Genomic DNA, 57,671 nt, shown 5'->3' on the forward strand with positions numbered 1-57,671 from the left:
CCGGAGGCGCTCGCCGAGGACCTCGCCGCGATGCTCGCCCTGCCCTCGGCCCCCTTCGACGCCGTGCGTTGGACGAGGTGCCGCTCGGACAAGCGCGGCATGGTGACGGTCGACGGGCGCGGCTACATGGCGGGCCCGGCATGGCACTCCCGCGAGCTGCTCGTCGGCGTCCGGGCGGACACGGTCGAGATCCTGGCGGACCGCGGCCGCAGGGTCGCCGTGCTCCCCAGGGCGTTCGGCGACGGCCCCGCCGTGCGCAACCCGCTCTCGCTCGTGCCGGCGCTGATAGCGCGGCCGCGCGCGTTCGGCGAATCCGTGATAAGGCGCGACATGCCCGAGGCGCTCGTCCGGGCCATAGACTCCCTCGACGCCGCGGGCCGCCGCCGCGTCCTCAGGTCGATCAGCCGGGCCGCCGCCCCGTCCGGCTTCGAGGCCGCCTGCGCCGCCGCGCAAAGGGTGATCGAGGGCGGGCGCGTTCCGGACGACGCGACGGTGGACGTGCTGGCGCGCAGGATCGCGGCCGGCCGCCCGGCCGCGAAGGGCGGCGCCGACCTCGCGGTCTACGACGGCTTCCTGAGGGAAGGCGGGGCCCGTGCCTGCTAGCAGCGAGATCGCGCGCAGGGTCATGGAGGCGGGCAGGAGATGCTCGCTCACGACCTCTGTGCTCGGCGAATGGGCGACGGCGGGCAGCCCGAAGCAGGTCGAGTACCTCGCCTCGTACCTCGAGGCCGAGGCGGCGAGCAGGGACGCCTCCAAGCGCGCGTCGCTGCTCAGGCGCTGCGGGCTGCCGGCGCCGAAGACCTTCGACGGCTACGACTGGTCGTCGGTGTCGTGGCCGGAGGGGCTCGGCAAGGAGGACCTGCTGTCGCTGGCCTTCCTCGACCGCCGCGAGGACCTGGTGCTGATGGGCGACGTGGGCACGGGCAAGACGCACATGGCGAGCGCGCTCTGCCAGCTCGCGTGCGACAGCCGGCTCGAGGCCAGGTTCTTCACGGCGTCCTCGCTCGTGATGCGGCTGCGCCGCGCCCGCGAGGAGGGCAGGCTCGACCGCGAGATGTCGCAGATCGCGCGCGCCCGCCTGCTCGTGATCGACGAGCTGGGGTTCCTGCCGCTCGACGCCGACGGCGCGCGCCTCGTCTTCCAGGTGTTCGCCGACGCCTACGAGAGGCAGAGCGTCGTCATCACGACCAACCTCGAGTTCTCCCGCTGGGGAGGGGTCTTCGGGGACGACCAGATGGCCGCCGCCGTCATCGACCGCGTCGTGCACCACGGCCGGCTCGTCCAATTCCGCGGCGAGTCGTACCGCGTGAGGCACGCGCTCATGCAGGACGGGTAGGTGCTCAAAAGCTTCTGCTCGAATCACTTGCGTACGCTGCTCAATTTCCGATGCACATTCTGCTCAAAACCACTTGACTAAACACAGCGGAGCTTCGTCTGCGAGAAGACCTCGCTCGCCAACGGGGCCAACGGGGAGCGGTTCCCCCTCATGGACAACCCCGAGGAGCTCGACAAGTTCGACAGGACGCACCGCTTCGAGGCGGGCGTAGACGCCGAGGCGCTGGTCGGGAACCTGGAGTCGGCGATCTCCCTCATCGGCAGGGAGGCGGATCGGTTCGACGAATACGCCGACGTCTACTCGGCCAATCCCGTCACGGCCCATCGAGTCGCCAGAGAGAGCAGGCGGCGCGAAGGCGACAAGGCGGACAGATGGTTCGCAAGGGCCATGGTCGCCGCGATGTGCTGCCTGACGGCCGTCTGCGCCCTCCACTCGGCCCGGGAGATCGCCATGATCGCCCGCCTCCTCGGATAGGGAGACGCCCATCCGAACACCCCGCCAAAAAGGAACCGCCATGAAGAGAAGAACGAAACTTACTCCGTCCGTCGCCGCAGTCTGCGTCCTGTGCGCGACGCTCGCGTGCGCGACGGGCTGCGCCGGACAGCAGGAGGGGCAGGCTCCCGCTGCCGAGCAAAGCGCCCCACAACAGATCGCTATCAACCAGTCTCCCGACAAGTACACCTGGTACGTGAAGAGCTATACCGGCTCCAACCTCGCCAACGTCGGCTACGTATCCCTCGGCGGGGACCTTCGGGACGCGTACGGCGCCTCGAACGTCAAGCTGGTCCCCGTGTGCGTCGACGGCTCCTACGTGGATGTCTCCAGCGAGGAGGCGCTCGAGGACTACGTCGTCATCGGTCAGAACTTGGAGCCCAACACGGAGATCAGGCTCGCGTTCGAGCTCGACGAGAACGGGGAGGAGTACGACAACCTCGTGAGCTCCTCGAGCATCGACTCCATAGTGCTGCTCGTCAAGAGAATCGGAGGATCCGACACGGCATCCTTCGACATCCCGCTGACCGAGATAAGCCCATGCCCCGGACCCGAGGTCCGCTACGTGCAGGACTACGTGGGGCGCAACCTCGCCGCCGCCGGCTACGTCTCCCTTGGCGGAGACCTGCGCGACGCGTACGGCAAGGGCGACGTCGAGCTCGTCCCCGTCGCCGACGACGGCTCGTTCATCGACACGGGCGACATCGAGGTCATGAAGCAGTACCGCGTCGTCTCCCAGAACGTCGAGCCCAACACGGAGATCTCGTTCTCCTTCGACCCGGAGTACGGCAACCTCGTCGAATCCCAGAGCCTCCAGGAGATCGAGCTCAGGGTGACGCGGATAGACCAGTAGGACCCGACCCCGTCGGCCTTCCGCCCGTTCCATCCGCCCTTCGACCGATCCGGCCCGCCGCGGTCCTCGAGGCCCAAAGATCGCCCCGAACCCCGCGCGCGTCAACGGCGCGAAAAACCTTCCGCGCGAAAGACCCGTCGACCAAACGCTCGGAAGCTCAGGGCCCTCGCGGGTTTTCGCTTCCCTCCGCTGACGCCCCCGGGAACCGGGGCGCTCCCCAGGCCACGAGGCCAGCCAAAGGGGCGGGCCGAAAGCCGAAAGGGGTCGTCATGGGAAACCGAGCCGTCATCACCACCGCCGAGAGGAAGATCGGGCTGTACCTGCACTGGAACGGAGGGCGCGACACCGTCGAGCCGCTGCTTCGGTACTGCGAGCTCAAGGGCTACCGCGCGCCGAGCAACGACGACTACGGGTGGGCGAGGCTCTGCCAGGTCGTCGGCAACTTCTTCGGAGGCACGCTGAGCGTGGGCATCATGCCCTACTCCGACGACGGGCGCATGGATCCCGGGGACAACGGGATCTACGTCATCGAAGGATGGAGGATCGCCGACCGGATCCTCCCTTACGAAGGATTCGTCGAGCAGAGCTCCCACGACTTCGACGGCATGCTCCGGGCCTTCGACGAGGCGATGCCCGAAGGCGAGCGGCTCGGAGACCTCCTCGACGCCGAAGAGGTTCCCGCCTCGGAGCTCGAAATCGGAGACGAGGTCTGGGTGAGCGACTTCGACGGACGCTGGGAGCACTACCCCGTGGTTGCCCGCTCCGAAAAAGGCACGCCGCTCGTCGCCCGATACGATCACGACGGCGACTGGAATTGGAACCCGAACAACAGGATCGAATCCGAAACCGCCCTCATCGTCCCGAGGGGGTAGGCGTAAACGCGAAGGGAGCCGCCCCCTCCGGCGGCTCCCTTCCCATCGTTATCCCTATCGCGATCGCGCCGGGGCTGCGCGCCCCGGTCCCGCGGCAGGAGGCAAGCCCCCCTGCACCCATCCGCCGTTTCGGGATTAGACGGGTCCCGAAACGGTTGCAACGAATGCGATACCTCACAACAGCAATCGGATCGGTTGTGGATTTCAGTTGCCACAAGACGCGTTGCTTAGATAAATGAGCTTCGCTCATCATTGAAGCACCTTGCGAACCAGACAATAGGCACTCTTTCCTGCCATGTCTTTTTCAAATCGCAAATATCCGAAGACATCAAATGGCAAGCGCTCTACAACTCTTCATCTGGGCATTTCAAAAACCGAGCAATTGGCCAAGACTCGAATAAAGATCGTGACTTAGGGTCCATTCGTTTTAACGCAAGCCTTGCGTTTCTCCTTTCGCCTATGAGGGCACTGCAGGCAGCCGATACGGCCGCATCATCACGAAAGCGTTCCCCCAGTTCGGCCAACTCATCCTTCTCGCTTCCGGTCAATTTGCGTTCGTGCGCAACAGCTTGCCAGTAATTAATTCGGTTATCCGCACTGTCGTTGAATTCAAGAGCTGCTTTTGCCGCAAGGATAGCGACTGATAGAAGCTTCTGCCCAGCCCGAGCTCCAGCGTCGTATGCTTGGAGCATGCTAACAATTCCGCCAGCCATTGCTTCGTCGAACTGTTCAGTTGGATGGATGCCAGCAAGCTTCTTTTCAAAAGACCTCGCATCGAAATTGACAATGCTCATATAGTCTTCTACAGAAAAGAGAAGAAGTGGCGGCATCTCGATCGCGCCTTCACCCGTTTCTTTTTTACTGAAGCAGAACATGAAGGGAACAGAATCGGAGAAGAGATCGTACAAGCGATACCGGCCCCTCGACTCTTTAATTGCCAGAAGTCGGATGGTTGCCCCTTGTATATTTACATCGACGAGTCCCGCTTCTAGCATAGAATCTCCCACGGTCGAAAGCGAAACAGGCTCTCCATCGAGTAACGCAAGCGCTAGCGAGCTGAGGTCGGACAATTCCTTATCAGACAGAGTTGAAGGATCCCAATCCTGCTCGACATGGAGAACGTCGAGGATCCTCGAGATGCGCTCCGCATGGTCCGTAATCTTCGCAATCCTATCCACGTCTGAAGGTTCGAACTCAAAGCTGCCGAACGAAAACGCTCTATTGCCAACCTTCATCGTCCCGGTTCTGATTAAGGCAAGCACAAATCGACCGGAAAGGACTCGCTCGCGAAAACCGCCCGTATAGTCGAAGCGGATGAGTCGCTGCCCATTAGACTCTTTGACGGCAAAGCTGATCGAAACCTTTCCAATATTCAGAGTGTTGAACTCTGCCGTCATGGTAGTAGAAACGGGCATTTCGGAGGCAAAATCTCCAGAGGTCACATGTTCGGTTCGGGAGATTGACAACGAAGCGAGCGACTCGAAAATCGCAACGGCCTTGCGCCCGTCCTGCATTGTTGCGTAAAGATAGCCCCCATTCGAAAAATCGTCAAAAGTTAAGCCGGCGTTTCCTCGTCTGGGCACTTTTGGCATCTTTAGACTTTTGATTTTTTTGACAGTCAACCAGTATAGGGATTATCTCGCTTCCTCGAGCTGCGGAAACTCGCGTCGGCCATGAACAAATGGCGGAGCACCCTTTCCACTTTGGGCCACTTCTCGTCGTCGCGCTTGACCCTGAAGAGGTAGGCGTACCAGTTGAGGTACGACTGGAGGTACTTGAGGTCCATGCCCACGTAGCCGCGCAGGTAGCGCCTCACCCACGAGCAGAGGTTGTTGACCATGGCCATGTGCTCAAGGTACTCCGGGTCCCTGGTGTCGGCCTTGCAGGGCCGGTCGATGCCCCGCACCGCCTCGACCAGCGACCTGTGGGACTTCTCCATGTCGTGGAAGATCTCCGAGCCCTCGGCGATGTGCGGGAGCAGGGCCTCCTTTATGCGCTTCGCGGACGGCTTGCCGTGCCCGCACCTGACGGCGACAACGTTCTTGCGCGCGTCGATCGCCACGGCGATGCAGATCTTGTTCTTGCTGAGGCCCTTCTTCGGCCTCCACCCGGGGTCACCCTTGAGGTCGGAGTCAGTGACGTACATCTCGTCGATCCACACCTTGCCCCCCAGCACGATCCGGTCCTGGTAGCCGTCCACGGTGGCCATGACCCGGTGGCGCCACTCCCAGGCCGTCTGGTGGGAGATGCCGCAGAGCTCGGCGCAGGCGTCGAGCTGCACGTTGAAGCACATGAGGCGTATGAAGACCACCCACCTCCAGAGCGCCCTCTTCGCGTTCTCGAAGACGGTCCCAGTGAGCGAGTTGAACTTCCGGCCGCACCGGCCGCACGACCAGGCGCGGTGGCCCGCGGGCGTGGAGCCGTCGGAGGCGCAGCCCTCGTACGAGCACGACGGGCACCTCGGCCTCGGCCTCCACTTCCGCGCCGCCTCGTCGTAGGTCCCGGCGCCGACGAGCTCGCGGCACCTCCTGGTCTCGACGGCATCCACCAGAAGGGCGAAGTCCGCGTCGGAAAGCGCGTCGACCCCGCCCGAGAAGGGGTTCGGGCTCTTCATTTGGCGTTGTCCCATCCGCGCAGGCGCCCATCCGGCCGGGACGTCGCCAAACATAGGGCCAGATGGGCACCCGCGCAAATCTACGTTTGGCAGCGTGATTGTACCACCCTGCCGCGGCGGCTAGATGAGCACGCCCTCATCCCTACACTGGTTGACTGTCGGACTTTCTTTTTTGCGCCAGCAGGATAAACCTCGATATACCCATCTATTGCTGTCGTCTTGTCGTTTTCGTAGACCTCATATTTAATGTCTTCGACTTGGGTCAATTTGTCCCTTACGGCATTATTGCCTACCTGTTCAATGCGTGTACTATCGAAGTTCAAACCGTCTCCTAACAAACCAATGAAAACCGGCTATGCTTCAGAGTCCTTGCTGAAAGCGTCGTGTGGTCTTGCACCTCAAACGATTTTCCTAAATCCTGTCCCCGAATCGATTAACCCCTGCATCCATCCGTCGTTTTGGGGTCGACGAGTTCCCGGAACTGCTTCGTCAAAAGCACCGCCAAATCCGCGTCTGTCGGATCAGCGACAATTGTTATACGAAAGACGGAGTCCGGCGCCAGAACGCGGCTCTGAAGCACAGCCCCTCCCGCCCGAAAAGCATCATGCGGATGCCTTTGCCTTCGGCGGTTTTCCAATTATTTGCCCAAAATTCGCCCAAATGCAAAGGGGCGAATTTTCTCAATATGGTCGCGCCAAGCATGCGAACTGGGGAAACATCGCATCATTCGTCCCGGCAGAACCGTACGGTCGCTGGGTTGCTGGACCGAAGACAGCTCGAATCAGCGCCTCTCATCCCTTGCGAGGGAGCCTGCCGCATTCCGGGACTTCCGCCATCGCGGCGCGCAGCTTGGCGAGCGAAACATGGCACTGGCCCGTCTTCTGGCGCTTGCCCACCAGACTCCATGCGATGTCGCCGGGGCCGTTGTAGACCTCCTCGAAGCTGCCGTCGCGGTTGATCTTGAGCACGATCAGGTATTCCGGGCGTTCGCCTATCGCGATCCTGTCGCCCTGCGTCGCCTTTATCTGGACAAGCTTCCCGTCCTGCGCTCTCGCATCGTGGACGGGGTGGGACGCCTCGAAGAGCTCGAGGCCGTACTCCTCTGCGGCGATGACCTCGCCGATGCTGCCCACCATGTGGCCGTCGGGCGTGAAGTGCCGCCCGGGGTACATCTCCTCCAGCTCTCGCGTGATCTCGTATATCTTGCGAATCTTCTCGGCTATTTCCGACATCTAATTCTCCAGATCGATCATTTCTTGACCAGGCTTCGATGCTTCATCCTTCTGTCCTTCGCCCCTCCATTGGCTCAGTCTTGCGAACACTTCCATTCGAAGGGCCAGTCAGTAGGCTGGGGCTTCTCATGCAAAGGAGGAAGCATCTTCACTATCTCCAGTGTTTCCATCGAGACAGTCACGACGCGTTTGACGAGATCGACGATGTATCTCGAATCGTCGGAATAATCGTTCGGGTCGTTCACGATGCCAGACGCCTTGTCGGTTCTCACCTGATACCTGTCAATCAGCCATTCGATGGCGGAACGACCATTCACGACATAGTCGTAAGCGCGCTCGGGAATGTTCTTCAGAGTCAATTTTTCGGATACATGGATAATCGTTCTGTCGACGCCCTTGGGATTCTCCTCGGTTTTCTTGCATTTGCCGAAACGCATCTTGATGGTGCGTCCAGGGTTTTCAGAATCCCCCTCCTCGATGATATCTGCCCAGGGTTCAGCCGACTCGTAGTTCAAGTGGAGGTTCGCAAGGGCCCGCCCCGATCTGGAAAAAACATCGAAATCTCTGGCAAGCGGAATACGCGGCAACTCCTTTTTCAGGTTGAACTCAAACCTCTTCCGGTATTCGGGGGAGTGCAGAATGCCGTAAACGTAGTAGAAGATGTCTTCTTTTGAGAGCTCTTCCCCTCCATCCTTTTTATAACGGCCAAGAAAAACATGAGGATAAGCTTTCCTGAAGACATCAAGCGCCGTATCAGTGATGGACTCATGCTTTACATATCTTCCCGTAGAATTTGTACCGAATATTCCACCGACTGCCTTTTCTTCTTCGTACCAGTAAAGAGGAAAAACATCCCCTTTTACTACCGTATCGTAATTGGTACAAATATCAGTAACGAACGAGGAGAAGTTAGCGCTTATCCCCGTAACGCAAATGACCACATTGGGTGCTCCGTTTTTAGGGAACAGCTTTGGCTGCTGGTACATGCTCCAAGACATATCGGGATCCGCATAGAACCATTGCTTGCAGAACGGCCTGTACATGGAGAGCATTAGATTCGAAGCGTCATAAGCAATGGTTTTGCCCTGGGATGCGAACTTGTAATGCTTCTGATTCCATTTTATCTTTGTCGGATCTTTATCTACGAAATCCTCCACCTTCTCGCCGTTCCCTTCTCTCTGATAGCGAAGAGACTCCGAATTGAAGTTATCGATCATCTTTCGGCAATTTTCGAGGCACTTATTCCGAGAGAAGCTGTATACCCAGGCATCCCGAGTGGTCATCGATCCAGAAGAAAACATCTCAAATATTCCAAGCGGTGGCTTGGCCTTGTTAATTGCAATCGGCGCGAATCCATACCACGAATCATCCCTCTGATCCAGCCAGTCACCATGCTTATCGGGCCGGATATCCTCCCACTCGAGGTTTCCCGATACGGCGGCGTCGGCAACGATTCTCAGCTTTTCATCGCGAGAAAGGTAATCTCCTATATCATGATAGTGAATTCTTCCCTCATGGCTCGTGCCAGCATGGCGAACCAACAAAGTTATTGCTACAGGAGTACGCGACCCTGATCCAAAAACCTTGCCGCCCTCTCGACGAGATTCCTCTCCTTGGGTTCGCTGGTTCCCGCGAAGATCGAACACGTAAATATCGTCGAATTCTTCGGCGATGCATTCTCTCATCCCGGTCATTGCGGCTCCGCGAAGCCATCCCGCATTGGAGACAAAGCACACAACACCCTGGTCTCCTATGCGATCGCTCGCCCAGCGGAAGGCACGCACGTACGAATCATAAAGACCACGCTTGAGGGATTTTCCTCCTGTTCTTGCGACATAAGTCGACCTGATTTTTTGATCGAGAGATGGATACCTTTCGTTCTCGTTCGTGTCATTCGCGTCTGTCTGACCAGCTGAGTAAGGGGGATTTGCAACGATGACCCGAATCGGCAGGTCGTTCTGCCTCACAACGCGCTCGGAGTTCTGAGTGAACACCCTGGTGTCGAGGGTGTCGCCTTCCTCTGTCATTTGGAACGTGTCGGTGAGCACGCCGCCCTCGAAGGGGACGTACTCGCCTCCCATGCGCTCGTGGTAGGCGTACTCGATGTTGATCGTCATGATGTAGTACGCCAGGAGGAGGATCTCGTTGCTGTGCATCTCGCAGCGGTACTTGTGCCCGAGCTTGTCGTCGGGGATCAGGTCGCTCTCGATGAGGTGCGCCATGAACGAGCCCGTGCCCGCGAAGGGGTCGAGCACGTGCACCCCGTCGTCCGCCAGGGACTTGCCGAACTCCCGCCTCAGGACGCGGTCGGTCTCGCGGAGGATGTAGTCGATGATCTCCGTGGGCGTGTAGACGACGCCCATCTTCTCCGATGTCCCCCTGAACGCCACTCGGAAGAACTGCTCGTAAAGGTCGCGGATGAGCTGCTGGCGCGCGGCGTCCGTGCGCACCATCGCGGCGCGCCTCCGCACGCTCGCATAGACGTCGTCGAGGACGGCGGCGTCCGACGCCTCCTCTATACGGTAACTTGAAAGAACTTCCAGGAACCTGTCGATCGCGATCGAGACGGGGTTTGAGCTCGCGAACTCGAAATCGCCGAACAGTGCGTCGAACACGGGCATGGTGATCATGTGCTGGGCGATCATCTCGATGGCGTCCTGCTCCTCGATGCCCGGGTTGAGCGAATCCCTGAGGCCTTCGAGGAAGATGACGAACTTGGACCGGACCTCCTCGTTGGAGGCGACCAGCTCGCCGATGCGCTCTATGTGGCGCTTCGCTATCCTCGCAACGTCCTCAGCCCATTCGTCCCAGTAGATGCGCGTGCCGCACTTCTTGACGAGGGTCGTCGTGATGGCCTTCTCCCACCTTTCGACTGGGAAGAAGGAGAGCTTGAGCTGCACGCTCTCGGCGATTTCGGCGGCGCGCCTCTCTTCGCGCTCCTTGTTCGACGGGAGCCCGTCGTCCCAGCCCTTGTGGCGGTCGGCGCCGAGGTCGATTTTGTTCTTGCGGGCGCTCTGCTCGAGGGCGAGTGCGTTGACCTTGGCCTCGATTCGCTCGTCGTGGCTTCGCAGGGCCTGCAGCACGCTCCAGACGTTCGCAAACACCTTGCTGTCATCGAGCGCCTCCTCGGGCGTCATGCCGGCGGGGACGAAAATGGGGAGGATGATGTAGCCGAAGTCCTTCCCCTCGGCGCGGCGCATGACGCGGCCGACCGCCTGCACGATGTCGACCGTGGAGTTCTTGGCGTTGAAGAAGATCACCGCGTCGAGGCTGGGCACGTCGATGCCCTCCGCGAGGCAGCGCGCGTTGGTGAGTATCCTGCACTCGCCTTCGGGGACATCGCCGCCGAGCCAGGCGAGCTTTCGGTTCCTGTCGGTGGAGTTCATGCTGCCGTCGACGTGGTCGAGCACGCATCTGAGCCCGAAGTCCTCTCCGCCGGCCTGGGCGTACCTGTCGACGATGCGCGAGAACGCCTCGCAGATGGTCTTGGAGGAGTCGATCGTCGAGCAGAACCCCACCGCTCGGTGCAGGGGCTCAATACCCTTCCCGGGCTCCGAGTTCATGTCGTCGACGACCAGCATGTCGCCTATCCCCGTGGCGTCCTCGGGGGCGTTCTCGCCGTGCTCGGCGAGGCCCTTCCAGCAGCCGATGATCTTGCCGACATCGTCGGCGTCCAGCGAGTACGCGTCGACGCCGTTGTCGTCGGTCTCCGGCATGCGCCCGCGCAGCGCGTCCTCCTCGACTGCCAGCACCACTACTTTGTAGTCGGTAAGGAGCTTCTTCTCGACCGCCTCGCCGAACTTGATCTGGTAGGCGACGGGGCCGTACAGAGATTCGTCGTCCATCGAGGCGATGGTGAAGTCGTCCTCCGCGCCTTTCCTCTTGGCGGTCTCGCCGTAGATGCGCGGAGTCGCCGTCATGTAGAGGCGCTTCTTCGCCTGCACGTTCTCGTCGTAGTGGACCTTCATGAAGGCAGAGGCGTCCTTCTTAGACACGCCCGGAAGCGCGCTGCCGGTGGTGCGGTGGGCCTCGTCGCAGACGATGAGGTCGAACTCTGGCAGGCCCATCTCCTGGGCCTGGTGGATGACGTCGATCGACTGGTACGTCGAGAACACGACCACGAGGCCGTCCGGGTTCCTCCTGCGGCTCGCCGCGTAGTGCTCCATCAGGCGTTTGGGGTCCGTGGTGGCGGGGTACTCGAAGCTGGCGAGCGTCATGGGGATGGCGTCCTCCTGGCGAGACGCCTTGGAGTCGGAGCACACCACCAAGGGCGACAGCTTCGCGCGCGACTGGGAGAGCCATTCGCGCATCGACTGCCCGACGAGGGAAATCGAGGGAGCGCAGAACAGGACGAGCCCGCTACCCTTCAGGTAGTCCTCGGCGAGGCGCAGCGACATGAGGGTCTTTCCCGTGCCGCAGGCCATGATCGCCTTGCACCTGTCGTTCTCGGCGAACGCGGACTCGATCCCCTCGATCGCCTCCCGCTGGTGCGGACGCGGATCGTAGGTCTCCCGCTCGATGCTCTCGACGCCGTAGACGAACGGCGACCAGTCGAGACGCGACGCCTCCATCTTCGCCGTGTCGACCAGCATCGCGCCCGTGTTCTCTATCTGCTTCTCGAGATGCTTGCCCGGCCCCTTCGCCGACGTCATGACCATGTACTGGCTTATCGAGGGATCCCCGAGCGCACGGGCGAAGAAGGAGTCGCAGATCCCCTTCGGAAGCGTCTTCTCACCGTCGTAGCACTTGCACTGGATCGCCCACCATTCGCCGTTGGCCCCGTCCAGGGCAACGAGGTCGATCCCCGTGTCCTGGGTGTCGTGGATCGGGCAGTCCTGCCACTTGAGTGCCTGCTCTATCGTGCCGACCTTGTCGAACTTCTGGGACCAGTAGGGGTCGTTCCGGAGGAACCACACGCATGCGGCCTCGTATTTGGCGCCCTTCTCCCTTTCAGAGACGGACGAGTTGACAATGGGGTCCAGTGCATCAAAAACCGACTGCATGTTGCTCCTTTATTGATTTCTCCGACACCCGGCCAAGCGCCTCTCCACGGATGAGGGCGATTACCTGACCCGGCTCTTCCAGGCTTCGTATTCCGCTTCGCCTATCTCGCCCTCGTCGAGCCGGCGCTTCATCTCGGCCCATTTCTCGATGGCTGCCGCCATCTTCGGGGCATGCTCGGCCGTGCGGTCGACGCCCAGCGTGCCGTCAGGCCTGGGGGTCAGCCCGCAGGCGTCCTCGAGGCGGAAGAGCACCTCCAGGGCGTCGCGGACGCTTTCGACCTCGATCTCCCTCAGGGCCTGGACGTCGATGCCGACCGCCGCGGCGATGCGCTCTACGACCTCGGGATTGGGCTTCCTCTTCCCGAGCTCGTAGAGCCTTATCGACGCCTCCGAAACCCCGAGCGCCTTCGCGACCTCCGCCTGCGTCATGCCCGCCGCCTCGCGCGCCGCCCTTATCCTTTTCCCTACGCTCAACCAGACCGCTCCTCGCTCCATGCAGGCACCCGCACGGCACTTCGGGTGGAAACCCGGATCGATGCCCGACGCGTCCTCATGGGAAGCGCCGCCCACGGCGCCGAATAGCCCAATATTCTCGCTCTAGATTATAAGCCCCCGTCGCGGACCTCGCCACACGGGTCCGCCGCACGCCCCGTCCGCAGGCGGACGCCCCATCTCTCCGGGAGGGCCGACCCCCTTCCGGACGCACGCCCCTCGCGCGCCTTCGGACGCTCGAGTAACGCACGGAACCCGAGCGCGCACGCAAGGGCCGCGGCGCTTTTCGGAAATTCTTCCCTGAAGACGCCCTTGCGAAAGACGGGAAGATTTTCCGAAAACCGGCATCGGGAGACGATCAGCCAGGCCGATTCCGCTTCCCCCCTTGCATGGCGTCGGAACCCGGGCGCCCTTCGCGCCGCAAGGCGCTGGGCAAGGGGCCCAGCCCGGAACCGAAAGGGGTCAGCCATGACAGAGAAGATTCAGGAACGCGCCATCGAGGCAGCCGCCAAGTTCGTGGACCGCCGGGGCTACGAGGTGCTCGACAAGGCCTGGTCCGCCGAAGAGGGGATCTCGGTCGACCTGGTCGCCAGGGACGGGGACGCGATCGTGTTCATCGACGTCGCCGCCCGCGAGGGCATCGACAAGGGCCTCCCCGAAGAGGACCCCGCCGGCTGCCGCCAGCGCATGGAGATCGCGGCGGCGAGGTGGCTGGCGGAGCACGCCGAGGAGCTCGCGGACATCACCGTCCGGTTCGACCTGATTGCCCTGATGGTCATCGACGACAAGCGCGCCCTGCTGAGGCACCACATCAACGCCCTCGGATGCGGGGAGTTCGCCGATTCGGCCGATTAAGCCCCTTTCGGGCCGACATCGGATCAGCCCCCGGGGGTCGGCCCCCGGGGGCGCATATACGGAAGGCCTCAGCCGAGCAGCAGGCGGCTCCAGAACTCCCTTGCGCCGGGACCCGAGGATGCGAGCATCTCGAACATGCGCCGCCGCATCTCGGGGGGCATCGAATCGAAGTCCTCGCGCATCGCGCGCTCCACCTCCTCGGTGCTCGAGCGCATGCCCTCGATTATCTCGGCCTTCTCATCCAGACTGTAGCCCTCCGGATCGGACAGGGCTAGGTCCGCCCGGAAATAGGCAACCTCGTGGTCTTCCCGCAGCCGGCGATATTCCTCTTCGCTAAGCATTGGACCCCCTATCCGAAAGCTTGTGCCCCATTGTACGGATTCGAATTTATGGAAGCGCCGATGCGATTGGCAAAGCGTGCAAACCGACCGATTAGCGTGTCGGCTCTCTGCCTATGCTCGAAGATAGCGATTCGAACCATCCGCTCTGCCGAATTAAGCAGAAACTATCCAACCCTGTCGAAAACGAGCACACCAAGAGCAAGGTCAAGAATCGCTACGACGATGAGCACGTCAGTCGACGTTGCCCCCATCATGGCCATCAGCGAGGGAATCCCGGCAAACACAAAAGCCGGCAACTCGTAGCCAATTAGCTCTTCTTGCCTGAAGAACGACCTCGCAGCATCGAAGGCACAGCACATCGCCATCCCGACGAGCGTCAACGGAGCGAGAAGGAGGAGGATTCCCGCATTGTTGGCATCCGAAACCACTGAAGCCCCAATGCCCATCGGCCCCAAAAGAAGCATCACGATGACGAGAACGAGAATCTGAGCAGATAACGCCACGATGAAGCCGGGAAGGGAGCCGAGCACGAAAATGGTCCTGGTTCTGAAAGGAAGATTGTCCCTGATCGTCCTGATCCGCAAATCGTCAGCGAAAGGTCTCGAGATCTCCCGCACCGATCTCGCCGATTTCTGGAGAACGAACAGCCATAGGATCAGAAAAACCGGATTGGGACCGGATGATACCGCAAAGGCCCCGAATGGAGCGACTACCGCTCCAGCCGCAACAAGCAAGGGCCATCCTTCCCTCTGTCTCGCAACAGACAGCGCCGCGCGAGAGAAAATCGCAGCTGCCCCCTCCGACTGAGGAAGAGCGAAAATCGGCCTTCTTCTGACGACCTTCGCACGGCGTCTTTCTTCCTTGATAGCATCCGTTCCGAATGTCGCGGCGATAGACAGAGATGTAAACATATCGTGCCTCGTCCCGTACGAGAGCGACGTTTCCTGGGCGATCTCCGACGAGTCGGCCCTCCGCCCCAGAAGAAGGACGAGCACCGACTCCGCGACGATGAGGATGCACAGAGAGGGACCGAGCCAACACGAGAAAGGTCCCGCCAGAAAACCAGGTGCCGACGTCATGGATAGAAACGTGAGCGAAATCGCGATAAGCGCTACGAGCCCCTTTGCAACCCATCTCCGCCACCCCCGGTCGAGCAGGAGAGAAGCGCACGAAGACGACCCCCTCCTAGGGCTGGCGCGACGGACGCGGGCTGCCCCTATCGCCCAGGGAGCGCCGGCAACCGATCCGAACATTGACGCGAAGACCACGGCGGAAACAACAAGGGAGACGCTCGAACCGGCCGCTCCCGCGGCGACGCCGAAAGCCACGCCAGCGAAAGCCCCCACAATCAAAGCACGAGCCAAGGAGGCAGCGAAACCCGATAGCAAAACAAGGCCGAGATCGACTCTGCTTGTCACAAGGTAGGCGATGTCCGCGTTGGAAAACGAGAAGGGGCCCCGATCAAGCGCCCTTACGCCCAAAACGCAGAACGCAAGCGAAGCGGCAGCAAGAACCGCCCTAAGCGTGAGCTCCGCCGCCTCGGGTGGCATGAGCGAAAAAACACTTTCAATTTGAGCCAATGCCATCACCCAGATGAGCGCGAGCGCTACGGCTACAACGAGAAGGGCATAAACCTGGTACGCCCTGTCCATGAAGGTCTTATCTCGGAAAGGGTTCGACCCCGTCAGAGCGAACGCCCTGGATGTCCAACTTCGCGCTCGCCTCATTTGGAGTTTTGCGATGAGAAAGGCGTCGCTAGCCAACCGCCCCTCCCATCTTGCCGCATGCCGCCCCCATCCCCAGAATGAGGTCGGGATCGATTCCGGGCACCTCGTGATGGCAACTCACCACTGCTGCCATCCCTCCATCGAGATACTCTTTGAGAAGAGCACTGAGAACCCCCCTTGCGCTGGGATCGAGAGGCCCGTACGGTTCGTCGAGAAGAAGCACTTTTGGCCTAGAAGCCAGCGCGAGCACTACTGCCAGCTTCAGCTTCATTCCTCTCGAGTATGTCGCGGGGATCCTGTCCCCGTAAGCCGACAGCCCAAGCATATGCATAAGGCGAGGGGATGGATCCTCCTCTCGAGGAACCCTGTTCGCCTGGCGCACGAACGCCAAGTGCTCGTTGGCGGTCATGTCGTCGTAGAAGACGGGCGTGTCTGGAACGAAGGCCACGTCTCCGCGCATCGCCCGATCGGATGGGTCGAACGACTTTCCGTCAAGGAGAACCACGCCGTCGGCAGGACGCGCCCAACCGGCAAGACAGCGCAGGAGAGTCGACTTCCCCGACCCGTTCTCGCCTACGAGGAAGGCGATCTCGCCAGGAAAGATTTCAAAGCTCGTTCCAGAAAACACATTCGTAGAGCCATACGAATACGAAAGGTCCTCTACGGTCAGCAAAGGATGCTCCGCCGCTCCATGCCTAGAGACAGCGCATGCGGGAAATAAAGAATTGCACAATCGCAAACTCCTTCAGGATACGTTGGAGTCCGACATATATCAAAAGTATATCATCGCGGGTCTTCGCTCCGGTGAAAGCGGATGATGGACGATGGGCACCTTCAGCGAATTGACCATACGAAATGAAACAGCACCCCGTCCTGCTTTGAAAGCATTGCGGCACTAGCTCATCCCGTCGAAACGATCGCTATGCCCGTGCTCCGTTTAGTGTTCGGCGTTCGATTACACAGTACAGTTTCGTACTGTTATGTGCTAAACTGTGGATACAGTACAGTTTCGTACGGTTATTGAAAGCTACCCGAAAGGCCGGAGATGAAGACGATAGCCATAAGCAACTACAAAGGGGGCGTCGGCAAGACCACGACCGCGGTGAACCTGGCGTCCGTGTTCGCGTCGAAAGGCCGGCGCGTGCTCCTCGTCGACCTCGACCCGCAGGCGTCGGCGACCGACTACTTCGGCCTCTACGGCCGGGCGGAAGAGGAGAGGCGGAGCACCATCGAGCTGCTCTACGGGCACGCCCCCGTCGCGGACCTCGCCTTCGGGACGGGCGTCGAGGGTCTGTCGGTGATCCCCTCGATCATCGACCTGGTCGACCAGAACGAGCTCCTGCTCCACGAGCAGACGCTCAAGTTCGCGCTCGCCGACGCGGCGGGCGACTACGACATCGCCATCATCGACTGCTCGCCGATGATGAAGCGGCTGGCGGTCAACGCCTACATCGCCGCCTCCGCGGGGGGCATCGTGGTGATCCCGGTCAAGCTCGACGGCTCGGTCATGAGGGGGACCGCCCTCACGGTCAACGCCATGAGGCGGGTCAGCGGCGCGTTGCGGCTCCCTACCCCCAACTTCAGGATCCTGCGGACGTGCGTCCCCGGGCGCCAGACGCGAAGCAACGCGACGGGCACCGAGGTCCTCGACAGGTTCTTCGCCGACAGGCAGTTCGAGACGAGCATCCACTCCTCGACCAAGGTCGGCGAAGGCTCCTGGGTCTGGAAGCCGGTCGTCGACTACGCCCCGTCGAGCAGGCCCGCGCAGGACTACCTCGCCCTCGCCGAGGAGGTGGACCGTGAGCTCTCCTAAAGACGCCGCGAAGGCTTTCACCATCGCAGGGCTCCTCGACGAGAGCGCCGCCACCAGGAGGCGCTTCCCCATAGAGGAGATAGAGGTCTCGGCCATCGAAGACCATCCCGGAAACGCCGTCTACTCGATGGACGAGGAGGCCATCGGGAGGCTTGCCGAGTCCATACGCAAGGACGGGCTCACGGACATACCGCTCGTCAGGAAGCTTCCCGACGGAGGGTTCCAGATGATCTCCGGGCACCGCCGCAAGGCCGCCTACAGGCTCCTAGCCGAGGACGACGAAAGCTTCGCGAGGATGCCGTGCAGAATCGTCGAAGGCGTCACGGACGAGCAGGCGACCACGCTCCTCCACGCGGCGAACTACTTCACGAGGGAGCTCTCCGTCACGGAGCGCGCCGCCGCGACGCGGGCGCTCGGGGAGGAGGTCGAGAGCATGAGGAGGAGCGACCCGGGCCTTTCCGGCATGCGCACCGAGGACATCAAGGCGGAGATCATAAGCGCCCAGACGGGCAGGAAGGTCTCCGGCAAGTCGATCCGGCGACAGGAGGCGCTGGCGTCGATGATCGAGAACGACCTCTCCACCGGCTGGAGGAGCCTCGCCGACGAGGGGAGGCTCTCGAGCGAGGCGGTGAGGATGCTCTCGAAGGTGCCGCGGAAAGAGCAGATGCGCCTCCACGTCCGATGGACCGAGGAGGGCGGATACGGCAAGCGCGACACCACGGACTTCATCCGGAGGAGCACCTCGAAAGGCACCGACGCGGACGACCGGCTGCGCCGGGCGGACAGGGAGATCCAGAAGTTCCTCTCCAGGCACCGAACGCCCCTCCCGCAGGCCGACCGGGGCATGATCGAGGCCATCGCCAGGCATGCCGAGGAGCTGGGAAGGCTCCTCTAGGCGTTCGGCAGGGGCTCGCGGCGAAAGAGGGCGCCTCCTCGATCGGCCGTGAGCCCCGGGTTTAGCAAGTAGCCCATGGAAGGGATACAAATCCCTTCCAATGGTTTCCCGTGGATACAGACCCACGGCAAGCGCCGGCCTCCTCCCTTCGCATCGCGAACGGGTCGGAGAACCGGCTCGGTCGCCCAGCCTGCCGGGGCAAGCCCGACAGACCCGGCTCCCTCGTCGCGGGGGAGGCCCCGCTGGCCCCTAAGCGAAAGGCTTCGCCCATGAGCAAGAAGAACCCCAAGACCGCGGACTTCCACATCCGCATGACCCCGGAAGAGCGGGCCCACATCGACGAGATCGCCGAGAAATGCGGCCTCACGAGGTCCGACCTCATCCGCCTTTTGGCGCAGCTTCCCGCCAGCGAGATCCACGGGTCTAACGTCCGCCTGGTCGTCGTCGACGGCAAGGAGATATCGCGCATCCACAAGGAGATGCGCCGGTTCGGCACGAACCTGAACCAGGCGACGCATGCGCTCAACTCCATCTCTTACTACTTGCGGCACGGAAAGCTCCGGTACGAGTACCTGGACATCGCCCTCCCGGAGATCCGCGAGAAGCTGGATGCCGTGAACGCCCGGCAGGAAAAGCTGTGCGAGGAGATGTCACGGCTCGAGACCGCGATGTTCGCGAGGTGGTGAGGATGCCGGTGCTGAAGCCCATATCGGGACACGGAAGCTGCGTCCCGGTCCAAAGGTACCTCGAGAAGAACGGGCGCGCGCTCGCGCGCGACTTCTTCAATTTCTCCGAGGTGCCGGACGCGGACCTCATGCGCGAGCCCGAATTCGGGAAGCCCTTCGATTGGGCGGCGGAAATGGACGCCTTCAGAGCCGAATGCGGCAACGACGATCCATGGAACGGGAAGAGGGCCCGCACCTTCAAGCATTTCGTGCTGTCCCCCTCCCCGGAAGACGAAGTGAGCCTCGATGAGCTCAGGGAGCTGGCGCACGCATGGGCGCTCCGGTTCTTCCCCGAGCACCACATCGCAATCATCTACCACGACGACAACGAAAACCGCATCCCCCATGCGCACATCGTCGTGAACAACACGAACGTGGTCACAGGCAGGAGGATGCATACCGACAACCCCCTCGATCTCAACCGGGCGCTCCAGGAGATGGCGGCCGAGCGGGGACTCAGGGCGCTCAGCAACGAAAGGCCCGAACCCAGCACGGGCTTCCAGCGACTCGCGGCAAACAAGGGCGAGCCCAGAGCGAAAGCGCGCACCCTGCAGGAGACCTACCGCAGCCGAGCCGAGCGAAGGGCCGAGGCGGCGGGCGGCTACTCGTGGGTGGCGGACATCAGGAACAGGGTGGGCATCGCGAAGGGCCTTGCCAGAAACGAGCAGGAGTTCCGCAGCATCCTCGTGATGATGGGAGTCGGGATCGAGGACAACTCCCCCCGCGCGCGCAGGCAGGACTGGATCTTCTCGCTCGCCGACGCGTCCGCCCGCCGCGTATCGGGAGAGCGCCTGGGCGCATCCTTCGGCAAGGCCGCGCTGGAGAGGCGGCTCCTCGGAGCGAGGGCAGAGCACCTGCCGGACGCATCCTCGCGGGAGTTCCTGCGCCTCGCCAGGAAGGCAGTAGAGCTCAAGGACCTCGACGAGCTGGATTCGCTCTCCAATGCGTTAGAGGTCTGCAGCAAATGGCGCATCATGTCCCTCGACGCTGCCGACAGCGCGATCGCGGCGCAACGAGGCAGGCTGCGAAACGGAGTCCCCGCCAGCCAGGAAACCCGCATCCGGAAGGACATCGAGGCCCTGGAGCATGCGAGGGACTTCCTGAAGGAGAGAAAGGCGCTCCCGCTCCACGACGTCACCCGAAGGGACGGTCGCGTCAGCGGCAAAGGAGGCTGGGCAGGCGAGCCATCGGGCTCCGAGCGGAGCGCCCCGCAACGCGAGCAGCCGCGCGAAAGGCGGGAAGGGCGCCAGCGATGAAGGTAGTCATCACATACGACAACGGGAGGGTCGACGTCTTCGACGACGGGCGGTTCACCGCCGCGCAGCCCTTCGGAAGCAACGCGATGCTCGCGAACTACGAGCTGAGGTTCGACCGTCTGGGGCAGACGGGCTTGTGGCTTTGCATCCATCATTACGACATCTCCCCGGGAGCGGCGCAGCTCGATTCCCAGGAGGGGACGCCCAGAGCCTCAAGGAGCCGAGGATGGCGGTTCCTGCTCGCGGAGAAGGAAGAGGTTTCGCATGTGGTCCAAATAAAGGCCGACGAAAGAGAGCTCGCGTTCCGCGTGGGAGGAGAGCTCGTGGACGCGGCGAAGTTCAAGCAGATGGTCGACCTGTGCATCAGCGACGCCTCTCAGAAGAGCAAGGCGCAGTGCGCCGTCGAGCTCTTCGGCATCCTGTCCCGCATGCCCGGCGCTTCGGTGGCGGCACCCGAAGAGATCTGCTCGAGATTCGGTTTCGGACTCGGAGCGTACGACGAGGCGCTGGCTCTAAGCGCCTCGTCCCCCGGCTCCTTTGGAGAGCGGCATCCCGGTAATGAAGACGGAGCCCAGGACGAAGGGTGCGAATGGATGGAAGGATTAGACGATGAGGTTCTTGGTTAAAGCGACGATCGGATTCTTCGCCTGGCTGTTCCGAGCCGTGTTCAGGTTCATGTAGGGGGGGCAAGATAGTGATGAAGCTTAAAATGTTCAAGAGCAAGATACGTATGCTTTTCAGCGATAGGAGGAAGGCTGCTGTCATCACGGGATGCGCGACGGTCATTCTCGTGGTCGCGCTGTGCTTCGCACCTTCCGACACGAACCAGCCGAGTTCGGCCCTTGACGGCAATGCTAACGGTGCTCCCAGTATTGCCGACAGCAGAAGCTCGGTATTTGAAGCCAATAGTAAAGAGGCGAACCCCAGCAGCAGCTCCAATAGTTCCAAGGCGACAGGCATGGGCAATCCGGCGCCTGAGACCCAAAACAACGCAACCAATTCCAATGCAACTACCCCTCCGAACAACGGAAAGGGCATTTCGAGCAACGAGGAAGCAGGCGATAGGCAATCAGGCCCCGCGAAGGAGCCCTCCACTTCCTCGCAGCCAGGCAACCCTCAAAAAAACTTGGGTCGAGGATACTGAAAAGGTTTGGGTCGTTGACAAAGCCGCATGGACCGAAACGATTCCCGTTTACGAGAACGTCGAAAGATCGATCTGCAACGTCTGCGGCGCCGACATCACGGGAAGCACGTCGGCGCACAACAAGCAGCACATGCTCGCCGGAGAGGGATCCGGCTATCACAGCGAAGTCCGGCAGGTAAAGGTCGGGGAAGAAACCATCGAGCACCCCGAGGAAGGGCATTGGGAAACCCTCGTTGTCGGAGGCCACTGGGAAAACGAGTAGCCATCCTCCCCCGCCAATCAAAGCAACAGAAGAAGAGCCAAAAAGGCCTTTAGGGCCTCTTGGCTCAAGCCCTCAAACAATACTTCCTTGTTTTACGGCGAATCACAATAAAGAGTTCAGTTTCGAGAAAAGGTTCTCGAACCTCTCCAGGGTCTCGTCCGATAGATCAATTTCCGCCGACCTTCTTGCAAACTCGCGAGCGGGAAGGTAGTGATTAAAGGCCCCTCCATTCATGTCTTTCAGCTGGATCATTATGGGCCGATCGCTCTTAATATCGCTTATGCTGACGTTCTTGTCGAACGCGGCGTTATACAAAAGGAGATATTCTTCCGGCTCAAACATGTCTTCGACATCAGCGTAGCTCGTGTTGCGAACGTCGGAGTAGTAGACGATATTCTTATCCCTGATGATCTTTTCACGCACGAGATCGTCGATACGCTGCTTGGACTTCTTGTCCACGAACGAGTCGAGAAGGCACACAATCTGAAGCTTCGAGCCCCTCATAAGAGAAATGAAAGTCGCAACCTTGTCCGCACCGCCCGTCGGAACGATGGTTGCCTCCTCCGACAACCCCGTCCTGCCTCGCTTCAGAAGCTCTGCGGACATAGTCTCCAAATACACCAAATCCGAGATTCCCTCGACCAGCAGGTTCTTTTTGTTGATGAACAGATTCTGGGCGACCGAATACCCAAGCGCGGCTTGCAGCGGGAAAAGCGTATCCGGATCCTTCTCTTGCAAGGAATCGGATATCCTGCTTCCCTGCCTCTCGACCTCGACCACAGTACGAATCTTCTCGAGGTGCTCCGAATCGACCATGAACGGAGAATGGGTTGTATATATGATCTGGTGGTCCTCGGAGAGGTCGTCTATGAACCTGAGAAGATCGCCTTGAGCCAGAGCGTGCAGATTCAATCCCGGTTCGTCCAGGAGGAGGATGTACTGCCTGTTCCTATCCTCCTGCATGGCCTTGAACCATACCAAAAAGGAGAAGAACCAATTGAATCCTTTGCTGCGCTTATCAAGGGGAAGAGACACCCTGTTCCACTTGTTTTTTACGCGGATATCCAAGACCCTCTTGACTATTCGATGGTTGCGGCCATCGTCACTCTCGACTTTATCGACATCGAACTCGATTTCAAGATTCTGATTGGAGCCCCAATACTCGAACAATGTGTCGGATATGTCGATGCTGGTCGCTTCCAACTCGGATTTGAACTCCTCGAAGTCATCCGCGGCGCTCAAGATGTCCAAATCCGCCCCGGAAAGATCGATGAGCGCTTTCGCCGTCTTGAGCGACGGATCGCTCAAGGATGCGTTCTTTAATTTGGATAGGTCGACCCTCCCAGGAAGCTGGTAGTACTCATCGTAATAGATGAACACGGGTAAGTTCGGTTCCAAGAAATCTTTCCAAATGGCATATTTGACCGGATCTTCCCATTTTGATTCCCCAGAAACGGGCAGCATCTCCCTTAGGGATTCAAAAATGGTCTTATCATCCTCCCCAAGGTCATACTCCGATAAAACGGAATCAAGCTGGCTACGGGCTTTAATGCTGAGAAGTCTTTCCTCGGGAATACCCTCCTCCGCCATCTTGTTCAAGGCTTCTTTTACCTTCGACGCCCACGACTTTGAAAACAACGAGTTAATCCCAATGAGAGTTTTTCCATCATAATATGTGCTACATGTGAAATCCGTGCCCTCCAAAGAAATGCCCATTTCAATCTCAATTTGAGACTTTAGCCCTTCGGAAATCTCATATCTAAGAGTCACCGCATCTTCGGGCTCATCGCCCCTTTTGTATTTATTGTATCTTGCACGCGGATAATCTTTCAGGGCTTCGAACTTGAACTCGGGATCGCCCTCGTCGAAATAATGACACTTCGCAATTGCCTCGAGCGCCGTGGTCTTGCCTGATTCATTCATACCAACGAGCACGGTCACATCCGGCTCGACATCAAACGATTGGTCGTTTTCGATGCACTTGTAGTTATGGATTACAACACCGGAAAGCCTGATCATTGCATCATTCGGCATCAACATCATCTCCGTCCAAGCTCCTGCGCGCCTTCTACTCAGCGACCCTGTGAGGCAAAGCCCAAAACCGCAAAACGAATACAGTCTAGCTAAAGGCCAATTACGCCTTTTTCGGAACGAAAGATAAATCGAGTTCGAATCCAATATCAACGAATCTCGATTGATCGCTCGAGAAGAAATCTCTTCACCTTCACCAGCAGAAGCTCAAGAGGCGAATGCAGCTGCGCTATCCTGGTTTTCAAATCTCGTGATTATTATACCGCTCGCCCTTCTAGCAGCCCCAAGACCGCATGAGAGCAAATCACCCCCAAGCTAAAGATAAAACCCAAACATAACTCAGAAGCGGCAGTCCCCAACATGCGCAGAAGCATGCCTAGGAAAATGAGGGGCCTTTAATCGCTTATTGAAGCGAAATACGTCGGGCGTGCTATTTCTCGATGAGCCTACTTGCGAGCTTAAAAACCTGGAGAACCTCTTTCGATGACAAATCCCATGTCGCAAGTTCCGCAGCAACCAGCGCGCCATGCTTTTTGCTTATATCTCGCAAGGCATTACCAACCGATTTTCATTGGGGTTTTTGTCCTGCAGCCATAAATCGATCACTGGAAGAGACTTTTCAAATCCGTTTCTTCTACAGTATTCATCAAATGCTTTTGCTAAGACCTCTTGAACTCTCCAGTTCTCGTCTTTGGAAACGTTCTGGAGCATAAAGTTGAGGATATCTTTATCGTCCGCTAAGTGCCCGAACAGAAAGACGCCATACATTCTCAGCTGATAGACATCAGATCGATAGGCTGAAAAAGCCAGTTCTTTCGCGCGGGAACTGTCGTTGGCCTCAAAGTCGATCTTGGCTTTCTGTTCCTCGACCTTGAAACCGTTCGTAATTTGCGCTAGTTCAATTTCTAGCTGCTTAATATACTGGCTCATCTGCTCAGCCTCCCTCATAAAGCCCGGCGTGTTAAAATCTATCTGAGAGTATTTGCTCCTGCCACAGCCACCGCAAACCTGTAAGCCAATTGATCAAAATGGTCAATCGGTATTGCCAGCCCTGTCTCTTAACCCGCAATCAAGCTAGAACATCGCCGCTTCAGAAGCCTAACTTATGGCAAGCATGCTCAAATCGACCAATTTTTCGTGCTCCGCTACTCGCCCTCGCCCAATGACCCCACCCTAAGGCAGCACCACGCAAGGATCGCGTTGCACATAAGGAACATCCCGAGCGCGAAAAGAAACACTTTCATTCTCATCTCCTGTCTTCTATCGCATAGACCACCGTCCGCGAGTTGGACGTCTGGTAGCTGCACGTCGCGAAGGCCCAGACTTTGGCATCAGACAGGTCCGCCTCCTCGAGCACGAGATCGCTGCGCGATATCCGATCGTTAAGGCAGGTGACCTGCTCCTCATCGTTTGCGAATGTCACCTGGACTTGCTCGTCGTCCGCGTTCACCACGTCAACGGCAACGACGCGCAGCTCGTGGACCTGGTCGTCGGCGCGGGTGCTCACCCAGATGTCCCTGTGCCCTTCCGCATAGTCCCGGTCGGAAAACCGCGCGAAATCGGCGAACACGCTGCCGTCGTCCATATGGTGCCCGTAGACGATCGAGAAGGGGGAATCGGGCGAGCACTCCCAATCCAGGTAGGGGGTGCCGTAGGCGCCCTGCCCCAGCGCGTCGTCGTACAGGTAGCGGTTGGGGGCGTCTGCCGTCGCCTGGGCAATCGGCTCGTCGATGGAGGTCCCCGGCACCTCGACCCAGGCGACCACCGCCTCCGGGATCGAGGTCCAGTCGGCCGCGCCGCCTCCTTCCGCGTCGGCGCCTTCGGGAGCGTCCTCGAGGAGGGCGGGCGCCGGCTCGGGGAGGGCGCCCCCGCCTTCCGGCTGCATCGTCTGCCGCAGCGCGAAGGCGAGCAGGCCCGCTGCGAGGAGCGCCAGGGCGATGCGGAAGACCACGCCCAGAGGGCGGGCCTTGCGCCCGCCCTCCTTGCCGGCATGCGCCTGACGGGGCTTAGGCATCTTCGCCCTGATCGTCGGCGGCGTCCTTGCGGCGCTTCAGAAGGCCGCTCGCGGCGCCGGCGAGGCCGTACGCCGCCAGGGCGAGCCCGCCCGCGCCGGCTGCCGCGGCGGTCGCGGCGGCGCCGGTCTTGGGATAGCCCTTGCCGGACGCCTCCTCGCCGGGCGCCTCCTCTTCGGGTTGGACGATCGCGACCGTCTGCGCCTCGTCGTCGATGTCGGTGTGCGTCGCGACCTCGATGCCGTCCTTCACGAGCGACTCGAACGCGACGGCGCTTTTGCCAGCGAGCCCCGTGGCGTCGAACTCGAACGCGACTTCGACCTCCCCGTCGGGGGACTCGGGCGTGAACGTGGCGGACGTGGAGACACCGTTGCCCTGCGCGTCTTTCAAAGGCTCTCCCGTGGCCTTGTCCATGAGCACGCCCGCCACGACGTACTCCTTGCCGGGGATGAGGTTCTCGTACGTCACCGTGTCGACGATGACCGCGGACTCGCCCGCGACGAGGTTCTTGTCCCCGTCGGCCCCGTCGACCGCGTTGGTGCGGATCATCGGGAAGTAGATCGACTGGTTCGCGTCCGCCATGTCGTCATGCGCTGCGATGACGTTCCCCTCGGAGTCGGAGAGCGTCTCCGTGAACACGGTCGTCCTGCCGGAGAGCGAGCTCGCGTCTATCTCGAAGGCGACCTCGACGGTCCCATCGGCCTCCTCGGGCGAGAACGCGACCTCCTGGACGTAGGCGTTTCCGTCCCCGTCCATGAGCATCTCGCCCGTCTCGGCGTCCGCGATATGGCCCGTCATCGTGTAGGCTTCGCCAGGAGTGAGGCCCGTGTACTCGACCGTGTCGACGAGCTCGAGCCCCTCGTCCGCGACGCCCGTCGCGTCCCCGGTCTCGGGGTTCACGGCCGTCGTGGCGATGTCGACGACGGCAACCGTCTGGCTCTCGTCTTCGATGTCGGCGTGGGCCATGTACTCCTCGCCCCCGCACGTCATGGTCTCGAAGGCGACGAGCTTGGCGCCCGCGAGGTCGACCCCGCTGAAGGCGAAGGTCATCTCGACGGTTCCCGTGAAGTCCTCCGCCGTGAAGGTGGTCCGGGCCGTGATCTCGTTGCCCGCATCATCGAGCGCAGGCTCGCCGGTTGCGGCGTCCATCAGGATCCCTTCGAGCGTGCACTCGGTTCCGGGAATGCAGCCGGTGTACTCGACCGTGTCGATTATCGTCAGGTTCTCGCGCGCCTGGCCCTCGTGGGCCCCGCTTTCGGCATCGGTTGCCGTGGTGCCCATGGTCTTGTGCATGTTGGCTATCTCGAGCTCGAAGACCGCGCTCATGGTGCCGTCCTCCCGCTCGAACATTCCCTGGTCGTTCACGAGGAGGTCGTGGACGGCGGCGTTGCCCTCGTCGTCCACGTCGCTCACGACGTAGCCCTCGGGGGCCGAGGTCTCCTGCAGATGGTAGGAGCCGTGCTCGAGGTACGGGACGCTGATGGCGCCGTCCTCGCCCGTGACGAGCTCCTCGTCGTAGGTTCCCTCGTCGTTCCAGAGCCTGAAGACGGCGCCTGCCACGGGCTTGTCCGCATCGAGGGCGTCGACCTTCATGACCTTGAGCTCGGTGGGGGCGTCCTCGGCTTCGAGCACCTCGTCGAACACGGCGACATCCTGCCCTTGGTATTCGAGCGTCACGGTCTTCTCGTCGACGTCGAGCGCGTAGCCGTCCTTGGCCTTCGCCTCGTAGACGGTGTAGGTGCCGAGGTAGAGCTCGCCGCTCGTGGCGCGGCCCTCCCCGTCGGTCTCGAGCGTGGCCACGATGTCGCCGGCATGGGCGCGGACCGTGCCGTCGCCCGTGACGATGTCGGATGCCGCCTCCACGACGTAGACGGAGTCGGAAACCGGCTCGCCGGTGGCGGAGTCGTGCTTGACGACGCTGATGGTGCCCTTCTGGGGCATGTCGGCGAACTCGACCTCGATGGGGTCGTCCCAGTCGTTGTAGACCGCCCCGACCGTGATGGTCTTGCCTTCGAGCGCCTTGACGTAGCCCTCTGGCGCCTGCACCTCGACGAGCGTGTAGTCGCCCTGTTCGAGCAGCATCGGCAGCGTCACCTCGCCGCGCTCGTTGGTGGTCCAGGTGTCCATGACGTGGGTGTCGGGGTAGTGGCTCTCGTAGGTGACGAGCTCGCCGTCGGAGTCGAGCAGCTGGAACGAGCAGGGAAGCGGGATCTGGCGTCCCGTCTCTGCGTCCGTCTTGACGACCTTGAGCGGCGTCTGCGGGATGTGGTTGTTCACGAGCGCCGGCGGGTCGTACTGGCCCTCGGCGGAGATGGTCGTCTTCCAGTCGGGGACCGGGATGATGTCGTGGCCGTACTCCGCCTTGAAGTCCTCCGCCACGGAGTCTGGGATGACCTCGTGCACCGTGTAGGTGCCGTATGCCAGGGCCCCCGACCAGCCTTGCGGGATGTCCCATCCGTTGACGGCGAGGCCGCCTCGGGTCGACGCGAGGCCGTTCTCGTCGGTGGTGATGGTGCAGACCACCTCGCCGGGCTCGGCCTTCTCGCCGGTCTCGGGCGAGACGACGGCGTTCTCGGATGCGTTGATCAGCTGGAACCGCACGCCGGGCAGCAGCACGCGCTCGGCCTCCTGCACGATGCCGGACTCGTCCTCGACCTCGATGGGGATCTCCTTGACCAGGCGGAAGTCCCCGCGCTCGACCGTGTCGGGCGCCTTGGGCGCGTTGTAGGAGTAGACGGCCTCGCCCACGGCGCCTCCGTCGGTTATCTGGATGCAGAACGCCTCGGGCTCGCCGCCCCGCCCGTCGTCGAGGTTGTAGCCCGCAGGGGCCTTCGTCTCCTGGATGACGACCGTTCCGAGCGGGAGGGTCGGATCGCCGTTACCCATGCGGTAGAGCTCGGGGCCCGCGACCTTGTAGTCGTCGGCGTAGTCGGCGAACCCGTCGGCGTCGGTGGCGAACACCCAGGTGCGCGCGGGCGCCCCGGACGCCTCCGCCTCCTCGGCGCTGGCGTAGAGGCCCTCGTAGAACCGCACCGTGAACTCGGCGCCGGCAAGCGACGCCGAGCCCTGGGGGACGCTCTCCCCGGTCGTCGCGTCGACCTTCATGACGAGCATGCCGACCGGGTCGGACTTGGGGTAGTCGGCGACGCCCGCGGCGCCGTTGACGGCGCTCGCCATGTCGGGATGGACCTCGACCTCGTAGACCGCCTCGTCGAGGGCGTAGCCCTTGGCGGGGACGGTCTCCTTCACCCAGTAGGTGCCGGGGACGAGCTCGCCGAGCCTGCCCGACCCGCTGTCGTCGGTCTCGATCGAGCCGACCCTCGAGGCGAGCCCGCTGTCCGAGTAGACCCCGTAGACCGCGCCGGCGAGGCTGTAGCAGGGGTTCGACCCGCTGACCTCGGGCAGCGCCGAGCCCTTCTGGAGCACTATCTCGCCGAAGGGGGTGTACTCGAAGGACAGGATCAGCTGCGTGCCGGCTCCCGTGCTCAGCTGGAAGGCCTCGAAGTTCCGGGGCACCTCGCCCGTCCGCGCCGCGATCTGGCGGCCGGTCGCGTCCGGGTTGGTCACCTCCCCCGAGTCCCCGAATCCGAGCACGTTGTACTGCACCCAGTCCTTGAACTGCTCGGTGCAGCCGTACATGGCGTAGTTGCCGTCGGAGGTGTAGGTGTCGGACAGGAGGATGTGGGTGAGCGCGGCGTAGTGGTTGTCGCTCATCGTCGACCCGTCGTACCACCTATCCGGCCACATGGAGGCGTCGAAGCCGGGGGCTCCGTAGCCGAACCACAGGTCCGCCACGGCCTCGGCGGTGCGTCCGGAGGGCGCGCTGAGCGCGGATTTGGGGTAGGTTCCGGACGGCGGCGTCGAGGCGGAGGGGTTGCCGCAGTAGGCGATCTCGCCGTCCGCCCACATCCAGTTGGTCGAGTAGCCGCCGTAGTAGATGCTCGACCCGACGGTCAGCTTCGCGGTCTGCGCCGCATGGGCCTCCTCGGCGAACGCCGGCGACAGCGTGGCGAGAAGTCCGGAAAATGCGAGCAGGACGGCGAGGATCGCCCTGAGCGGCGCGGATCGGGTTGCCGCGCCGATGAGGCTTGATTTGCTCATGACGCACCTCCTATCGTGCTGGTTTCTCAAAAGGGGCTTTGCCCTCGGAGAGGGCGGAAGCGCCCTCGCGGGCATGCTCGGCGCGCGAGCTGAGCGATTGCTCCCTGGATTCGCGCAGCGCGAGGTACTCCCTGCGGGCCTCGTCGAGGGCGGTCTTGAACTGCGCCGGCATGACCTTGACCGTGTCCTTCGCCGCACGCCCCGTCCGCTCGTCTATGACGGGATTGCCCTCGGCGTCGAGGATGGAGCGCTGCAGCCAGACCTCCCTGTTCGTCAGAAGCGGTATGTCGACGAAGTTCTCGCCTCGGTACTTCGAGGGGTTCACGAACATGGGCGAGAACTGGTAGTAGCTCACGTCGTGCCCTTCGATCACCGTCCCCTTCGGCAGCGTCACGGAGTTGAAGGTCCTCTTCTCGCCGCTCTTGGGGTCGGTGTACTCGATATCGGCCTTGACGAAGTTCCTGTGCAGGGTGATGTAGGTGTTCTTCTTCTCTTCGGCCATCGTCTCTTCTCCTTTCCTTGGTATCGGGATGGCGCCGGCCCTTCTCTTTGTTGACCGGGCCCGGGCCGGCGGCAAGGCCCGCAGGGTCTCATCCCGAGGGACGAGGTGTGCCTGCGCGCTTCCATGGTCAGAACCCGCTCACGATGTCGCGGGCCCACGTGCCGCTCTTCACGAGCGAGAGGATGAGCAGGACGCACATGGCCAGGTACTGGAGCGCGTAGGTGAGGCCGTTCGCGATGCTGTCCATCGGCGTCCCCGTGCCGGGGTTGACGGCGACGAGCCCGCCCAGGATGAGGGGGAACGAGACGAGCAGGATGAGGATGATCAGCCCCGCGATGCAGACCGCGGCGAAGTTCTTGATGTAGCCGACGCCGATCTGGCGCGTGTCGTCGAGTGCCATGAGGGACAGCGGTATCGGGCTGAAGGCCGCCATGATGTAGAGCTGCAGGGCCCGCGCCCAGCAGACCACAAGACTCACGATGTAGGCCACCAGCACGACGAGCCAGCTGACGAGCGAGACGAGGAGCATCGCGATGAGCGAGGGCAGGTCGTCGTCCCCCGTGACGATGGAGACCTCGCCTAGGTCGAGCGCGCCCCCCGTGCCGAACAGCGCGATCGTCCTGTCTATCGCCAGCCCCACCACCTCGTAGATCGCCTGCATGAGCTCGAAGCTGTTCTGGATCAGAAAGAGGAACACGGCGAAGAACACGAGCAGGAACACCACCTCCTTCACGCCCGGCAGCGACTGGCTGCCGTCCATGCGCTGGGAGATCTGGATGAGCTTGATGGTGAACACGAGCGAGAGCACCCCGCAGCCGATGGGCAGGATCGCGACCTGCCACACGGCGTGCACGATGTCGTACATGGAGGTCCCGCCCGCCGTCGTGAGCATGCTGCCGAAGTCGGCTCCCAGGATCCCCTCGTAGCCGATCGACTCCAGGACGTTCGCCTGCTGGGAGAAAATCCAGTTGCAGCAGTCGCGCAGCACGCCGCAGAGCCACCCGTTGATGTCGTCGGCGATGCTCGCCCAGGCGGGCCGCGCCGGCAGGAAGATCGCCGCGCAGACGATGAAGGAGAGCAGGGACGCCCTCGCGAAGCGCTCCCTGCCGCCCTGCTTTGCCTCGATGCGCGCGATCATCGGAACGTCAGCTCCCCGGACCCGTCGTCGACCACGGTGACGGGGGTGTTCGCCGCGTCGTCGAGGGTGAAGTTCGTGAGCTTGGTGCCCGCGTTGAAGTCGAGCCAGACCTCGCCGTCCCAGGTCGCCTTGGTCGCATGGGGGGATGCCCCCTTCGCGAACTCGCCGAGGACCGCCTCGAACTCGTCGCGGGTGTGCCCGAACGCGTCGAACAGCGCCTCGTCCGGGTTCCCGATCGACACGTGCGCTTCCTCGGCGACATCGCGCACGAAGGCGCCGCCCAGCTCGTCGCATACGATCCTCTGGGAACCGTCTGGGCCGCTGGTGACGAAGAGCACCGCGAGCTGCTGCGGGCCGTTTACGGTTTGGGAGACGGAGAGCGTCGCGGAGAGGCTCCCGTCCGCGGAGGACTCCTCGTCGAGCGCGTAGTAGAGGACCGCCGTGCCCTCCGGGGACGTCACGACGAGGTTCGTCGGGGTGATGGACAGCGAGGACCCGCCGTCCTCGCTCGTCCAGGACGATCCGGCTAGCGCGGAGAAGCCCTTGGGCGCGCCGCCGGCGGCTCCGGCATCCTCTTCCTCGTCGCCTCGCCCGGCCTCCTGCGGGCTCGCCTGCTCCTGCGAAACGGGATCGGGCCCCGCCTCGCCGCCGTCCTGCGCGAGCGTGCAGCGCGCTACGCTCGATCCGACGAGGATCGCCAGCGCCCCTGCCGCCAAGACGGCGATGATCTTCGTTTTCCTATCCATTCTTTCCTCCTCCTATCCGATGACCTTGATCGCCGCGGTGAAGTAGCCGACGCCCGACGCTTCCCTGCAGACCTCGCCCGAGTAGGGCTCGTGGATGTACTTGTCGTCCCCGATGAAGATGGCGACGTGCCCCGGGCGCCACAGGATGTCCCCGGGCTCCGCGAGCGAGACGGGGACCTTGGCGCCGAACGCGGCCTGGTCCTCGGAGTTTCGCGGGATGGAGATCCCCGCCTGGGCGTAGCAGTACTGGGTGAGCCCCGAGCAGTCGAGCCCGACGCCGGGCGTGGTCCCGCCCCAGACGTAGGGCACGCCGAGCTGGCTGCGCGCCGCCGCGACCACGGTCGACCTCGCCTGGTCCAGGCTCCGGAACTCCTCCAGGCTCATGCCGTCGAAGCGGCGCAGGCCGTAGGCGTCCATGGCCGACTTGAGGCTCTCGACGTAGGACGAGCTCGTCGCCCATCCCGCGTCCTTGAGGCCTTCGGCCATCTTGTCCGAGTCGCGTTTCTCGATCGCCTCGCGGATGAGCGGGTTGTTCGCGTAGTGGCCCGCCTGCAGGAAGACGCGGCTCCTGAAGCGGATGCAGTCCACATCCGAGGTGAACGAGGTGAAGTACGCCGTGATCGCCACCGCCTCGCCCCCGTACTCCTCGTTGGTCGCCCAGGCCGACTTGCCGGTCACCTCTGGGCAGGCGGCGAACGACGAGGACCATTTCATCCCGAAGAGGTTGTGGTCGCGCTCCGCGAGCCGGCTCATGTGGTCGCCCTGGCCCGATTCGCAGATGATCTGGGCTATCGTGCAGCCCGCCGGATGCCCGTAGTCCTCCTGGCACTCGATTGCCTCCTCCACCATCTCGTAGGTAATGTAGGGGGGAAGGCCCGCGAGGCTCTGCTTCGCCGCCTCGTTCTGCCAGAAGCCGAACAGCGCCGCGACGAGCTGGCTTGCGGCGAGCGCGACGAGGATGAACGCGAGCACTCCCGCGAAGACGCCTCCCAAGGGGGCGGCTGCGCTCGCGATGGCGCCGCCTATCGCCTTCGCCGATGTGCTCTTCGCTGCTGCCGCCGCCTTGGCGCCGCCTGCAGCCTCGGCCGTCTTCGCCTGGACGGCAGCCTGGGCGCGGACGGCCGAGGCGCTTGCGCCCTTGGCCGCGCCCTTCCCCTTGGCGGACCCCGCGGCGCGCGACGCCTTCTTGGAGGACGCGCCGGGGCGCTTGCCGGATCCCGCCTGCCGGACGGGACCGTTCGCCTTGCCCGCTCCGCGGGCCTTTGCCGAGAGGCGCTTGGCCAGGACGGCCTTGTCGCGGACGCCGGCGGCTCCCGAGAATTCCTCGGTGTCGTCGAGCTCGTCCACCGCCGCGTTCCCGATCGCCGCCTTCGCTCCGATCGGGGCGCGATGCCCGCCGAGGCGCCCGGGTTGCGCGGCGGTCTGATCCGAAACGGCCGATCCTTCGGCGGCTCCGCGGGATCGCGCGCGTCCCCTCGATGCGCCCCTCGGGACGCGTCCTGCTTTTGCGGCGGCGAGCGGGCTTGCCTCCCGTGCCGCCGTGGACCTTTCCGCGAGCGTCGAGAGCGCCTGGTCGTCGGCGGATTTGACCGTCCCCGAGTTGAGGACCGTCTCCTTCTCGGCCGCCACGAGCTCGCGCATCCCGGCATCCTGGTATGTCTGGCCCTGGCCGCTCATCGCTCAGGGCCCTCCTCGCCATCCGCATCCCGAGACCCGGAGCTCGCCCGCCTGTTCGCCTCGAAGACGGCCTTGCGCTTGAGCTCGGCGATCTCGTCGGGCTTGGTGTTGAACAGGTCGTAGAGCGCGCCCTTCGGGAAGTCGTCCATGATCGGCACGCGCGCGCCGCCCGCGACGAGCAGGCCCTCGCCGGCCTTGATGGAATCGTCTATGTAGCCCGCCTCGGTGTCGGAGAGGGTGAGCAGGTCCACCCAGCTCTTGCGGTCGAGCGCGGACTGCTTGTGCAGCAGGCAGAAATCCGAGTTCAGGACCATGTTGCGGGCGGACTCGTGCGTGAGCATGTAGGTCGAGTTCTGCGTGATTCCGGTGCAGATGAGGTTGAACTTGCGCCCCTCGGCCCAGAACTTGGAGAAGTACTCGATGATGGCGGGATGCCCGAAGAGGCTCTGCACCTCGTCGATGTAGAGCCAGGTGGTGACGCCCCGCTCGAAGTTCTCGTACATGCGGTTTCGCACCGCCTCGAGCGCGGTGAGCATGCCGAAGACGCGCATGTTGCTGGAGAGGTCGTGCAGATCGACGTTGGTGACGCGGTTCTTGAACGTCACGTTGCTCTGGCGGTTGAAGAAGGACAGGGCGCCTTTCACGAACCTCTCGTAGCGCAGCGCGATGTCGCGCGCCTCGCGCTCTGGCTGCTCGACGAGGATCCTGTAGAAGTCCCCAAGCACGGGGATGCGCTCGCCCGACTGGACGTAAGCGGCCTCCACGCAGCGCGTGATGATGGACTTGTCGGCCTCCGGCAGGCCCTCCGACCCCTCCGCCATCATGGCGGAGGAGAGGGCCAGGAACGCGTCGATCTTGAAGGCCATCTGGGCGGCGTCCGCCTTGCCTTCGACGTCCGTGAGGTCGAAGGGGTTCATGGACGTGTCCGAGTCGGGCGCGAGGCGGATGTTCTGGCCATTGCAGCTTCCGACGAGGGTGGAGTACTCGCCGGCGGGGTCGAAGATGACGACCTCGTCCTCCGGGAAGGCGAGCACCGTGTTCAGGATCTCGCGCTTGACGCTGAACGACTTGCCCGAGCCGGGCTTGCCGCAGACGAACCCCATGGGGCTCGCGAGCCGTTTGCGGTTGCAGATGACGAGGTTGCCCGACTGCTTGGACTGGCCGTAGTAGCCGCCGCCTTCCTGGTTGAGCTCCTGGGAGGCGAAGGGCATCTGCATCGCGATCTGGCCTGTGGTGAGGTGCCTGGAGACGTTCACGTGGTTGCGCCCCAAGGGGAGCATGGAGTTGAGCGCGTGCTTCTGGCGGTAGTCGAGCCCGACGATCCCGAGGGAGTTCCCCTGGGCCACGGAGACCACCTGCTCCACCTGGCGGTCGAGCTCCTCCAGGCTGTCGGCGTAGGTGTAGACGAGCCCGGTGTAGACGAAGAGGCGCTCGTTCTTGTTGCGCAGGAAGTCGAGCAGCTCCTCCGCCTCCTCCTTCGAGTAGCGCAGCTCGGGCGGGAGGATCGAGTAGTCGTAGCCCTTCTTCACCGCCGCCATCTGCTCGTCGATGATCTCCTTGTCCATCCAGTCGAGCTGGCGCTTCACCATCGCGAGCGCGTCGCTTTGCGCGATGGGCTGGATGTGCAGCGTCACGACGAGCGGGATGGGCAGGTCGATGATGTTCGCGAGGTAGTAGTCCTCGAGCATGCTCCCGAAGTCGCGTATGGCCAGCACGCTCCCGAACACCCCGTCGGACTCGAAGCAGTCCGCCCGTCCCTCGGGCGCGAAGTCCATGAGGTTCGGGGCGATGAGGTTCTTCGTGCGCAGGCCGCGGAACTGGGACAGTTTGTCCCAGCTGAACTCGAAGCGCTTCTTGGGGCGGACGATGGAGTCCATCGCGCGCAGGCGCTCCTCGCCGTCGATCGGGCGCGCGTCGCACCGGATGCGCGCGAGCGTCTGGCACACGTCCGCGCGGATGCGGGCGAGCTTCGGCGTCGCCGCATCCACGTCGTCGGCGCCGACCATGTAGGTGAGGTAGCGGTGGCGCTCGAGGTTGGACACGCCCTCGCGCAGCTTGTCGTTGAGGATCCGGTTGTACTCGTCCACGAGCCCGTCGTCGACGTCGGCGACGTGGCGGAAGAAGCGCTTGGACCCGATCACGTCGGCGGGGATGGGCGTGTTGGCGATCGAGAGCTGCACCGAGGCGTCCGCGTTGAAGTAGTTGTAGAGGCTCGAGAGGACGGAGAAGATGTTCTCCTGGGCGTCCCTTCGCGCCGATTGGTAGCTGATGTCGGAGAACTCGACCGTCTGGCTGAAGAGCCCTTCCTCCACCTGGGCGATGCCGTTTTTGTACATGGCGTCGTATCCGATGTAGTCGAGCTGGCGCTTCGCGGAGTTGCGGGCCTTGGACGTGCGCCTGGCCTTCTCCTCGCGGGCCTTCGCCTCGGCGCCCGTCGCCTTCCTGCCGCCGAGAAGGAGCCCCATGAGGCTCGACTTCCTGGCGGGCGCCTTTTTCCTAGAACTGTTCTGGGCCATGGACCTCGGCCCCCTTCCTCTTGGCCCTGCGGCGCGCCTTGCGGGAGGGCTTTCCTGCGACGGGGCCCGTGCATGCGCAGCCGGCGAGCGCGTCGCCGGTGTCGTAGAGCATCGTCTGGCTGTTCATGGAGTGCTCCCAGAGAAGGGGGAGGAACTCCTCCAGCTTCATCCCGAAGGGGCGCCAGAACCCGGCGAGCCAGAACGGCAGCGCCGCTGCCATGACGGGAAGCGTCGCGTTGCCGACCTCGATTCCGAGCCCGAAGTAGACGATCGCCGCCGCCGCGATGGCGGACGCGAAGCCGAGGGACACGCACGCGAGCGTGCGCAGGCTCATCTTGCCGACGATCTTCTCCTGGTACTCGCCGATGTCCTTCTGAATCGGTATCTGCAATGACATGCCGACCACCTACGCTGGGAGCCAGGATGTGTCGAGCATGCCGAAGTAGACGGCGGCCGCGATGATGATCGCGCCGCCCGCGATGGTCGAGATGGCGCTCGCGATCTGGGAGCCTCCCTGCTGCTCGCGGATGGCGAGGCCGAGCGAGACCGCGCCCCACACGACGAGGAACCCGCCGAGGAAGGTAACGCAGCCCGATACGAGCGTGATTATCTGGGTTAGCATCATGGTTTCCTTTCTTCTTCTCGCCGCGATCGCGGCGATGTGCCCTGGTCGATCCCGAGAGGCGCATGCGGGCGGCGGCCCCATGCGCGGTCGCCCGCGCATGGGCCGGGTCTCCGGGCGCCGCCGCCCCTAGGCTCTTCTTTCCCTCATGCCTCCTCCTTTTGACGTATCCGATAGGACGCGAAGCCGAACCGCTCGGCATGCCTTGCCCCTGGACGGCCGGGATCGATATGCCTGTAACGGGGATGCCGCTCGAGCGGGTACTTCTTGTCCTTGAACGGGAAGGCTCCCGTGATGAGCACGATCGCCTCGTCCCTGGGAAGCCTTCCGACCTCGGACGGTTGGATGAGGTCGCGCTCCTGCCTGTTGTAGTTGCGGGTCCGGCTCGAGTTGGAGCCGCGGGAGTCGTTGAAGGTGATCGTGGAGACGGTCTGCTTTCCGACCGCCTCCGAGATCTCCTTGTTGGTCTCGCCCGACTTCCCGCCGAGGAAGAGCGTCGTGTCGCAGCAGTCCTGGATGGTCTGCGCGTCGTCCTTGTAGCGGCTCTTGAGCTGGGCGAGGGACTGCAGGATGATCGAGCAGGATATGTTGCGGCTGCGCACGACCGCGATGGTCCGCTCGAAGTCCGGGACGTGGCCGATGTTGGCGAACTCGTCCAGGATGAAGTGGACGTGCGTGGGGAGATGGCCCGCATGCCGCCTCAGCGCGACGTTGCAGAGCACGTCGAGCGTCTGCCACATGAGGATCGCGAAGAGGAAGTCGAAGGTCGAGTTGGTGTCCGGCATGCTCGCGAAGACGACCGTCCTCTTGCCCTCCTCGCCGAGCTCGTCGAGGCCCATCTCGTCGCGCTCGAGGAGCTTCGAGACCTCCTTGATGGAAAGGGGCTTCAGGCGCACGTTGCAGCTGATGATGATCGACTTGAGCGTCTTGCCTGCGGCGGTCTTGAACGCCTTGTAGTTCGACAGCGAGAAGTCGTCCTCGGGCAGCGTGGGCTCGCCGGTCCTCACCCAGGAGAACCCGCCGCCCCCGTTCGAGAACGCCCTGCTCTCGAGGTCCGCCTCGGCAGGCTCGCCGGTCCTGACGAACCTCATCCCCGTCTCGAGCTCCGCGAAAAGGACGTCGAGCGGGCTCATGTACGACTCGTCCTCCTCCTTCGCCTCGGCCAGCCCGAGCAGGACCAGCAGCCCGGGAAGGTTTCGATCCTCCTCGGGGCAGTGCGCGAGCAGGTAGGAGACGAGCGCGGTGTAGAGCAGGCGCTCCGCGTTCTCCCAGAACGGGTCTCCGGCATGGTCCTTGTCGCCCGTGGTGTTCTTGATGAGGCATTCGACGAAGGTGAGGACGTCGGCCTCGCTCCTCACGTAGCGAAGCGGGTTGTAGCGGTTCGATTCGGCGAAGTCGATGGTGTTGAAGGAGCGGATCTCGTATCCCGCCTCCGCGAAGAGATGCCCCGTCTCGCCGATGAGGGTCCCCTTGGGGTCTGTCACGAAGTAGCTGGAGTTGAGCTGCATGAGGTTGGGCTTCACGTAGTAGCGCGTCTTGCCGGAGCCCGAGCCGCCCACGACCACGACGTTGTGGTTGCGGTCGGTCTTGAGGTCGAACCTCCCGCGGTCGAGCGCGATCCGCGCGTTCTTCGTGAGGATGATGTTGTTGTCGGGCGCTTTCGCGTCCCCGAACGCCCTCATCTCGGCCCTGGTCGCCCAGCGGGCGCTGCCGTGCTCCTCGCCGTTCCTGGTCCCCTTGGCCGTCAGGCGGTACGACCAGGCGATCCACACCGCGCAGACGAGCAGGACGCCGACGCAGATTCCCGCAGGCTCTCCGGTGAAACCGCCGCCTTTCGCGACGAAGCCCGGCAGCGTGACGGCGGCGGTCGCCAGGTTCGCGATCGGCTCTCCTGGAAGCGACGCCAGGTTCGACGCGTAGAGGTTCCCGGCCGCGAACGCGATCGGCGTCGCCATCAGGGCCGTGATGAGGGAAGGGCTCATTTGGACCTCACCGCCGCGATCTCGACCTCATGGGCCTTGCCGCGCGCCGCCTCCATCGCCTTCGCGCTCTCGCGGGCGGACGCCGCGCGCTCCTCGAGCGGCTGGGCGTCCCTTATCTGCTCGCGGGTCTTTCCGCGCTCCTCGAGCGCCCTGTCGAGGGCGATGTCCGCCTGCTTCTCCAGATCGCCGAACGTGCGGGAGACGCTAGGGGCGTCCTCCACCTTGAAGAGAAGGTGCTCCTTTCCCTTGCCCTCGAAGAAGGCGTGCTCGATGCCCTCGCCCGAGAGCTTCCCGTCGATGATCTCCTTGATGCTCCGGTATTCGGGGAGGGATGCGAACTGCTCCATGCTGAGCTTCGCCCACTCGGAAGGCTGCTCCGCGGCATCCTCCGGGCCCTTTCCCCTTATCTCCCCGCGGGCGTTTCGCAATGCGTTCTTCAGCCTCTCGGCGCTCGCGAGCATCGCCTGCTCGCTTGCGTCCTGGCCGATCCTCAGCACCCAGTCGAACAGCTTCTCGCCGCTCTCGTCCCCGAAATCAGTGGCCATCGGCTCTACCTCCGTTTCTCGCTGGGACAATCTGTCCCACTTCGCAAAACGACAAAGCACGCTCCAGCGGCATCGGATGCCTTGCTAGGAACGTGCTTTGCCGTTTCTTCCCGTTGCGTTTGAAGGGGGGTTGATCGCCGACGACGATTCGCGGGCTTCCGACGAAGCGTCTCTGAGGCTCCTGAGCCTGCTTCTCGCCGCCTCCGACCTCGATCTTCCATCGCTTTCCCGCGACCCCTCAATCAGGGAGGACAATGCATCGCGGGCTCTGCCCGAAGCGGAGACGATGCTGTCGCATGCCCCGTCATGGAACACGAGGGCGCGGGAGGCGCGGTCGGATATCTCGAGCATCGCGCCGTCGAAGCTCGGGCGCTCGTACGCCTTCACCGCGTAGTCGCCGCAACGGCTCTCGAGGATCTTGCATTCAACCTGATCGCCCGCCCGGTTCTCGGAGCAGGCGGTCATGAGGCTCCAGGGCTCGTCGAGCATGGGAAGCCTGTATTCGAGCCTCTCGCATTCGCTCGCGGAAGCCGCGCTCATGCCCACGATGAGATCGTTGAAGCCGTGCCGGTCCCGGCTCAGGCCGCCGAACGAGCAGTTCTCGAACGCCAGCCAATCGCCGGGCTCGCCCCCGTCGCCGATCTTCTTGAGGGTCCACCACTCGTCGCCGCCGTCGACCTGCTGGACGAAGGCCAGATCGCGGTAGACCACGCCCTGCCGTATCGCCCAGTTTCCGCGCCGGAAAAAAGAGCGAAGCTCCTCCATCGAGGATGCTTCGCGGATGTCGTAAGGATAGTCTTCGAGGTAGGGGTCGTCTTGCCAGGCGTATCCGCCGGCTCTCAGCCAGCCGTTCTCCTGGCATTTCGCCGCCAAGGATTCCTGGACGGATGCGTCGGCCCGGTCGGCCCCGATATGCGTCGCAGCGTGCGCCAACGACCTCGCCCCCTTTCGCTGCCCCCCGGATCGGCGCCGTCGGCGTCGGCGGGAGGACGGTTCGCGCCCATTGAACCATCGGGCGGGAGCGGTCGAGGTCGGTGGGCGGCGCGCTCGGTTCTATTCGGTTCCGCTGGTCGCTCGGCCTCCCGGATACCCTCCGGGAAGGCTCCTGAAGTCGACGTCGGGACGCTCGATGCGCGTGCAGGTCTCCTTCAGGCGGGACAGGATGGCGGTCGCCGGATCGCCGAACCCCTGCCGGCTCATTCGCCTCCCGAGGTTCGGGGGGTCGTATTCGCTCGTGACGATCGTCGAGCGCATCTCCCCATACCTCGCGTTCAGGATCTGGAACAGGGTGCGGACGGCCCAATCCCCCGCGCTCTCCTTACCCATGTCGTCGATGACGAGGAGGTCGCATTCGACGTACCTCCTCACGACGTCGAGGGTTGGGCTCGAGTCGTCGAACGTCCGCTGGATCTCCCCGAGCATGTCTATCGCCGTGGTAACGAGCACGCGCTTCTTCGCGTCGAAGAGCCTGCGCGCCAGCGCGCAGGCAAGGGACGTCTTCCCCGATCCGCACGTGCCTTGGATGTAGAGCCCGCTGCCGGGACGGGAGTCAAAGTCGGCGAGGAACATGGCGGCCTCGTTGCTGTCGATGACCGCATTCTGGTAGCGCGGAGGTATGCCGACCGCGCGGAGCTTTTCCGTGTAGCGCCGGTCTTTCTCGGCAGCCCTCCTGGCCTCCTCCTCTTCCTTCGCCGCCCTCTCCTGGTCGCAACCGCACCCTCCGCTGATCCAGACGACCTTTCCGGCGATCAGAAGGGCGAAAGGGGCCTTCCGCCTCCCGCAATGCAGGCATCGGACCTCGGGAGGGGGAGGGTACTCCATCCCCATTTCGGCAAGCTGCGCTTCGGTGAAGCGGCTTGGCTCAGAAGCTGTATCTGTCGAAGCCATCCTCGGCTTTCCTCTCCCTGGGGTTTTTCATCTCTATACTCTCTGGCGGAACTCGATTCGGAGGGCGTCGTCGTGGCCGTTCGGGCAGGGGGCGCCGCCCTTCGGAACTTTGTTCGGCGAAGTCCGTTCCGGTGGGACAGATTGTCCCACCAGCGCCCTTGAGCGGGTTCACGGCGCGGAAGACCTTGGTCGAGCGCCCGTTTCGCAGGCGATGCGAGCCGACCTCGACGACCAGCCCCTTCTCCCTGAGGATTCTGAGGGCCTTGCCGATCGCCCTCTCGCTCACGCCGAGGCTCTCGGCCATGGACCTCTGGGATTCGTAGCAGCCCGCGCCCCCTCCGACCGTGAAGCCGTATATCCTTGCGTACAGCAGCAGGGGGACCCCTTGCAGCTTCAACTGCTTTATCATGAACCTCCGGATCACGATGAAGCCTTCCTCGCCGCCCGCCATGGCCAGCCTCGCCCTTATCTCTCGGGGCTTCCGAGCAGAGGAGCGTTGCGCTCCACCCACTCGTTCAGCTCCCGCCTCGTGACGAGGTAGCCCCTCGTCCTGAACCTGAGCTGGCGGGCGGGCAGCGGGTCCTCAGGCAGCTTGATCAGCTTGTACGCCAGATGCTTGTTGATGTGGAGCATCTCGGCGACCTCTTCTATCGTGTAGATGTCCTTCTCGGTGCAGATGAGCTTGATCTCCGCGACCTGCCTTCTCCCGGCGCCTTCCTCTTTGGCCTTTATCTTCTTCACTCCAGCGTCCGACATGCACGCACTCCTTTCCGACACGCTTCTGCTGAAGCGAACGCGACCGTATGGGCATATGTACATTCAACGGCGGAAGGCGGCTGAACGGACGAGGGGCAGCAGTCGCGGATCCTGTAAAACGCTAAGACGTTCGCTTAAGCAAGCAAGCCGTCCTTGATGCACCGGTCGAGCGTCTCCCTGCAGATCAGGATTCGCCCCCTTACGCGGTGGGACGGTAGCTTGCCCTCCCTGACGAGCCTGTACATGGTCGTGCGCGAGACGTGCACGTAGTCGCACGCCGCCTGTACAGAGAGCCACTCCTCGCCCGCGGGCCCTTTGGAACCCGCATCGCGGCGCGGCTCGGCATCGGCGGGGGACGGCTCCTCGGCGGCCCGGAGTCGCGCCATGACGCCGAGCATCTCGGCAAGCAGGTCCTGCCGATCGTTGGTGCTGCCGGTCTTTCTTGTCTCCATGCCTGCTCATTTCTCTGTCTTCGTGCTTTCCGAAAAGAGACATCTCCTAATCGATGCCTGGCTAGATTATTGGGAATGGGCAGGTGAGCGGCAAACGAGAGGGGCGTTTTTCAGTTCTATTCGGTTCTATTCGCCCCATCGGAGGGGCACGGGAGAATTTCTCCGCGAAAGAAGGAGGACGTGAAACTTTGTGTTCGCAATGTGGAATCGCTGGATCGCCGATCGGCCCGTTTTTGGGCTAATGGCCCTGGCGTTTCATGGGGTTTCCCCAGGTTGCAGATTGTTTCATTGTATTTTAGCCCAAAATTAGCCCATAACCTCATCTCGAAGGGCGCTTCGACGGCGGAAAAAAGTGCCGACGTAGAGGTTCGGGCAAGGGCCAAAGGAGGGCATTTTAGCCCAAATTAGCCCAAAAACAGCCTGATTTGGGCAATAAAAAAGGCCAGAGGATTTAGCCTCTGACCTGGTGTTTTATGGTCGCGGGGGCTGGATTCGAACCAACGACCTTCGGGTTATGAGCCCGACGAGCTACCAGACTGCTCCACCCCGCAATTTCTAGAAACTAAGTTGTCAATGTTGCTGGGTTATGAGCCCGGCGAGCTACCAGACTGCTCCACCCCGCACTATTTGCGCCTGCCCCTCCTGCTCGGTTAACTGCAAACAGGAAAAGCGGCGAGATTGAATATTACTCTTGCACCGCACCTTACGCAAATCATTTCTTGATCTATCACAAAACGCACACGTTCTTGCCCGCTCGAAAGGCTTACGTTCTATCCAATGGCAAGACTAAATTGGACCGGTCTTATACATGCAATTCAATCAAGGGCCCCAAAAGCTCGAAAGGCACGCTCATCTGCTGCTTGCTCAGTACAGCAATCCCAGCCGCTTGGCTTCGAAGGTCAGCTCGTCGCGGAAGTCGGGATGAGCAATGGCAATCAGGCGCTTCGCTCGCGTCGGAACGTCCTGAAACGCCAGATCAGCCACGCCGTACTCGGTCACCACATACTGCACGTCATTGCGCAGCGTGGTCACGGCGCTACCGGGCGCCAACATGGGCACGATCTTGGACGTGGGACCTTGCCTGGTGTGCGCCACACTCGTGACGGCGATGAACGATCGACCGTTCTTCGCCATGCGCGCACCGCGCACGAAGTCGGCCTGCCCGCCGCTTGCGGAATACTGGCGCGAGCCGATGCTCTCGGCGCATACTTGGCCTGTCAGGTCGATGGATATGGCGGTGTTGATGGATACCATGTTGTCGTTCTTCGCGATGCAGTACGGGTTGGTGACCGTATCGTAGCTGCAATAGTACACCTCGGGGTTGCGGTCGATGAACTCGTACAGACGCGCTGCGCCCGTGGAGTAGCCGCCCACCGAGCGCCCCGGAAAGTAGCTGTTTCGACTGTTGTCGATGACGCCCGCCTGTTGCAACGGCACGAGTGCATCCGAGTACATCTCCGTGAAGCAGCCCAGATGGCGCTTCGACATAAGGCCCTCGGCCACCGCGTTGAGGATGCCGCCGATGCCCAGCTGAATGCAGTCGCCGTCGTCGATGCGGTCCACGATGAGCGCCGCACACGCGCGCTCCTCGGACGTGGCGGGCTTGACGGCGATGTCTTCAAGATCCTCGTCGCACACGATGAAGGCGTCGATCTCGTCTATCGAAAAATCGTGGGAATCGCCGAATACGCGCGGAAGCTTTGAGTTGACCTGCGCAATGATCCCTTTACAGGCACGGATGCTGCCAGGCTCGAAGCCCAGCGGCCCAATATTGCACATCCCGCGTGCATCCGGCGGGGTCATCTGCACCACGGCGTAATCGGGGTTGACGCTGCGCATAAGCGCGCTCACCTGGCTGAAATGCGCTGGGATATGCGCGACGCACGTACCGAAACCGGCGCGCTCGTTCGGTCCGGCGAAATAGGTGTGATACCGAAACCGCTCGGGGCCGACGTCCAAGCTCTTGAAGTCGAAATCGCCGTTCATCCAGTTGCCGTAGATGTCGATGCCCTCCACCCGGCCGTCGGCGACGCGCGCCATTAGCTCGTGGATGATCGCGGAGGGCACATGGAGACCGCCTGTGTACATTGACGTTCCCGATACGATGAACTGGTCGAACAGCTCGTCGAGCGAAAGCGTTTTGCGGACGTAGGCATCCTGTACAGTCTCCATGGCAACCCCCTCGTTCTTTCCTCTGCGCGTCATCCAGTATACCAGGAGGTCTTCTTCTGACGCCCGGTCGGGCACGCGAGTTTGAGTGATGCGAACTGCCTCTCGTTGCGCTAGAATTGAGCACGTTGCCTGCAACCCGGACCGGCGCCTCGCACGCCGATGCCGGGCGATCGCACACGTACGCAACCATCAATAAGGAGCGCGACTCATGGCAGTCATCGACGTCCATGCCCATATCTATCCCAACAAGATCGCCTCGAAAGCCGTCGACGCTGTAGGCGATTTCTACAACATCGAGATGTACGGGGAGGGAACGGCCGAGCACCTGCTGGCCGCCCAGGATCGTGCACCCATCACGAACTTCGTCGTGCATTCCGTGGCCACCTCGCCCCGCGCTGTCGAAACCATCAACGACTTCATTGCCGAGCAATGCCGCATCCATCCCGAATTCATCGGCTTCATGACCATGCACCAGGATTACCCCGATCCAGAAAAAGAGATCGAGCGTGCCATCGGACTGGGCCTGAAGGGCATGAAGCTGCATCCCGACTCGCAGCACGTGGATATGGACGACCCGCGTCTCATGGAAGTCTACGAGATCATCGCCGGCCGTCTGCCTGTCATCATCCACACGGGCGATTACCGCTACGACCACTCGCATCCGCGCCGCCTCGTGGAAATCCTGCGCGCCTTCCCCGACCTCGTGGTGGATGCTGCGCACTTCGGCTGCTGGTCGCGCTACGACGTGGGCTACGACGTGCTGCGCGACACCATCCTCAGCAACGACCATGTATACTGCGACGCGTCGAGCGCCCAGCTGTACCTGGGGCAGCGTCACACGCGCGAGCTTACGCGCCTGTGGGGAACCGATCGCGTGATGTTCGGCTCGGACTATCCCATGTGGGATCCGGCAAGCGAATACGAGCAGTTCGTGGGCGCGAACTTTACCGACGACGAACTCGAGAACCTGCTGTGGCACAACGCCGAGCGGTTCCTGGGCATGACCGTGTCGTAGCCCTCCGCTCCGAGCGTAGCCCTCCGCTCGGAGGCGCGCCCTGCCCTAGCGATCCTCGTCGACGTCCGCATCCTCATTGTGCTCGACAACCACGCGTATCTTGTCGATGCGGTGGCGATCCATGTCCACGACGGTGAACGAGGCTTCGTCCGCGCCGTTCTCGAGCGTGGCGGTGTCGCCTTCTGCGGGAATGCGATCGAACACGTTGAGCAGCAAGCCGCCCGCCGTCTCGCACTCCTCGGCCTCCTCGGGCTCGAAGCCGATGAGCTCGCCCACCTCGTCGATGGGAAGAGACCCGTCGATCAAGTAGCTTCCATCGTCCAACTGGACCACTTCGTCCGGGCCGCCGTGCTGATATTCGTCGTCGATGCGGCCGACGATCTGTTCCATGATGTCGCTCATGGTGACGATGCCCGACGTACCGCCGTGCTCGTCGATGACGACGGCGATCTTCGTATGCTTGGCCTGAAGCGTCTGCAACAGCTTCGCGATGGGTATGCCCTCGGGCACGGCCTCGATCGCTCGGACGCGCAGATCGTCTATCGTGCTGTTCTTGGGCAGGGTGTAGAGATCCTTCACATGCACGAAGCCAACGATGCGGTCCTTGCTGCCACGACACGCGGGATAGCGGGTGTACTTGTAGGTCTGGATGATGGCAAGATTCTCCTCAAGCGTATCCTCCAGATCGACGCAGATCACGTTCGTGCGCGGCGTCATGATGGCCTCGGCGTCTTTATCGCCCAAATCGAAGATGTTGTCAACGTACTCATTCTGGTCGGGATCGATGAGGCCGCTTTCGGTGCTCTCGTCGATAAGCAGACGAATCTCCTCATCGGTGTACACCTCGTGCTCGTTTGCGATGTCGTGCCCCAACAGCTTCATGACGCCGTTCGTGATGGAGTTGAACAGCCACATGATGGGATACGTGATGCGATAGAACCATACGAGGGGCGCGGCCGTGAACAGAGCGTAGCGCTCCGTGGAGAAAATGGCGAGCGATTTGGGGATGAGCTCGCCCACCACAATGTGCAACGCTGTGATAATGATGAATCCCACGGCGACGGCGATGGCGTGGATGGCGGCCTCGGGAAGGCCGATAAGCGTGAGGCCAGGGGCGATCAGCGCCGAAACGGCCGGCTCGCCCAACCAGCCCAGAGCAAGCGAAGCAAGCGTGATGCCCAGCTGGCAGGCGGAAAGATAGGCGTTGACGTTGTCGGCGACGGTCTTGGCGTACTTGGCGCCGGATCGGCCCTCGTCGAGAAGAATATCGACCTGGGACTTGCGCACGCGCACGAGCGAAAACTCGGCCACGACGAAGAACGCATTCATTAGAAGGAAGAACAGGACGAGTACGAGGCTTAACGCAACGGGCATTAAAGCGTGTCTCCTTTATAGATAGGCTGCCGATCGCCGCGGCCGCCTCTCGAGTGCAGCGCCGCGACGAAATTCAATGTCCTCACACTTTGTACCATCAGCAACGCCGCACACGAGGAAAAACTATCCTATATACAGAAGTTTACGACGTTTTGCAACAAATAGGAGCGGCTCCGGCAACGTTTTGCGCACACGGCTCCGACCGTGTTACACAACAGCGCATTCAGCCAGTCACAATGCGCTTGTGGACGCTTTACAACATGGGGGTGTGTTATATTGTGATCATTCAACGAAAATGAGAAGCTTCGCCGTGCAGCCGTACGGTACCTCCTGTCGGCAGATACGTCGAAACCCTTTATGGGAAAAGGGAGTGTCGAATGGGTTCATGGAGACAGGTCATTGCAGGGACGTTGGCAACGTTGGCCCTCTCTTTTGGAGGACTGGCCAGCATGGGCTATGCCGACACAGCGAATAATACAAGCCCCCCCCCCGACACGCTTCGTCATTGATTCCTCGGCCACGGCAGATCCTAGCTCCAACACCTTCATAAACCTCTCGACCGCGTTCGCGGCGCTGCCCGACGATGCAGGCGATGTCACTTTCGTCGTGAACAGCGATTTCCTTACGGATGAAGGTGTTTACGAGGTGCCTACCGACAAAGGCATCACCTCGTTCACTATCGCAACCGAATCCCCTACTGGCGTGCAGATTAGCCAGATGAACTGGCGGATCACCCTCTTCGCAAACGGAATCCCCCTGATCGTCGATAAAAACATCGAGATATTTGGTTACGTTTACGGCGGCGGAATACACGACATCGTCGACGACTCGTCCATCACAGTTCGAGAGTCTGCCTATGTCGAATACATTCACGGCGGTGGCCGTAATGCCACATTGACCGGAGACAGCGAGATCGTCGTCGAGGGCGAAACCCGCCTGGTGGCCGGAGGCGGCCATGCAAAATCGTCTACGCAAAAACCTCAGGCGGTTGCGGACGTGACGGGATCTACCTCGATCCTCGTGAGCAAAACCGGGTCGTCGCAAAATATATACGGGGGTGGTCACGCCGAATCCCCCTCGAGCGGCAGCACCACCACACAGGCGCAGGCAAACGTCGGCGAATCAACCAACATTACCATTGCGGGCAAGGCGAGCGAAAGCGTCGGGGGTGGCTACGCCACGTGCGGCGGCAGCTACGCCAGCCCCGTCACGAACGCGTCGGTGGTCGCTCATGTCGTGGGAGACACGAACCTGACGTATGAGGCTTCGGGACGGTCTGTAAGCAATACCGGCATGGGAGCGTACGGTGGCGGCTACGCAGAGAGCACGAGCAGCAACACCAACAGCGCCGTTGCCAACGTTGGCGGCAGCACGCATCTTGCCGCTTTGGAAGACGACGAGGCCAACGGCACGGGTTACCAAAAGGGCTACAAGGCATTCTCCTACTTCGTTGGCGGCGGATATGCAATGAGAAGCAACGCCCAGGCCGCTGTAGGAGGCGACGTCTTCGCCAAGACGGCGCGCGCGGCCGAAAACAGTCGACAGGGAACTATCGGAGGCGGCGAGGCGCTCTACGGCGCAACAGCAAACGTACTAGGAACCGTCCACCTTGAGGTGGCACCCGCAGCAAATCAGGGATCGAAGTACGAAAACGCCTATCGAGTTGTTGGCGGAGGATGGGCAACCTGCGGCAGCGACGACCTTGACGAAACACAGGCCCGGGTCGGAAGCACCGACGTTATCGTGCGCTCTGGCGTAAAGTTTTCCACAACATACGACTCGTCCATCAGCGCAAACGTTGTGGGAGGCGGCTTCGCGACGAGCAGCCACTCCAACGTGAGCGTGGTGGGAACGACCTCGGTGACGGTAGAATCAGGCGTCTCCGTTCTCGAAGACATCGTCGGCGGCGGCGCCGTCTGCACCATCGGCTCAGGCGGCGATTTTTCTGGAAGCACCGGAGCATCTGCCGATGTCGGGGCAACGCGCATCACCCTTGGCGACAACGTCACGGTAAAAAATCTCATTGGCGGCAGCAAAATGATAACCGCTCCCCAAAGTCACGCTCACGTTGGCTTGACGGAAACCGCAGACAGCGACGCCATCACGGTTGAAACGGGAGCGAACTTCTCCACAGGCTCCTACTACGGCGGGTGCTTTATTAAAGACACAGGCGGGGCGAAGAACGACATCGGCATGCGCTCGCACGTAACCGGTTCGATAACGTCGAGCATCCAGGGCGGAAAGCTGAGCGGCACCTTCTTCGGCGGCTCGTACATCAACAACAGCATGGCGTATGCGAATATCAGCGGAAACATAACGAACGTGTTGTCGGATTACTCGTTTGCCAGTTCGCCCAACAGCTACTCGGCCAAAGTGGTGGGCGGCGGAACCATCATGGGCAACAGCAGCAGCGATCCCGACCAGATCGTCGTTTCCGGCAACGTGACAACGCACCTGAGAAACGGCACTCTCAACGGCACGGGCAACAACGCGAACAGCAGCCCGTGGCCCGGCGGTCGAACGGGAGCGAAGGTGGCCGGATCCGTCGAGCTGATCTTCGAGAACATGGCCTTCAGCAACCAGCCCATCTATGCCCAGAAAAGTTACTCGGGCACCGTAGACGGCGATTTGACCATTACCCTGTTGGGCGCCATCGACACCGATCTCAATCTGTATCCCACCTGGTCGGGTGGAAACACCACCGTGGTAGTCGGCGACGGCAACACCGCCACCACCGTCACCTTACCGTGCATCGCGGCGACAAAGGATACTCCTGCAACAGACGTGGAAATACACGATCACGCAAGCCTTACGCTTGATGCAGCCGATCCCGCTCCTGTTCTTGAGCACGTACGCAACGTTGCCCTCTCACAAGACGGCTCTCTGTCTGTGCAACATTCGAAGGCTCTGGTCACCATTGCTGGCAACCTCACTGGGGGCGGCACCGTGGTGCTGCCAGCGGGCGGGTCTATCGCGGGCGCCGGCGCATTGAACGGCAACCTGACGCTTGAGGTGAACGGCGACCTTGTCGCCGGGCAGACGTACTTCGACTTCTCAGACCAAAGCGCAGGCAGCGTCGCCTTCACCGAGCCGAGCGGAAAGTTCGTTCTGGGAACAAACACGCAAACCGCCGGGCCACAAGAAGTGGCTAATGCACGAGCAGTTCACCGTGTTGTTCGACTCGAAGGGAGGCTCGACCGTCGAGGCGCAGGAGGTCGTATCAGACGAGAAAGCCACGAAGCCGGATGACCCGACGCGCGCCGGATACATCTTCGCAGGCTGGTACGCAAGCCCCGACTTCTCGGGCGATGCCTGGGACTTCGACGCCAACGCCGTGACGGCCGACGTCACGCTGTATGCGAAGTGGGTCGACGGCATCAAGGTGACGGTCACTGCCGGAAACAACGGCTCGGTCGATCCCTCCGACACGGAACTCGTCTTCACGGGCACGCCGATCGAGCTTCGCATCATGCCCGATTACGGCTACAAGATCGACAGCGTGACGACGAACGGCGTTGCCGCTCAATACGACAAGGTAGGCTTGCGCGAGGGCGTGCTCACGCTTTCCCCCACAGAGGCCACCACTGTCACAGTGACGTTCGCTCAGCTGGACAAGGACTCCGTCGATGAGATCATCGACAGCCTGCCCACCATCAATCCTGAAGACACCCCAGCGGTCGTCGAGCAAAAGCAGGACGACGTCTTGGATGCGAAGCTCGACTTCGAGTCGATGACGCCCGAAGAGAAGCAAGCCGTAAGCCAAGACGCCGTCAACAAACTCAACGAGGCCGTTGTGCAGGTGCCCAAGGTCGAAATCGAGGTGAAACTGGCAATAAGCACCGAGGTGGGTGCGAACGTCGCCATTCCCTCCAAGCAGGAGTCGCGCTTCATCGGCGCGGTCGGCAAAGACGAAGTCGAAGCCCTTAAAAATGGCGACGCCGACCTGCTCAGAGTGATCGTGCAAATCCAAAACATCGACGCACCCAGCGAAGACGACGAGCGTGAAGCCTTTGAAGGCATCCTGGGTACCAATCAAGTGGGCCAGCATTTCGCGGCGAGCGTAACCAAGGAGCTGAGCAACGGCACCACCATGCTTACGTCCGAGCCGATCACCGCACTACCCGCGCCGGTGCAGCTGGTGTTCGACGTGCCGCAAGCGCTGCTCGGCGTGGGCGACGGCACCACGCGCGAGTTTGCCATGACCAGGACGCACCACAACGGCACGCAGTGGGAGGCGCAGCTACTCGATGACGAAGACGGCAACAAGGGCAACGAAACCATCCTCATATCCACCGACCGCTTCTCCACGTATTCCATCGTGTACGTAGACACGCATACCGTGACGTTCGAGACGAACGGCGGCAGCGCCGTCGATGCACAGCCCGTCGCGGACAGCGCGACGGTCACGGAGCCCACCGCGCCCACGCGCGAGGGCTTCACGTTCGACGGCTGGTTCACCGATGCCGCGTGCACGAACACCTATAATTTCACCACGCCGGTGACCAAGCCTTTCACGCTGTATGCGAAGTGGAACCCCGTGGCTCCCCCGCAGCCCGTCGAGCACACCGTCTTGTTCGAGGCGAACGGCGGCAGCGCCGTGGCCCCCCTGACGACGGTGGTCGACGGCTCGAAGATCACCGCGCCCGCCGCACCCAAGAAGGACGGCTTCACCTTTGGCGGCTGGCACACCGACCAGGGGCTCACAACGCCGTGGAACTTCGAGTCGGACACCGTCACCGGCGACATCACGCTGTACGCGAAGTGGCTGAACAGTCCTGATCCTCAGCCAAATCTGTACGAGGTGGTCTTCGTTACGGGCGAGGGTGCGTCGAAGATAGAGACGCAGCTCATAACGAAAGACAACGCAGCAAGCGAGCCTACCGCGCCCGCGCGCACAGGCTACGAGTTCGGCGGCTGGTTCACCGATGACACGTATGCACAGGCCTGGGATTTCTCCACACCTGTGACCGCACCGCTCACGCTGTACGCGCAGTGGACTGAGGTCGTCCCACCCGCGCCCGTCAAGCATTACGTGGCCTTCGAGACAAACGGCGGGTCGCCCTCGCCTGCCGCCCAGGAGATCGTGAACGGCGGCTTCGCAACAAAACCCGCCGTCGATCCGACGCGCAACGGCTTCGTGTTCGCCGGCTGGTTTGCCGATGTCGCGCTCACGCAAGCGTATTCCTTCGACACACCGGTGACGCAAGACCTGACGCTGTTCGCAAAGTGGAGCGAACAGCAGGTTCCTCAACCGCCCGTCGGCGACGACCCCGCCGGATCCACTGACGACGATCCCACCGCAGAAGGCGGAGCAGACACCCCACAGTCCACCAAACCGTCTGCCGTCATTGACGATGCAACGAAGCGAGCCTCACTCGCTCCCACTGGCGACAATGCCGCCACCTTGACGGGGGCCGTTGCAATTTCGCTCGGGTTTGCGATCGCAGCCGCCATGCTCGCCTGGAACAGGCTGCGGAATCGGCAGTCAGGCGCGCGTCTGCAGCGACGCTGAGAGAGCTTCCTCGAGGTTCCAACACCTGAGAAGGAGGACTGTAGCAGAAGTAGGTTTTCACAGTCGGCGACAAGCGCCCTATGCTTGCCGCCGACTGTGAAAACGTTGCGGGTCCAGCGATAAGCACAAGGTGCTTGCCCAACGAAACCCACGAAACCTCGACTCCGGTTGCAGCCTTTCGCTTCTGTCTTCTCCCCAACGCAATCTGACAAAACTGTTAGATGCTTCAAAGGTACCTGCAAGGTTACCGCAAGGTGGCAGGGATATCGTATTCCCATGACATCGTTCCGCAATTCGCAAAGGAGCACCCCATGAAACGAGCCCTCGTCACGCTTGCCACCCTCGCCGCCATGGGCGGGCTGTTCGTCTGCGTCGCCCTTCAGGTGCCGCGGCTAGAGAAGATCCGGTAGCGGCCGCGCACAGGCTACGCGGACGCCAGATCGCCTTCATCCGGACTGGTTGCAGACCCGGAGGGCACCGCGTCGGGCGCATCCCCCGCCTGCGCTTCCCGCGGCAGCACGAGGTTCGCCACCACGGCCACCAGAAACACCACGGCCACGCAGTTCTGCGCGAACACGCTCTGCACGATCTCGGGGAACACCGCGAACAGCGCCGACGCCTGCGTGAAGCCGATCCCCACGGCCAGCGACAGCGCGGCGATGGTGATGTTGCGCTGCGTGAAGCCGGCACGCGCGATCATCTGGAAGCCGCTCACGATGATGTTGCCGAACATCATGATGGTGCAGCCGCCCAACACCGCCTCGGGCAACGACGAGAACACCACGCTGATGACCGGCAAAAACGCAGCCAGCACCATGATGACGGCTCCGGTGGCGATGGCGCGCCGGTTCACCACCTTCGTCATGGCCACTAGACCCACGTTCTGCGAGAACGACGTGATGGGCAGGCAGCCAAAGCAGGCCGAAAGCGAGCTGACGAAGCCGTCGCACGCGATGGAGCCGGTGAGCTCCTTCTCCTTCACCTCGCGGTTCAAGCCCACCATCGTGAGCGCCGACGTGTCGCCGATGGTCTCGGTGGCCGACACGAGGAAGATGAGCGTGACCGACACGATGGCGCCCAGGTTGAACTCCGGGGTGAACGGCATGAGCTGCGGCAGCGCGAACAGCTGCATGCCCGCGAACCCGCTGAAGTCCACCGCCCCCATGAACAGCGCCACCACGTAGCCTATCACCAGGCCGAACAGCACGGAGAGCTGCTTGGCCTTCCCCTTGGCCAGCACTTGGAACACCAAGCACGACACGAGGGAGACGGTGCCCAACGCCAGGTTCTGCGGCGACCCGAAGTCCGGCACGCCGCTGCCACCGCCGAACGACGTGGCACCCACGCCCAGCAGCGAGAACCCGATGGACGTGACCACCACGGCCGCCACGATGGGCGAGATAATGCGCCGCCAATACTTCGCGAACAGGCCCAGCACGCCCTCGATGATGCCGCCCACCATGATGGCGCCGATGGCCGTGCTGTAGCCGTACGTGGCCACGATGCCGCAGAGCACGGTGACGAACGTGAAGCTGATGCCCATGACGATGGGTAGCCCCGAGCCGATGCGCCCGAGCGGGAACAGCTGGATGAGCGTGCCGATGCCGGCGATGAGCATAGCGCTCTGGATGAGCGAGCCCGTCTGGTCGGTGCCGAGGCCTGCTGCGCCCGCCACGATGACGATAGGCGCGAGGTTGGCCACGAACATGGCCAGGATGTGCTGGACGCCGTAGGGCACGGCACGCAAAAGCGGGATAGCGCCGTCGAGCTTGAACAGCTCCTCGGTTGCGAACGGCTTCATCGGCGAAACTCGATCTCGCCGGTTGCCGGGTTCATGGCGTCCACGATGGCGAGCGATTCCAGACGGTAGCCGCGCTCGCGCAGGCCGTCGCCGCCGGGCTGGAAGCCTTTCTCGATGGCGATGCCGATGCCCTCCACCGTGGCACCCGCCTCGTCCACCAGCTCGATGAGGCCGTTCAGGGCGCAGCCGTTCGCCAGGAAGTCGTCGATGATGAGCACGTGGTCGTCCGGCCCCAGAAACTTCTTCGACACGATAACGTCGTAGACGCGGCCGTGCGTGAACGATTCGATGCGCGTAGTGTGCATGTCGCCGTCCAGATTGATGGACTGCGCCTTCTTCGCGAACACCACCGGGACGCCGAAATGCCGCGCAACCACGCACGCGATGCCGATGCCCGATGCCTCTATCGTGAGGATCTTCGTGACGGGCGCATCTGCGAACAGGCGCTTGAACTCGGCTCCCATAGCATCGAACAGGCCGATGTCCAACTGGTGGTTCAGGAAGCTGTCCACCTTCAGGACGCCCTCCGACTTCACTACCCCGTCGCGCCTGATGCGCTCCTCCAAAAGCTCCATTACGTCCTCCGTGCATGCTCGTAACCCCGTGGAACATCGTTCCGTTCAGTGTAAACGAGCAGATGGAGCTTGGGGAGGCCCTGTTCACTCCCAAGCATCAAAAAGGAGGGTTCGGCGCGCTAGCTAGATGACGACAACCCCCGTCGCGATAAGCACGATAGAAGCCACGGCGGCGGCCAGAATGACGGCCACCACCACCTTATCAAGCGTGCTTTGCAAGTACGGCTCGCCGCGCTCCTTCTTTCCCTTGACGTACATGAGGATGCCCGGCGCGTACAGAAGCGACATGATGGTAAGCCCCACCGCACCCGACGCCCAAGCCAAGAAGAAGCTGTATACGACGCCGAAGATGCCGAAGATGCGCCACAATACGATATTTCCGCCAATCTTGCCCTTGAACGCGCCGGGTTCGGTGAAGGTGAGCTTGGCGAAGTAGGCCGCCGACAGCAGGTACGGCAGAAGGATCATGCCCGCGGAAAGCGTATAGAAGAACTGGTAGGTGCTGTCCGAGAACAACATGATGATAAGGAATGCCTCGATGACGATGTTCGTTACGACGAGCGTGACGATAGGAGCGCCCTTCTTATTCGTCTTAGCGAAGGCTTTGATGAACACGCCCTGCTCAGCCGCCTCGTACGGGGACTCGCTGGAAAGCACCGTGTAGCCGAGCATCGCCCCGACAAGCGAGAGCACGACGCCGCCGTTAATGAGGATGGCGCCCCATTGGCCCACCGCATGTTCCATGACGCCCGCAAGTGCAGGGTTCGGCAGATTGGCGAGCTCCGAAAGCGGCATGACGCCCATGCTGAGCGTGCTCACCATGAGATAGATGGAGAGCACGCAGACGAACGCGATGATGGTGGCCTTCCCCACGTCCTTGTCCTTCTTTGCGCGGCCCGAGATGGCGACCGCGCCCTCGATGCCCACGAACACCCAGATGGTGATCATCATGGTATTGCTCACCTGGTCGAAGAACGGCAGGCCTGGTTCGGCGCCCTGCGCGAGATTCGCCATGAAGATGGCCGGATCGAATTTCTGCAGGAAGATGATGGCCGTGATAGCCACGAAGATTGGCACGAACTTCGAGATGGTGATGACGGCGTTCACGCCCGTTGCCTCTTTGATGCCGCGCGATACGAGGAACACGTAAAACCAGATAAGGCAGCTTGCCCCGATGACCGACGGGAGGTTCGTGCCGCCACCGAATACGGGGAAGAAGTACGTGAGCGCGCCGAAGAGAAGCGCCGAGAAGCTCACCGTGCACAGAAGCGCGCTGATCCAATAGCCCCAGGCGCTGTTGAAACCTAAGAAATCGCCGAAGCCCGCATTCGCATAGCTGTAGATGCCGCCTTTAAGCTCGGGCTTGATGCGAGAGAGCGCAAAAAACGTCAGCACCAGGCACAGCACGCCCACGCCCGAGATGCCCCATGCGGTGAGGATGGCGGCGCCGCTCGCGCCGCCGGCAGCTTGGTCTCCGGCCAGCGTGAACACCCCGCCGCCCACGATAAGCGTGATAACGGTGGTGACGAGTCGGAAGATTCCCATGCCGCCCTGATGAGGCTTAGCGATAGCAGGGGACGAATCCGCGCTCAAGGGTCGGGCGGGGGACGCGACGGCCACCGTCGCAGCCGGTCGATGCGCAGAATCACTCATTATGACCACCGTTCCTCGTTTTCCGTTCAGAGCATCATACTCCACGACCCTCATATCGGGCAGTCCGTTATGCAATATTTTGGATGCCGACTACGAGGCGAAAGACGTTCGTGCGGCGCCGCTCGAGCGGTCGATGACGGTGCGATCAACCAGAACGCTCGACAGCGCCGCCCGATCGAGCGAGCAGCCCAGACCGGAAGGGTCGCCTTCGCGATTGAGAGTTACGAGTCCCCGCTCCACGGTATAGGGCGGCGCGGTTACGTCGGTGGCGAAATAGCGCGACGTGGCGCCGATGTCCCCGGGAGCATTCACACCGGGCAGGGTTTCGAACGCCGCATGCATGCGCTTCGAGACACCGGTATCGTACATGCCGCCCATCCACACATCGATGCCGCGGCTCTGCGCCAGGCGAACGAAATCGATGGAAGGCTGGATGCCTCCGAATTTGCCGATCTTGACCGAATAGCAGCGCAGCTCCGCGTGCGCAAGCGCACGCATCACGTCGCGCGGACGGGCGACGGATTCGTCGATGCACAGCGGCGTGCGCATACTGCGCTGCAGCCGCGCCAGTCGGGCGAACAGGTCCGTCGGAGCGCCGGCGGGAATGCGCCGCGGATCGAGCGGCTCCTCGATCCAGGCAGCGCCGCAGGCGTCGAGCGCGCGCAGCTCGTCGGTATCGCGCTCCGTGAA

47 protein-coding genes and 1 tRNA gene (2 of these 48 cut by a window edge) are annotated in these 57,671 nt (G+C 62.2%); 15 read left to right on the top strand and 33 right to left on the bottom strand.

The window, feature by feature from the left end; all coding sequences use genetic code 11:
• The 5 genes from istA to ABGT83_RS09265 all read left to right on the top strand — a co-directional run.
• Positions 1 to 603: the 3' end of an IS21 family transposase gene (istA, locus tag ABGT83_RS09245; protein WP_346687185.1), read on the top strand. Its footprint begins 867 nt before the window's first position; only the last 603 of its 1,470 coding nucleotides appear in the window; the start codon falls outside the window, past its left edge; its stop codon occupies positions 601 to 603.
• A complete protein-coding gene (istB, locus tag ABGT83_RS09250; protein WP_346687187.1) occupies positions 593 to 1,336 on the top strand; it encodes an IS21-like element helper ATPase IstB in 744 nt (247 codons plus the stop codon). The genes istA and istB overlap by 11 nt, the downstream gene beginning before the upstream one ends.
• 150 nt (positions 1,337 to 1,486) lie before the next feature.
• Positions 1,487 to 1,810 (top strand): hypothetical protein, encoded by a 324-nt coding sequence (locus ABGT83_RS09255; RefSeq protein ID WP_346687189.1) that lies wholly within the window; start codon positions 1,487 to 1,489, stop codon positions 1,808 to 1,810.
• 40 nt (positions 1,811 to 1,850) lie between these two features.
• Positions 1,851 to 2,681, top strand: coding sequence for a hypothetical protein (locus ABGT83_RS09260; protein WP_346687190.1), 831 nt, complete (start codon positions 1,851 to 1,853; stop codon positions 2,679 to 2,681).
• Positions 2,682 to 2,950: 269 nt separating this feature from the next.
• On the top strand, positions 2,951 to 3,553 hold the full coding sequence (locus ABGT83_RS09265; RefSeq protein WP_346687192.1) for a hypothetical protein: 603 nt from the start codon (positions 2,951 to 2,953) through the stop codon (positions 3,551 to 3,553).
• Between the two features lie 344 nt (positions 3,554 to 3,897).
• Here ABGT83_RS09265 and ABGT83_RS09270 read toward each other — a convergent pair whose 3' ends face one another.
• From ABGT83_RS09270 to ABGT83_RS09290, 5 genes are all read right to left on the bottom strand, one after another.
• A complete protein-coding gene (locus ABGT83_RS09270; RefSeq protein ID WP_346687194.1) occupies positions 3,898 to 5,145 on the bottom strand; it encodes a hypothetical protein in 1,248 nt (415 codons plus the stop codon).
• 26 nt (positions 5,146 to 5,171) lie between these two features.
• On the bottom strand, positions 5,172 to 6,167 hold the full coding sequence (locus ABGT83_RS09275; protein WP_346685558.1) for an IS1595 family transposase: 996 nt from the start codon (positions 6,165 to 6,167) through the stop codon (positions 5,172 to 5,174).
• Between the two features lie 791 nt (positions 6,168 to 6,958).
• Complete coding sequence (locus tag ABGT83_RS09280; RefSeq protein ID WP_346687196.1) at positions 6,959 to 7,399, bottom strand: DUF6998 domain-containing protein; 441 nt, start codon at positions 7,397 to 7,399, stop codon at positions 6,959 to 6,961.
• 74 nt (positions 7,400 to 7,473) lie between these two features.
• Positions 7,474 to 12,402 (bottom strand): DEAD/DEAH box helicase, encoded by a 4,929-nt coding sequence (locus ABGT83_RS09285; protein WP_346687198.1) that lies wholly within the window; start codon positions 12,400 to 12,402, stop codon positions 7,474 to 7,476.
• A 60-nt stretch (positions 12,403 to 12,462) separates the two neighbouring features.
• Positions 12,463 to 12,876 carry a helix-turn-helix transcriptional regulator gene (locus ABGT83_RS09290; RefSeq protein ID WP_346687199.1) on the bottom strand — a complete coding sequence of 138 codons (414 nt, stop codon included), beginning with the start codon at positions 12,874 to 12,876 and terminating at the stop codon, positions 12,463 to 12,465.
• A gap of 486 nt (positions 12,877 to 13,362) precedes the next feature.
• Here ABGT83_RS09290 and ABGT83_RS09295 point away from each other — a divergent pair, with 486 nt between their 5' ends.
• Positions 13,363 to 13,749 carry a YraN family protein gene (locus ABGT83_RS09295; protein WP_103265865.1) on the top strand — a complete coding sequence of 129 codons (387 nt, stop codon included), beginning with the start codon at positions 13,363 to 13,365 and terminating at the stop codon, positions 13,747 to 13,749.
• Between the two features lie 68 nt (positions 13,750 to 13,817).
• Here ABGT83_RS09295 and ABGT83_RS09300 read toward each other — a convergent pair whose 3' ends face one another.
• From ABGT83_RS09300 to ABGT83_RS09310, 3 genes are all read right to left on the bottom strand, one after another.
• A complete protein-coding gene (locus tag ABGT83_RS09300; protein ID WP_346687201.1) occupies positions 13,818 to 14,090 on the bottom strand; it encodes a hypothetical protein in 273 nt (90 codons plus the stop codon).
• 164 nt (positions 14,091 to 14,254) lie between these two features.
• Positions 14,255 to 15,742 carry a hypothetical protein gene (locus ABGT83_RS09305; RefSeq protein WP_346687202.1) on the bottom strand — a complete coding sequence of 496 codons (1,488 nt, stop codon included), beginning with the start codon at positions 15,740 to 15,742 and terminating at the stop codon, positions 14,255 to 14,257.
• Positions 15,743 to 15,845: 103 nt separating this feature from the next.
• A complete protein-coding gene (locus ABGT83_RS09310) occupies positions 15,846 to 16,490 on the bottom strand; it encodes an ABC transporter ATP-binding protein (protein ID WP_346687204.1) in 645 nt (214 codons plus the stop codon).
• A 372-nt stretch (positions 16,491 to 16,862) separates the two neighbouring features.
• Between ABGT83_RS09310 and ABGT83_RS09315 the strand changes: the two genes are divergently transcribed.
• The 6 genes from ABGT83_RS09315 to ABGT83_RS09340 all read left to right on the top strand — a co-directional run bounded on the left by ABGT83_RS09315 (position 16,863) and on the right by ABGT83_RS09340 (position 21,912).
• On the top strand, positions 16,863 to 17,630 hold the full coding sequence (locus ABGT83_RS09315) for a ParA family protein (RefSeq protein ID WP_346687206.1): 768 nt from the start codon (positions 16,863 to 16,865) through the stop codon (positions 17,628 to 17,630).
• Positions 17,617 to 18,525, top strand: coding sequence for a ParB/RepB/Spo0J family partition protein (locus tag ABGT83_RS09320; protein ID WP_346687208.1), 909 nt, complete (start codon positions 17,617 to 17,619; stop codon positions 18,523 to 18,525). The genes ABGT83_RS09315 and ABGT83_RS09320 overlap by 14 nt, the downstream gene beginning before the upstream one ends.
• Positions 18,526 to 18,794: 269 nt before the next feature.
• Positions 18,795 to 19,211, top strand: a complete 417-nt coding sequence (locus ABGT83_RS09325) for a plasmid mobilization protein (RefSeq protein WP_346687210.1) — start codon at positions 18,795 to 18,797, stop codon at positions 19,209 to 19,211.
• Between the two features lie 2 nt (positions 19,212 to 19,213).
• Positions 19,214 to 20,506 carry a relaxase/mobilization nuclease domain-containing protein gene (locus ABGT83_RS09330; protein WP_346687212.1) on the top strand — a complete coding sequence of 431 codons (1,293 nt, stop codon included), beginning with the start codon at positions 19,214 to 19,216 and terminating at the stop codon, positions 20,504 to 20,506.
• Positions 20,503 to 21,132, top strand: coding sequence for a hypothetical protein (locus ABGT83_RS09335; RefSeq protein ID WP_346687214.1), 630 nt, complete (start codon positions 20,503 to 20,505; stop codon positions 21,130 to 21,132). Before ABGT83_RS09330 ends, ABGT83_RS09335 begins: the two co-directional genes overlap by 4 nt.
• A gap of 378 nt (positions 21,133 to 21,510) precedes the next feature.
• Positions 21,511 to 21,912 carry a hypothetical protein gene (locus tag ABGT83_RS09340; protein WP_346687216.1) on the top strand — a complete coding sequence of 134 codons (402 nt, stop codon included), beginning with the start codon at positions 21,511 to 21,513 and terminating at the stop codon, positions 21,910 to 21,912.
• Positions 21,913 to 22,014: 102 nt separating this feature from the next.
• Here the strand turns inward: ABGT83_RS09340 and ABGT83_RS09345 are convergent, their stop codons facing one another.
• From ABGT83_RS09345 to ABGT83_RS09440, 20 genes are all read right to left on the bottom strand, one after another.
• The gene (locus ABGT83_RS09345) at positions 22,015 to 23,946 is read right to left on the bottom strand and encodes an AAA family ATPase (protein WP_346687218.1); all 1,932 of its coding nucleotides are present in this window, start codon (positions 23,944 to 23,946) and stop codon (positions 22,015 to 22,017) included.
• A gap of 534 nt (positions 23,947 to 24,480) precedes the next feature.
• On the bottom strand, positions 24,481 to 24,873 hold the full coding sequence (locus ABGT83_RS09350; protein ID WP_346687220.1) for a hypothetical protein: 393 nt from the start codon (positions 24,871 to 24,873) through the stop codon (positions 24,481 to 24,483).
• A gap of 316 nt (positions 24,874 to 25,189) precedes the next feature.
• Positions 25,190 to 25,957 (bottom strand): class B sortase, encoded by a 768-nt coding sequence (locus ABGT83_RS09355; RefSeq protein WP_346687222.1) that lies wholly within the window; start codon positions 25,955 to 25,957, stop codon positions 25,190 to 25,192.
• Entirely contained in the window at positions 25,950 to 30,056 is a 4,107-nt protein-coding gene (locus ABGT83_RS09360) for a VaFE repeat-containing surface-anchored protein (protein ID WP_346687224.1), read from the bottom strand. The genes ABGT83_RS09355 and ABGT83_RS09360 overlap by 8 nt, the downstream gene beginning before the upstream one ends.
• 10 nt (positions 30,057 to 30,066) lie before the next feature.
• Positions 30,067 to 30,558 carry a DNA gyrase gene (locus ABGT83_RS09365; protein ID WP_346687226.1) on the bottom strand — a complete coding sequence of 164 codons (492 nt, stop codon included), beginning with the start codon at positions 30,556 to 30,558 and terminating at the stop codon, positions 30,067 to 30,069.
• Positions 30,559 to 30,685: 127 nt separating this feature from the next.
• Positions 30,686 to 31,696, bottom strand: coding sequence for a conjugal transfer protein TrbL (locus ABGT83_RS09370; protein ID WP_181813855.1), 1,011 nt, complete (start codon positions 31,694 to 31,696; stop codon positions 30,686 to 30,688).
• Positions 31,693 to 32,442 (bottom strand): hypothetical protein, encoded by a 750-nt coding sequence (locus ABGT83_RS09375; protein WP_346687227.1) that lies wholly within the window; start codon positions 32,440 to 32,442, stop codon positions 31,693 to 31,695. Before ABGT83_RS09375 ends, ABGT83_RS09370 begins: the two co-directional genes overlap by 4 nt.
• Before the next feature lie 12 nt (positions 32,443 to 32,454).
• Positions 32,455 to 34,119, bottom strand: a complete 1,665-nt coding sequence (locus ABGT83_RS09380; RefSeq protein ID WP_346687229.1) for an NlpC/P60 family protein — start codon at positions 34,117 to 34,119, stop codon at positions 32,455 to 32,457.
• Positions 34,116 to 36,584, bottom strand: a complete 2,469-nt coding sequence (locus ABGT83_RS09385) for a VirB4-like conjugal transfer ATPase, CD1110 family (RefSeq protein ID WP_428994612.1) — start codon at positions 36,582 to 36,584, stop codon at positions 34,116 to 34,118. The genes ABGT83_RS09380 and ABGT83_RS09385 overlap by 4 nt, the downstream gene beginning before the upstream one ends.
• A gap of 31 nt (positions 36,585 to 36,615) precedes the next feature.
• Entirely contained in the window at positions 36,616 to 37,032 is a 417-nt protein-coding gene (locus tag ABGT83_RS09390) for a PrgI family protein (RefSeq protein WP_103265155.1), read from the bottom strand.
• Between the two features lie 9 nt (positions 37,033 to 37,041).
• On the bottom strand, positions 37,042 to 37,257 hold the full coding sequence (locus ABGT83_RS09395) for a hypothetical protein (RefSeq protein WP_103265156.1): 216 nt from the start codon (positions 37,255 to 37,257) through the stop codon (positions 37,042 to 37,044).
• Positions 37,258 to 37,403: 146 nt separating this feature from the next.
• Entirely contained in the window at positions 37,404 to 39,239 is a 1,836-nt protein-coding gene (locus ABGT83_RS09400) for a VirD4-like conjugal transfer protein, CD1115 family (RefSeq protein ID WP_346687231.1), read from the bottom strand.
• Positions 39,236 to 39,784, bottom strand: a complete 549-nt coding sequence (locus tag ABGT83_RS09405) for a hypothetical protein (RefSeq protein WP_346687233.1) — start codon at positions 39,782 to 39,784, stop codon at positions 39,236 to 39,238. The genes ABGT83_RS09400 and ABGT83_RS09405 overlap by 4 nt, the downstream gene beginning before the upstream one ends.
• Positions 39,785 to 39,868: 84 nt before the next feature.
• On the bottom strand, positions 39,869 to 40,717 hold the full coding sequence (locus tag ABGT83_RS09410) for a hypothetical protein (protein ID WP_346687235.1): 849 nt from the start codon (positions 40,715 to 40,717) through the stop codon (positions 39,869 to 39,871).
• 120 nt (positions 40,718 to 40,837) lie between these two features.
• Positions 40,838 to 41,611, bottom strand: coding sequence for an ATP-binding protein (locus tag ABGT83_RS09415; protein WP_346687237.1), 774 nt, complete (start codon positions 41,609 to 41,611; stop codon positions 40,838 to 40,840).
• Positions 41,612 to 41,645: 34 nt separating this feature from the next.
• The gene (locus ABGT83_RS09420; protein ID WP_346687239.1) at positions 41,646 to 42,122 is read right to left on the bottom strand and encodes a helix-turn-helix domain-containing protein; all 477 of its coding nucleotides are present in this window, start codon (positions 42,120 to 42,122) and stop codon (positions 41,646 to 41,648) included.
• 14 nt (positions 42,123 to 42,136) lie between these two features.
• On the bottom strand, positions 42,137 to 42,427 hold the full coding sequence (locus tag ABGT83_RS09425; protein WP_157938949.1) for a helix-turn-helix domain-containing protein: 291 nt from the start codon (positions 42,425 to 42,427) through the stop codon (positions 42,137 to 42,139).
• A gap of 134 nt (positions 42,428 to 42,561) precedes the next feature.
• Positions 42,562 to 42,879: a helix-turn-helix domain-containing protein gene (locus tag ABGT83_RS09430; protein ID WP_103265163.1), complete on the bottom strand. Its 318-nt coding sequence runs from the start codon at positions 42,877 to 42,879 to the stop codon at positions 42,562 to 42,564.
• A 474-nt stretch (positions 42,880 to 43,353) separates the two neighbouring features.
• A tRNA-Met gene (locus tag ABGT83_RS09435) sits at positions 43,354 to 43,430 on the bottom strand.
• 313 nt (positions 43,431 to 43,743) lie between these two features.
• Positions 43,744 to 45,051, bottom strand: a complete 1,308-nt coding sequence (locus ABGT83_RS09440; protein ID WP_346687241.1) for an acetyl-CoA hydrolase/transferase family protein — start codon at positions 45,049 to 45,051, stop codon at positions 43,744 to 43,746.
• A 208-nt stretch (positions 45,052 to 45,259) separates the two neighbouring features.
• Here ABGT83_RS09440 and ABGT83_RS09445 point away from each other — a divergent pair, with 208 nt between their 5' ends.
• Positions 45,260 to 46,066, top strand: a complete 807-nt coding sequence (locus ABGT83_RS09445; protein ID WP_103265165.1) for an amidohydrolase family protein — start codon at positions 45,260 to 45,262, stop codon at positions 46,064 to 46,066.
• Positions 46,067 to 46,111: 45 nt separating this feature from the next.
• On the opposite strand, the gene ABGT83_RS09450 is transcribed toward ABGT83_RS09445, so the two are convergent.
• A complete protein-coding gene (locus ABGT83_RS09450) occupies positions 46,112 to 47,440 on the bottom strand; it encodes a hemolysin family protein (RefSeq protein ID WP_103265166.1) in 1,329 nt (442 codons plus the stop codon).
• A gap of 645 nt (positions 47,441 to 48,085) precedes the next feature.
• Between ABGT83_RS09450 and ABGT83_RS09455 the strand changes: the two genes are divergently transcribed.
• A complete protein-coding gene (locus ABGT83_RS09455; RefSeq protein WP_346687242.1) occupies positions 48,086 to 50,689 on the top strand; it encodes a hypothetical protein in 2,604 nt (867 codons plus the stop codon).
• Positions 50,592 to 52,952: an InlB B-repeat-containing protein gene (locus ABGT83_RS09460; protein WP_346687244.1), complete on the top strand. Its 2,361-nt coding sequence runs from the start codon at positions 50,592 to 50,594 to the stop codon at positions 52,950 to 52,952. Before ABGT83_RS09455 ends, ABGT83_RS09460 begins: the two co-directional genes overlap by 98 nt.
• Before the next feature lie 424 nt (positions 52,953 to 53,376).
• On the opposite strand, the gene ABGT83_RS09465 is transcribed toward ABGT83_RS09460, so the two are convergent.
• The 4 genes from ABGT83_RS09465 to ABGT83_RS09480 all read right to left on the bottom strand — a co-directional run.
• A complete protein-coding gene (locus ABGT83_RS09465) occupies positions 53,377 to 54,753 on the bottom strand; it encodes a uracil-xanthine permease family protein (RefSeq protein WP_103265168.1) in 1,377 nt (458 codons plus the stop codon).
• Positions 54,750 to 55,328: a xanthine phosphoribosyltransferase gene (locus tag ABGT83_RS09470; RefSeq protein ID WP_103265169.1), complete on the bottom strand. Its 579-nt coding sequence runs from the start codon at positions 55,326 to 55,328 to the stop codon at positions 54,750 to 54,752. Before ABGT83_RS09470 ends, ABGT83_RS09465 begins: the two co-directional genes overlap by 4 nt.
• A gap of 123 nt (positions 55,329 to 55,451) precedes the next feature.
• A complete protein-coding gene (locus ABGT83_RS09475) occupies positions 55,452 to 56,873 on the bottom strand; it encodes a basic amino acid/polyamine antiporter (RefSeq protein WP_239926504.1) in 1,422 nt (473 codons plus the stop codon).
• A 198-nt stretch (positions 56,874 to 57,071) separates the two neighbouring features.
• On the bottom strand, positions 57,072 to 57,671 hold the end of the coding sequence (locus ABGT83_RS09480) for an AMP-binding protein (RefSeq protein ID WP_346687245.1). 2,358 nt of this gene lie beyond the right edge of the window; only the last 600 of its 2,958 coding nucleotides appear in the window; its start codon lies off the right edge, out of view — the gene reads right to left on this strand; its stop codon occupies positions 57,072 to 57,074.

The sequence above is a fragment of the Enteroscipio rubneri genome (assembly GCF_963929405.1).
Lineage (GTDB): Bacteria > Actinomycetota > Coriobacteriia > Coriobacteriales > Eggerthellaceae > Enteroscipio > Enteroscipio rubneri.

What these genes read in the sequence shown, in the direction of transcription:
- ABGT83_RS09255 (WP_346687189.1), top strand. Translation starts at nt 1,487, where the DNA reads ATGGACAACCCCGAGGAGCTCGACAAGTTCGACAGGACGCACCGCTTC.
- ABGT83_RS09260 (WP_346687190.1), top strand. Translation starts at nt 1,851, where the DNA reads ATGAAGAGAAGAACGAAACTTACTCCGTCCGTCGCCGCAGTCTGCGTC.
- ABGT83_RS09265 (WP_346687192.1), top strand. Translation starts at nt 2,951, where the DNA reads ATGGGAAACCGAGCCGTCATCACCACCGCCGAGAGGAAGATCGGGCTG.
- ABGT83_RS09270 (WP_346687194.1), bottom strand. Translation starts at nt 5,145, where the DNA reads ATGCCAAAAGTGCCCAGACGAGGAAACGCCGGCTTAACTTTTGACGAT.
- ABGT83_RS09275 (WP_346685558.1), bottom strand. Translation starts at nt 6,167, where the DNA reads ATGAAGAGCCCGAACCCCTTCTCGGGCGGGGTCGACGCGCTTTCCGAC.
- ABGT83_RS09280 (WP_346687196.1), bottom strand. Translation starts at nt 7,399, where the DNA reads ATGTCGGAAATAGCCGAGAAGATTCGCAAGATATACGAGATCACGCGA.
- ABGT83_RS09285 (WP_346687198.1), bottom strand. Translation starts at nt 12,402, where the DNA reads ATGCAGTCGGTTTTTGATGCACTGGACCCCATTGTCAACTCGTCCGTC.
- ABGT83_RS09295 (WP_103265865.1), top strand. Translation starts at nt 13,363, where the DNA reads ATGACAGAGAAGATTCAGGAACGCGCCATCGAGGCAGCCGCCAAGTTC.
- ABGT83_RS09300 (WP_346687201.1), bottom strand. Translation starts at nt 14,090, where the DNA reads ATGCTTAGCGAAGAGGAATATCGCCGGCTGCGGGAAGACCACGAGGTT.
- ABGT83_RS09305 (WP_346687202.1), bottom strand. Translation starts at nt 15,742, where the DNA reads ATGGACAGGGCGTACCAGGTTTATGCCCTTCTCGTTGTAGCCGTAGCG.
- ABGT83_RS09315 (WP_346687206.1), top strand. Translation starts at nt 16,863, where the DNA reads ATGAAGACGATAGCCATAAGCAACTACAAAGGGGGCGTCGGCAAGACC.
- ABGT83_RS09325 (WP_346687210.1), top strand. Translation starts at nt 18,795, where the DNA reads ATGAGCAAGAAGAACCCCAAGACCGCGGACTTCCACATCCGCATGACC.
- ABGT83_RS09330 (WP_346687212.1), top strand. Translation starts at nt 19,214, where the DNA reads ATGCCGGTGCTGAAGCCCATATCGGGACACGGAAGCTGCGTCCCGGTC.
- ABGT83_RS09335 (WP_346687214.1), top strand. Translation starts at nt 20,503, where the DNA reads ATGAAGGTAGTCATCACATACGACAACGGGAGGGTCGACGTCTTCGAC.
- ABGT83_RS09340 (WP_346687216.1), top strand. Translation starts at nt 21,511, where the DNA reads ATGCAACTACCCCTCCGAACAACGGAAAGGGCATTTCGAGCAACGAGG.
- ABGT83_RS09345 (WP_346687218.1), bottom strand. Translation starts at nt 23,946, where the DNA reads ATGCCGAATGATGCAATGATCAGGCTTTCCGGTGTTGTAATCCATAAC.
- ABGT83_RS09350 (WP_346687220.1), bottom strand. Translation starts at nt 24,873, where the DNA reads ATGAGCCAGTATATTAAGCAGCTAGAAATTGAACTAGCGCAAATTACG.
- ABGT83_RS09355 (WP_346687222.1), bottom strand. Translation starts at nt 25,957, where the DNA reads ATGCCTAAGCCCCGTCAGGCGCATGCCGGCAAGGAGGGCGGGCGCAAG.
- ABGT83_RS09360 (WP_346687224.1), bottom strand. Translation starts at nt 30,056, where the DNA reads ATGAGCAAATCAAGCCTCATCGGCGCGGCAACCCGATCCGCGCCGCTC.
- ABGT83_RS09365 (WP_346687226.1), bottom strand. Translation starts at nt 30,558, where the DNA reads ATGGCCGAAGAGAAGAAGAACACCTACATCACCCTGCACAGGAACTTC.
- ABGT83_RS09370 (WP_181813855.1), bottom strand. Translation starts at nt 31,696, where the DNA reads ATGATCGCGCGCATCGAGGCAAAGCAGGGCGGCAGGGAGCGCTTCGCG.
- ABGT83_RS09375 (WP_346687227.1), bottom strand. Translation starts at nt 32,442, where the DNA reads ATGGATAGGAAAACGAAGATCATCGCCGTCTTGGCGGCAGGGGCGCTG.
- ABGT83_RS09380 (WP_346687229.1), bottom strand. Translation starts at nt 34,119, where the DNA reads ATGAGCGGCCAGGGCCAGACATACCAGGATGCCGGGATGCGCGAGCTC.
- ABGT83_RS09385 (WP_428994612.1), bottom strand. Translation starts at nt 36,584, where the DNA reads ATGGGGCTCCTTCTCGGCGGCAGGAAGGCGACGGGCGCCGAGGCGAAG.
- ABGT83_RS09390 (WP_103265155.1), bottom strand. Translation starts at nt 37,032, where the DNA reads ATGTCATTGCAGATACCGATTCAGAAGGACATCGGCGAGTACCAGGAG.
- ABGT83_RS09395 (WP_103265156.1), bottom strand. Translation starts at nt 37,257, where the DNA reads ATGCTAACCCAGATAATCACGCTCGTATCGGGCTGCGTTACCTTCCTC.
- ABGT83_RS09400 (WP_346687231.1), bottom strand. Translation starts at nt 39,239, where the DNA reads ATGAGCCCTTCCCTCATCACGGCCCTGATGGCGACGCCGATCGCGTTC.
- ABGT83_RS09405 (WP_346687233.1), bottom strand. Translation starts at nt 39,784, where the DNA reads ATGGCCACTGATTTCGGGGACGAGAGCGGCGAGAAGCTGTTCGACTGG.
- ABGT83_RS09415 (WP_346687237.1), bottom strand. Translation starts at nt 41,611, where the DNA reads ATGGGGATGGAGTACCCTCCCCCTCCCGAGGTCCGATGCCTGCATTGC.
- ABGT83_RS09420 (WP_346687239.1), bottom strand. Translation starts at nt 42,122, where the DNA reads ATGGCGGGCGGCGAGGAAGGCTTCATCGTGATCCGGAGGTTCATGATA.
- ABGT83_RS09425 (WP_157938949.1), bottom strand. Translation starts at nt 42,427, where the DNA reads ATGTCGGACGCTGGAGTGAAGAAGATAAAGGCCAAAGAGGAAGGCGCC.
- ABGT83_RS09430 (WP_103265163.1), bottom strand. Translation starts at nt 42,879, where the DNA reads ATGGAGACAAGAAAGACCGGCAGCACCAACGATCGGCAGGACCTGCTT.
- ABGT83_RS09440 (WP_346687241.1), bottom strand. Translation starts at nt 45,051, where the DNA reads ATGGAGACTGTACAGGATGCCTACGTCCGCAAAACGCTTTCGCTCGAC.
- ABGT83_RS09445 (WP_103265165.1), top strand. Translation starts at nt 45,260, where the DNA reads ATGGCAGTCATCGACGTCCATGCCCATATCTATCCCAACAAGATCGCC.
- ABGT83_RS09450 (WP_103265166.1), bottom strand. Translation starts at nt 47,440, where the DNA reads ATGCCCGTTGCGTTAAGCCTCGTACTCGTCCTGTTCTTCCTTCTAATG.
- ABGT83_RS09460 (WP_346687244.1), top strand. Translation starts at nt 50,592, where the DNA reads ATGCACGAGCAGTTCACCGTGTTGTTCGACTCGAAGGGAGGCTCGACC.
- ABGT83_RS09465 (WP_103265168.1), bottom strand. Translation starts at nt 54,753, where the DNA reads ATGAAGCCGTTCGCAACCGAGGAGCTGTTCAAGCTCGACGGCGCTATC.
- ABGT83_RS09470 (WP_103265169.1), bottom strand. Translation starts at nt 55,328, where the DNA reads ATGGAGCTTTTGGAGGAGCGCATCAGGCGCGACGGGGTAGTGAAGTCG.
- ABGT83_RS09475 (WP_239926504.1), bottom strand. Translation starts at nt 56,873, where the DNA reads ATGGGAATCTTCCGACTCGTCACCACCGTTATCACGCTTATCGTGGGC.